We start from the raw sequence: 43,060 nt of genomic DNA, 5'->3' as shown, positions 1-43,060 counted from the left end.
TACTGTCTGAATAAAATTAATAATTAAAATCTATTCAGACAGAGTTCAGTTTACACCCTCTGTTTTTCTTCGGGCGTATTACTTGTCTTTACTGATAATTTCGTGGGCCAGGTTGAGATAGCTTACGGCACCTTTACTTGAAGCGTCATAATTAATAATACTTTCGCCATAACTCGGGGCTTCGCTCAAGCGTATGTTTCGTTGTACGATGGTGTCGAATATCATTTCGCTGAAGTGTTGTCTGACTTCCTCTACTACTTGGTTAGACAGGCGTAACCGGGAATCGTACATAGTAAACAACATGCCTTCTATATCCAGTTGCGGATTGTGTATTTTCTGTACACTTTTAATGGTGCTCAATAATTTTCCAAGTCCTTCCAGGGCAAAATATTCGCATTGAATGGGTATAATAACCGAATGTGCGGCAATAAGTGCATTGAGTGTAAGCAATCCGAGTGACGGAGCACAGTCGATGAGAATATAATCGTACTGGTCTTCCATACCCAGCAGAGCTTCCCTGAACATGTATTCTCTTTTTTCCTTGTCTACAAGTTCAATTTCTATGGCTACGAGATCTATATGCGCCGGAATCAGGTCCAGATTCGGAGATGTTGTTTTTATCACGGCGTCTTTGGCCTTTACGGAGTGTTCTAGTAGCTGGTAGGTACCTGTTTCCACATCGTCTGCGGAAATACCGAGGCCGGATGTGGCATTGGCCTGGGGATCGGCATCTATAAGCAGTACTTTCTTTTCCAGGACCCCCAGGGAGGCCGCAAGGTTTACGGATGTGGTCGTTTTCCCCACTCCTCCTTTTTGATTTGCAATTGCTATTATCTTGCCCATATGACAAATTATGTATTAACCGTACAGGGATGTTCCCTTTGATTCCGGAATATCCCGAAGCTATTCCCTGTACATTGAACAGATGGTTACAGGGTGGTCAAATTTCCCGAAAAACCAGCTCCGGGATATCAGGAATCAACGGTTGGTTGTTTGCAATATTGGTATGCCTGTGCGCCACATGGTTTTAGCTTATTTTTTTGCTATTCCCCTGGCGTAAAGCAAGAGTACGAAGCCTATGAGCAACAAAATAAAATTTCCCCAAACATAACCCGCTTCGTTACCTGCTATGGTGCGATACTCTAAAAAATAGGCCAGAATAGTGGTCATGGAGTAGACGGAGATTATAACTCCTGCAAGAGTTAATGTTTTTCTCATCGACTGAATGCATAATAGGTTTTCATGATACTTTTCCGGGTTTAAGAGCGGGGTGAAATTAGGATATTTTCGTGTTTATGCCTTTTGCGGGCGTGTAGAACTAATTCTAATTCCGGGTAGAATGAATTCTATAAATCATAGTTCAGGCTCAACCCACCGGGAGTACCATGGGCGGCATTATTTTTTCCTTGTAGAATCCTGTTTTTTTACAGCATAATTTTCCATCATTTTTGCCGTTACGGGAGATAAGGCGTCCTTGCTGACAGGGTGTATCCATGGAAATGTAAAGAATTCTGTCCTGCCTTTGTAGACCGTATACCACAATACAGCCTTTCCTTCGTGAAAAAAGGTAGTGCTATCGGTTATTTGTATTTTTTTTAAATTTTTCCAGTACATCTTCATTTAAGCCCGTTTCCAGTTCCAGGCCGGAACACCTTATCTTTTCATAATGATCATTTATCCAGATCATACAGTTTTTCCTGTAATACGTGGATATGAAAAACAGGAGCCCGCCAATAAGGACAATATTAATGATAAGGCTAACCACAATATTGCGGTGTAATTTTCTGATCCGCCCGGATAACTTGCGTAATACTTCGTCTTCCCTGCTTTCATTTTGTTGTACAAAATCTTCAAAATTATTATACTCCAAATACTTCGCAAGGGCATCAAGTGTTGCCTTATTAGGTTTGATTTTTTTTACTTCTCTGCTGATATACCCTTTGTAATACCTGGTGATATTCCTTTCACTTAACAAAAATCCGTAGTCTTCCTCCATTTTTAATGCGAGATACCTGGACTTCCCGCTGACGGATACTTCAACGCATTTTTTATCCACTTTGTCGAATACAGACTCCATGAGGTTTTGAATCCAATTTTCCATGCCTGATGTATTTAAGGTGTAATGACTTTATTTTCAGATTATTTCAGTGTACCGGGTGTGTCCCCTTATTGTCAAAAAGATGTCAGGACTTTGTCCGGAATCTTTTACAGTTGTTGTTTTTACTTCGCAAGTGTAATGGTCTTTTTCTCTTTAGGCGTAGCTAACATAACAAAAGAAAAGGGTCTGTCTTTACGGAAATCCATAATGCAGCCGGCTATAGCCCGGGGAAGTGGTCTCTGGCTGCTGCATTAAGGATTCCACTTCCCTGAAACGAAAGGAGTACTTTCTCTATCGGTCACTGCAGGGCCGGTTGGTTAGTTATCTCCCGAATCCCGGGCTCTCGCCCGGGCAATCCCCCTTTGTTTAACCCAAAATTTTGTCCAGTTATGAAAAAATTACTCTTTATTATTGTAATTCTCATTATCAGCAATTTATCACTGATTTCATGTACCTATAATGATACGGCAGATAACGAGGCCCTGTATGACACACAGGGTTCGGGAGGTGAAGATGAACATATAGTACCCCCCGAATCTGAAGGTGATTAAAAAACTGCAATAAAGGCCGCAAATTGTTTGCGGCTTTTTATTTTTTGTTAATTTGGGGGCAGACCAAAACAACCCCATGAGAGTTTTTCTTCTAGTTCCGTTTATTACCATATTATTGTGTAATTCCGGATGTGACATATCGACCAGCCCCCCGGCAATAATCCCGGAGGCCGAGATAGATTCTTCAGTGTATTTCTACGAACTTTCAAGAGAAAGCAGTATACCGGTCAATAAAAAACTTTTTTATATAAACAGGTCTCTGGTGTATAGCAGACCGGGCAAAGATTCTATGCTGGCCAAAGGATTATACCGTAAAATATACCTGCACAACAGTATAAAGCAGTATGATAGTTCGCGGTATTATGCGGATGAACTTATCGAATATGCCGGCCGTGGTAAAGATACTTTATACCTGGCCAGGGGATATTACAGAAAAAGCAGAATTTTTGCCTACCTGAACAACCCGGAAGAGAGTTTCAAAAATGCCATAGAATCCAAAAAGTATTATCAGGCCCTGGGCGAAAGTTCCCAGGTGGGAATGCGGTTGTTGGAAATGGCCATATCACAGGAACGGTTGGGGGATTATTCGGGGAGCCAGGAAAGTGCAACCGAAAGCCTTGTGTATCTGGACCCTCTCGAAAACAGGCAATATGTGGCCAGTGCTTATAATTGCATTGCCATCAGTTACAGAAAACAGAAGTTATATGAAAATGCCATCCGGGAATACGACAGCAGTTTGCAATATGTTTCTTCTGCTGCCGACAGTATTTCGGTTTTAAATAATATTGCACTCCTGGAGAGGGACAAGGGAAATCTGGAGTCTGCCATAGCATTGTGGGCTTCTGTGGATACAACGGGCCTGCATCCGAAAACGAAGGCGCGGATTACGGATAACCTGGCATATGCCAGATGGTTAAAAGAGCCTTCATCGAATGTACTTGACGAATTAGATACGGCGTTACGTATACGATTGGAGGTGAAAGATGTGGAAGGATTACAGGCCAGTTATTCCCATCTTTCGGAATATTTTGGCTTTTCAGACCGTCCGAAAGCATTGCTGTATGCCAAAAAGTACCTGGATGTTACCAGAATGTATAACAATCCGGAAGACCAGTTGGATGCCTTAAAAAAACTTATTTATCTCACCGAAGAAGGGGATGCCCAATCATATGCTTCCAAATATGTGCTGCTCAATGACAGCCTGGAAACGGCAAAACTGCGGGCTAAAAATGCCTTTACTAAAATAAAATACGATTATACCCGGGCAGAACAGCAAAAGCTGAAGTATAAATCCGAAAAGGAGAAGGCGGAAATACTATTGCAGAAGGAGAGGACGGAAAACTTCATATTACTTACGATAGTTATCGGAGTGGCCATAATCTGGTACCTGTGGAATTCGCTGCAAAAAACAAAAGGCCAGGCAAGAGTCGCCCGGGAAAAACAAGAAGCTATTTACAATACCGAAACCCGGCTGTCCAAAAGAGTACACGACGAACTTGCCAACGGCATTTATAATGTAATGACACAGTTAGAGGAAAATGTGGCCAATAAAGGTATACTCGACAGATTGGAACGAATATATATGCTAACGAGGAATATATCGAGGGAAAGTATCGGTATAGACACCGGGGCTGTCTTTCCCGAAGAACTGGCCTCCATGCTGGGGAGCTATCCTCCGGGAAATACAAAGATTGTTATCCTTGGGCTCGAAACCATTTCATGGCATCAAATCGCCCGGGAAAAGAAGATCGTTTTATACCGGGTATTGCAGGAATTAATGACCAATATGAAAAAACACAGTAATGCTACATTAGTGGGAATAACCTTCTCTGATAGTTATAAAATGCTGAAAATCACCTATTCTGACAATGGTGTAGGGGCACCTGCCGATGTGTTAAAATACGGAAACGGGCTTCGGAATACGGAAAACCGTATTTTATTCGTAAAAGGATGCATTACCTTTGAAACCGAAAAGGGCTTCCGGGCCGAAATTCAGTTACCGTACTAATCTTTTACATGCTATGTTCAAGAAAATATTAGTTGCCGAAGATATAGAAAGCATTAACCAGGGTTTATCCTCCGTACTCCGAAATCTGGGTATACCGGAGGCAAGCCATGCCACATATTGTGACGATGCACTCCTGAAGGCAAGAAAGGCCGTACTGGATAAAGCTCCTTTTGAGTTGGTAATCTGTGATCTTTCTTTTAAGCCCGATCACCGCACGCAGCATATCACTTCGGGACAGGAGTTGATCGCAGTTCTTGCCGGTGAATTCCCGGGCTTGAAGATAATTGTATATTCTATCGAAGATCACCCGCAGACAGTGAGGAGATTGTGGAACAGCGGACAGGTACAAGGTTATGCCTGTAAGGGGAGAAACGGACTGGCCGACCTGGAAAAGGCTATCCGGGAGGTATACAAGGGTAAAACTTACCTTTCCCCCATGGTGGAAGCAGCGTTGAAAGGGAGAAATTTTCTCACACTCCGGGAATATGAAGTGATGCTTCTGACCCATCTTGCCAATGGGTATACACAAGAACAGATAGAAAGACGTTTTAAGGAAGAAGGTATAGTGCCTAGCAGTAAGAGTTCCATAGAGAAACGATTGAAAGAACTCAAAGAAGATTTTAATGCCAATACTACGGTTCACCTTATCACTATTCTGAAAGATCTTAGGTTGTTATAGGTTTTGCTAATTCAAAAAGCAGTTGCAAGCTGTCTTTAAAAATGAGTGTTTTTTTGTTGGGTCCGGGACCGGAAAATATTCCGCTTGGGAAACATGGGGGTGTTTCGTTTTTTCCGGATAAGATAACAAATCAAACGTAATCATTTTGGAGGCAGCTTTTAGTATTGCTTATGGAAATCCGTAAGGAAATGTCCTGTAATGGATTTAGGTTTGGGGATAAAATCCAAAAACCTGAAACTATGGAAAAAAAACTGTTCGAGCAGGAATTTAAAGGCTACTGGAGGGAACGGGACAGTAAAGGACTGCCTGCATATTCCGGTATTTTTGTGGTACAAAGCTTCTACCACGACCGTGACCTCGGAAAAGTATCCATGAATGATCTTATTTACATAGGAAAAGCCGATAACATTAACGAGAGGGTACGTATCCATGAAAAATGGTATGTATGGAAAAAGGAACTAAAACCGGGAGAACAACTTTGTTTTAGCTGTACGCCTGTACCCAAAGAAGACAGGGAAAGAGTGGCCGCCGCCCTGATCAGGGCCAACCAGCCGAAAATGAACAGTGTATATAAAAATACGTTTCCGTTTGGCACTACGGTAGTGAATCTGTATGGCGATTATCCGCTGTTAAAAAAAAAAATTGTTGTAGAGAACCCGGAGGATGAGTAATTTTGAGGTGAATTCTTTCATTTAAAGAGGTTTTAGATTTCTTTTTTAGCTATAAAAACCTTAAACTGCAAGGTTTATACAGTGAGTGTTCTTAAATTAGCAAAACCAATTGGTGTTTCCGGCTGTTTCAGCCGGTATTACAAACCTTAAATCTTTTGTTTAACTTAATCTTAATGTATTATGAAAAGTTTGGAAAATTACGGAGTTCAGGAGCTCAATGCCAACGAACTACAGGAAGTTAACGGAGGTCTTGACATCGGAGGAGTTCTTGACCTGGTAACCGGAGTACTCGGTACCGTAACCGGGGTAGTCGGAGGGATCGTTTCTGTTGTAGGAAGCATCGTAGAGCTTACCCTGGGTCTTGTAACCGGCGTTGTTGACCTGTAGTTATTTCCGGGGACCTGTATAGGTTTAAAGATAGAAAGCCGTATGAAATCTATTGCCGCATAAGCAGAAGCTTAAGAGGGAAAGTATATTTTATACGGCTTTTCCATCCGAAACTATTCACGGTTCCGGAGGAGTTTTAAAAAAAATAAATTACACCTTAATGAATTGATATTATGAAGAACCTGGAACATTATGAAGTAAAGGAACTGACCGAAACAGAGCTCAGTGAAGTAAACGGAGGCTTGGAGCTGGGTGCTGTATTGGAAATACTTAACGGTATTGTAGATATTGTTACTGCGCATATGCAGGCTGCCCTCAACGCCGTACAGGATTTTGTAAACGATTTTCTGGGAGGGATCAACAGCTAAAAAAGCATCCCCTATAGGAGAAGCCAACTTTTTCTGACAGACAACTGCATCAAGACCTTTTTCTCCCGTATGTCGCTTTTTGCCTTTTAGCCGAGGCTATAGCGTAAAAAGTGGTATCCGGTATAAAAATTTCTTGCTCTCGTCCTAACCAGATAAAGTAGGTCCTTCATACAAGAACCTCTTTCGCTCTGTTGCCGGAAAGAGGTTTTTATTTTGTTAATGAAATTACAGATGATTCCAGGATTACAGTACACTTTTTCGCCTCCGATTCGGATAGTACGGGATAAAATAGTTCGGGACCTCAGGCTCAAAAATCCGGTGAAGACTTCCCGAACGGCCTGATATCTATGGCCGCGGGAAATAAATCTTCACCTGTGCAGAACCTGTGATTGCCGGATAAAGGGTATGAAGTATATCCTTCCTGTTCGGATCGTTAAAATTTCCGATAAACCGTTGTGAATCTTTTTTTAAGGAAACATTATTGATTATCTTTAAAAGAATGAAAAAGAACAGGAAAATGAAAAATTTAGAAACAACAGATCCAAAAGAACATTCCCGTAACATCAGGGGCGAGTTGCAGGAATTGAGAGATCATATTCGAAGGGACATTGGTAAAGTTGAGGAACAAAGGGCAAAGGCCCTCTTCGAGACTTCGGCAGAAGTTATTCAGGGATTAGCTACGGCTTTTTCTCATTATGAAGAAGGAAAAGAAGAGGCGTGGAAATAGCTTTTAAGAAAAGCTTTCCCGAAACATATTTGGGATGTCTTTTAAAAAATCAGGCGGCTTTCTTCATCTTCAGATAATCTGATTTAGTGAATAGCCGAGGAGTTTTAATTAATTGAGAGTTACCTCCACCCGGTTAGCATCAACTACCCGAAATCAGGTCCTGAAAAAGTCTTTGCACGAGCGATAGAGGTAAAGGACGTAACTATGTGCAAACTGAGCGGTTAATACTAATACAACATTTTCTCAAAACACAAACTGTTTACCACCCCGGCATATTGCCCGTAGTTGGGAATAATGACATAACCATTTTTTTGATACAACCGGATGGCTTCCGGCTGTTTTTTGCCGGTTTCCAGGATACATTTCGCATAAGACAACTCCGAAGCCCAGTTTTCGAGTTCTTTGAGTATCATTGACGCTATGCCTTTTCCCCTGCTTTCCGGCAAAGTAAACATCCTCTTAATTTCGGCAGTGTCCGCACTGTACTCTTTCAGTGCTCCACACCCGACAGGCTGGTTATTTGAATAAGCTACGACGACGTGGCGTATAAGTTCGGTTTTATTGTACTGTGCGTAAAAAGTGTGTTCTTCTCCGTCCCTTTCCCTCAGGTCTTCATCGAGGTGTTTTACCATATGTAAAAAGTCCGGGTCTCCGGAATCCTTTCTCCGTAGCTGTATCATAAGTTATAAGTGTAAAAGGAATGGTGTGACAAAAATAATGCTTTTCCCCCGATTGCCGGGAAAGATGCAGAAGTGTGAATATCTTACTGCGGACCGGGAATGCCATTCCTGGATTCCAGTTCCTCAATACGTTTTTTAAATATTTCCCTCGTCTCCCGTAGCGCGCCATTGGTTTCCCGGAGGGCCGAATTTGCCTGTTTCAACGCTTCGATCTGCCCTTCCATGGCACTGATCCTTTCCTGTAGTATGTAGGCGCTACTTTCTTCATGTACCGGGTGAGCACTGTTGTCGTCCTCTTTCAGCATAGGCCCTTCTCCCGTTAACAACCAGGAAGAGCTCAATTCATTGCATTTTGTGTAAATAAGTACCGCGTCAAAAGAATTTCGCTTTCTCCAGTTGGACAAAACCTGGGGCTTTATTCCTAAATGCTTTGCCAGGTCAATATCCCTTTTAAAAAGATAATGATATTTTATTTGATCGAGCATCAGAGATCTATCCATCTAAATATAAACATTTGGTGTAAAAAATATTATTAAAAATTTTTAATTAAACGGAATGTTTTTATATTTGTTATGCCTTACCGGGAAAAATAACATTTTTAAGAACCGGAAGAGTAAAACGTAAATATACGAAATGAAATACATCTGTACCTCAAAATAAAGAATAGGTTCATGCAGTTATGTTTAAGGGACAGGGAAAGACTATTTATATTTTGGGGCATATTATTCCTTTTTCATATTGTATGTAGATGTTAGTTTTCAGATTATTTATGATATGCGGATTCTCCTGATGGTCTCCTTTGTGACCGTTCAAGGCCATTTTCTGAGAATGTTATCGGTATACCGGTAATAGATGAACCTATCCCGATCGATGGTGTCAATACCCCGAATGCGTATTCCCCGTATCGGGCAGTACCACAGGGATAACACGGAAACCTGGATTTCGTGGAGGAATTATGCCGTTAACAGGCGGTATGAAAGTCTATCATTTAAAAAAAGAAGAGAAGTGAATAATTCCAATTCGCCGAAAGTAGACATTAAACTGGTAAGGGCTCTGAAAGAAGGGGACGAAACTGCATTCGAAACTATTTTTAATCTGTTACGTGAAAGGCTTTATTATTTTGTATTTTCTTATACAAAGTCCGAATACATAGCCGATGAGATCGTGCAGGAAGTGTTTATCCGCGTATGGCAGAAGAGAGAAACTATAAAACCTTTAACTTTTACTACGTTCCTGTTTACAATTGCCAAAAATCTTACATTTAACCATTTACGGGATACCCTTCGCAGAGAAGCGGCTAAAGAAGAGTTGTGGAAGAACATTAGTTCCCATTACGAGCAAATAGAAACGAAAATACGTCTTGCGGAGTACAGAAGTATAGTGAACAATATTGTGGATACCCTGTCCCACCAGAAAAAAATAATTTATCATTTGTCCAGGGAAGAAGGGAAAACAAATACGGAGATAGCCGAAATTCTGGGAATAACCCCGAAAACAGTTAAAAACCATCTTTGGAAAATAATGGAAATTATCAGAACACATTTGCGGCCTCATTTGGAGAGTACCCTGTGGCTTCTTATAACCCTATTATCAGTCTGATATTAATACTATCCTCTAAAGCCGTAAGAAGATAAATTATGCGGTACTTTTGAATAAGAAGATTATTTTGAATTTAGCCCGGAAGTTATAAAGCACACAAAAGTGTTCTTCATAATACATTTTATTGTTACAATGGGATGGATAAAAGCCGACTACATATGATATCTTTCTGCCTAAGGCATAATTACCTCACTACCCGAATCTTCCGGTTAGAATAGCAGGCATTAGCACTGTCCGTCTGACGGTGCTTGGATATCGCTAAATACCACCTTACATCTACATGAAAATCTTTTATAACACTGCTGCCGATTGCTTCAACTTTCTAATTATATTCACTCTGGCCAAAGACCGAAATATCCGAAGCCTAAGAGAAATATAACCCATCCTGCTAGGACCCTAAGTCAATACCGGTGTATAAAGTATGGACACAAGTACAAAAATCTCGAACAGCACAATAAGGCTATTATTATTTGTTCTCTAAAGATTTGAATTAGCATGAGGTTTATCTGTGTCCGAACGGGATCCTGTAAAAGGCTTCCGTTTTTTCTTTTCAGTAATGTCTTTATTCCCGCTGTCCTCAGTACCAAAGCAAAACAATGCTGCTTTACAGATATTACCTCGTGAATTTATTCCAAACATTCAATATTCAAAACCTTGTCAATAAATCTCTTATGGAGTGGTGTCCATTTTTTTTGACCCTACCATAGGACACTTCTCTTTTTCCGGTGTATTAATTATAGACTACTTAATCTTAAATAGCTAGTCTTTTTTATACGTTAGCAACTAAACTGAAAGTTCATATGGAAAATAAACAACAACTCAGGTTACTCCTGCAAAGGCTTCAGAATGATACCCTAACGCGGGATGAGCTTAAAATTTTGAGAGATATTCTGGATCGCCATGGAAATGAAGATGAGATTACAGAAATCCTGCAAGAGTACTGGAAGCAGGAGCATACCAGAAAATTAAACGGTCATTATGATAAATGGTCTTTAGGTGGAAAATATTTTTACATTCTTCATAAGAATTGAAGCCCTATTTTTTCTACGCTATAGTTCTTTGAAATCTCGGAATAGGAATTGAAACAGAGGATATCTCCCGGCATCAGTAGATGTAGGGTATGTTATCATTTATTGAGAAAATGTTTACGAAGGGTGCTTGGGCTGCATCCGTATTTCTCCTTGAAGACTCTCGAGAAATGAGGAGCTGTTTTAAAACCGGACATTTCCGCAATGACCTTTAATGGTAGCTTTGAGTGTTGTACAAGCAGACTGGCTTTTCGCAGCCTTTCATCCTGAACAAAACGGAAAATGGTGGTACCGTAAAGCTGCTTAAAGCCATATTTGAGTTTAAACTCATTAGTGCCCAAGGTATGTGCCAGGTCCTTTAAAGAAAAATTAATGTCCTTAAGATGCTTCGTTAGGTAATCTTTGGCTTTTGCTATTTTGGCAACATCTGCTTGGGTGAGAAGAATGCGAAGGTTATTTTCACCGGAATTGTGCTGATCGTTGACCTTCCGGTGTAATTCACGGATCTCTTCTGCACTCTGTAATACGGTTTCTATGGAGGTGACCAGTACAGATGCCCGGCCGTCAGAATAGGAGAGGTTAGATACTGAACATACAGTCGGAACAATAAAAAATTCCTTTGCTTTGAAATGAAGTTCTACGGTGTGGTTGTAATATTCTTCTCCGGAAATGAATTCCAGCAAATCCCTCCAAACGGGCGTGGATTCTTCGGTAAGAAAGTCAGTTATCGGTTTTCCTTGTATTTCCTCAGGTGAAAACAACAACATTTCAGAAACCATCGGGTTAAAGTTCCGAATGATGAAATCATCATCCAGAACAAAGGTCATTTGGGCAATATACTTGTAAGATTCCTGTAAATTAATATAGTTGTTATGCCGCATGGATTCTTCCAGTTCTTCAGTCATCATATTGGCCAGAACAACCAAAGCTTCCAGTTCGTCATTGTATTCTGACCTTTCGATTCTGTAAGAAAAGTTTCCTCTGGCCACTTCTATGAGCATCCGATTGATACTTTTTATACGCTTTTTGTTGTGTTCGCTATTCATTTTTGTGGGATGTATTATTAGGTTGTGGAAAGTATGGTTGATGTCAATAAATAACAAAATGGAATGAAATCGTGTGCGAGATAAGAAAAATTACCCGCAATGAGGCCAGGGACAGAACTTTTTCCATTAGGGTGATGAGGATGCTAAAATACATACTATAAGTGATTTATCCAATATAGTTATTATGGAACCTATGGGTGGTTTACAGAAAAGGCTCCGGGGACCGGAGAGCCTTATCAGAATCCTTCAGGACTTTAGCCGTAATACATGATTTGCTCATTTTGAAATACAAATCCGGTATGGCACGGCTAGCAGGAGGGGGTGCCGGTATAGAAACGGTCTGTGTCAATACAAAATCCGCTTTGGCAGGATAATCTCTTGCTACTTTATTTAGGTTCTGAATACTCCGGATATCGCCAAATACAGGATAGTTCTTTTCCTTTTGAAAAATTAGCCTGTCTGCCACGACTTTTTTAGCAGCATGAAGATCAATATCCCATTTGGAAATGAAAAAAAGGTTATGCTGATCTATCCGTGATCGGGCATAACTGTTCTCGATATTGAGCATGGTTGGATTGAAATCTTTAAAATATAACATTTCTGCGGGGTGTAAGAATTGGTAATTTAATTTTTTCAAATGTATTTAATTCCCTTTTGGGTTGAGACTATACTAACGTTCATCATCCGTATTGCGCTTATCTGAGAGGGATTTTTTCTTATCTGAGAGGGATTATTTTCAAATATCATATAAAATCGATATGGTAAATCGATTATAATTTGCAAATTGTAATACGGATTAAACGGGTGCTCGCCACTTTTTTATTTACACTCTACAGAAAGACGATGTGTTGCACAGGCATCGGAAGTTCTTGAAAATTGTATAATAAGGAAAGAATGCCATATAGTATTACTATCTTCCCTTCCAGAAAATATTTTGCCGGAAAGTAGTGCTCTGTGAAAGGTATTCCGATGTGAATTTTAAGAAAAGACCGCCCGGGGGTGAGATGGAACAGTATTACCGTGTTTTTTGAAAAATATCAGAACAACAACATAGCATTCATTACTTTTTCTTTTCCGGAAAAGTTATTTATATGATATACAGGGAGTCTGTTTTGGGAATTTACGGAGCTTTCGCTTAAAAAGGAATATGATAAAAGAAAAGAACATGTACCTTTGAGTTGTAATATTTAGTTATAAGAACGGAACAGACCTATGTCCCGGTCTTTATGGAGATGAACAACAAGTATGCCGGGAAATAGAGCTGTACAGGCGAATAATTTATCAGGAAGTGATAATGGTCGGAAATCTGGGTTTTCTTATAGGATGAATTTCGGAATGACAGCTTCTTTCGAAAAGAAAAAAGTACGAGCGATGATGATATCAAAAATGGCATATTTCCGGGCAAAGGATAAATTTTAGACGGAACTGGTGGAAACTCTACGCGAGAAACAGAACGTAAAGAATGGGTACGAAGACATATAGTTGTTAAATCAAAGAAAATGAATCGACATAGAGCCTTGATAGAAGTTTTACTTGAAAAATTCCGCGAGAATGCGCTTACCCGCGAAGAATTTGAGCAACTTGCGAAAATAATGAATGACCCGGATCTGGAAGGGGAAGTAAAATATTGGATGGAAGAGCACTGGGAAGATATGGACCCGCCTGGCGATCGATCCCCCTCGGAAAATGTAAAAAGTAAGGAGCAGTTCGATGAACTCCGGAAAAAGCTGGAGGACAGGGAACGGGATTCGAAGATATGAACAGACTTTTTAAAGACCTCTTTATATCTTTATACGTGTGAATTTCCTTTTTTGGCTTTACCTATGAGGTCGAGGAAAAAAACCGTTGTTACTTCCCATATTTCCGTAATCTCACTTGTGGTCATCTCCAATTCAAAAAAGGCATTTTCAGGTTCATTATCCCTGATGAGATGAATAATTTCCGGGTTTGAGGTATCTTTTCGCACCCGTGATATGTAGATGCCTTTTACAGAACTCACCAATACATAGATATTGCCGTTTATAAGGGCGGCGGTGTCCATATCGGTAAATTCTCCAACCACATAATCGCCTTCCTTTAGGACAGGGAGCATTGCAGAACTTACAACCTGGAAGGCCCGGATGTTATTGCCGGCGATAAAGGGAAAAGAGAACTTGGGCAAGGAGTCTATATATTCTTTTTTGCCCGACTCCGTTACATACCGGAAATAACTGTCTGCCGTAACTACACTGAAAGCATTTTTAGCTTTGCTTTCCCCGGCAGAAGAAGTTACCTGCTTTTGTTTGTCAAAGAATATTTTATCAATATCAATATTATATGTCTGGCATACCGATAATATCCGTGGATAATCTAACGTGTTTCTTTTTTTCCAGGTAGAGATAGTATTTGGTTTTACCTCTAATATATTTGATAATTCGGTATTGGTACGAACCTCCAAGTGTTCTTTAAGTCTGTCCAAAACTTCCGGTACTTCAAAGGGAGCATCTCCTCCTTCCGGAGTTTTGATCCGTGGTGTTTTTTTCATGGGGTAGTTTTTGAATTAATATATTTTGTCCGGCACGCAAGAGATATCCCTCTTTTATACCGTTATGTAAGTTTCGGACATTATGGTTTACCAGGAAGATTAAACAATACCAAATTTAATTATTTTTTAGCAAATCAAGGATAATATAATGAATTCTACGGCATATTTATGGAAATCATAATTAATTTTTACTAATGCCATTGCGCAATGCCCCGATCTACTCATGTATATTATAATCCCCCCGGAATTGCTTGTTGAAGAGCATTAGAACAAGTTCTAAGCCTGTTTCGAACTTGTTCTACTTCTGTTTTGCGCCAAAAATCATAATATGATCTAAATTCGCTTCGTCTTGTAAAATGCACCGGAATACTGTGAAAACAGGGGTTCTTCCCGACGGGGAGAAAGAGAAAATTCCGGGGAAACAGGAGAAAAAATGAAATTACAGAAAAGCAGAAGTAAAAGATTACTTGCCGGTGTACTGGCAATTCTTTTGGGAGCTTTTGGAGTACATAAATTTGTTTTAGGTTATATAAAGGAAGGAATTGTTCAATTGGTGTTTACCGTAATTACCTTCGGGTTCGGAGGTTTGATAAGTCTTGTAGAAGGTATACTTTATCTGGCTATGTCCGATGAAGAGTTTTACCGGACATATCAGAAGAGAAAAAGGAGCTGGTTTTGATTTTTTCGGAATTTCTTCTTTTTCGGAAATTGCTGCGTAAACAGCCGGATTTTCCGGGCTTAAAAATTGTGACGATTCTTTAGCCTTTCAGTCGGCCCCGGTTGGTTGTCGGAACATGGTTGTAGCGGTATTTCCCTTGTTCCGCAACTGTGGGGTTGATCGAAAAAAAACAAAAGACTGCCTTGCCAAGTATTGTTTCTGTTCTTCCTGTCGAAAGAAGGGTGGGTAAGAGCAAGGCAGGATGTGTTTGCCCCGGTTTTCCGGAACATGTAAACATGTCAAATTTGCCCGGCCCCTTCTTTAACATGTTCAGTGAACGTTAATTTTTTAAGTATTTTATGATCTTCCGGCGGTGGGTATCTGTGGTGTTGTGTGACCTGCCCCGGAGATCTTTCTAACGACTTTCCCGAATTGTGGTTATCCTTTTGTGAGTATTGTACAGACCTGTGTTCTGAAGCCAGGTGCCAAAGCTATGGGCCAATACCAGGCTGCTGAAAGGATTGTACCAGGGCGATCCCCGATACCACTGTTTCTCAACCTTTGAAGCTGCCTGGCTTTTGAGGGGATACGGAATTCCGGGACTTGTAGATCAATGTATTTTCGGGTGTTTTAGAATAAGTTCTACAAAAAATCTAGAATAAGTTCTACACCGTGTTAGAAATAATTCTATATGGATTCCGGGGTAAACTTCGGGGGCTAACAATACTTTTACATCTGCAGAAAACAACATGTTTCGTCAGTTGTATTTTGTAGTAATAAGGGTTAATCAAGTTGTTGGTAGCTTGCCCCGGTAGGTTCTTGTGTTGCTTTGGTTTACAGGTATGAATTTTCCAGACATAATAGGCCTACCGGGTTTTTTCTCTTATTGAATCTGCAGACGGAGCGTATGATTTTGTTTACAGAAATGTGACAATATGTTCTGTCTTCTAAACCCCAGCAATGCCTATGGATAAAAAATTACCACGCCTTGTCAAAAAATACACACTGTTTTTGTTGCTCTTCGGGATGAAGAGCGGGGTTTTATATGCACAAATATTAAACAAACCTGTTCCGGATTTTGAAAATCCTTGTGCTTCGGAAGGTTTTAATACATACCAGGTAGCTTTTAGCTGGATTCCTACAGGCGCTTTCGGAGCGGATAATGAATTTATACTGGAGTTGTCCGGTCCCGAAGGAAGTTTTAGTAACCGTACGGAACTGTCCAGGGTGGGGGATCAGAACAATTCATCTTCTTCTTCCTTTAACTTTCAATTTAATTTTCCTGTTACCACGGCCGGCGATAATTATCGTTTGCGGGTTCGTAGTACCAGTCCGGAAAATGTGAGTGCCGAAAGCAATGCTTTCAGTGCGTATTACCGGAGGGTGAACCAGCAACTGACCATAAACGAGATCAACGGAACTGTTGTCGGTACCGTTGCATTGTGTCCGGGAGGTTCTTATGAATTGTCCGTGGCGAATTACCCGGATGAAGCCTCCTATATATGGTACCGGAACGGAATGGTTGTTTCCGGTGAAACCGGGCCTTCGATTACCATTTCGCAGGCTGGTAAATACCAGGCTGAGGTTAATTACGGTCAATATTGTTCTTCGGATACCTCTTCTAACGAAGTTACCGTAACCATTGGGGGAAGTATGCAGGTTTCTATTAATGACGGCCTTCCGGAATTGGATATATGTTCCGGCGACAATGCCGGATTAATGGCCGATGTAGACAATCCTTCGTATATCTATACCTGGTACAAGGATGGGGTACAGGTAGGGACTCCCAGTTATCAACCCGAACTTTTTTTAAATGGAAGCGATCCTTCCGGGGAATATTACCTGCGTTTGGAAAACCCGGGCGGATGTACGGCGCAGTCCAATAGTGTTCAGGTTTCCGCGCCGTCCGTTTCTGTGAGTACGGATGCCGACAGTAATGTTTTGCTTTTGCCGGGAGACAACATAACCATAAACGCTTCCACGAATGCTGGTAATCCGCAGTATACCTGGTATAAAGACAACGTGGTAATATCCGGTGAAACAACGGCTTCTCTGGTCGTTACGGCTCCGGGAGTATACAAGGTAAAAGTTGTACAGGGATCCGGTTGCTCTCTTGAGGCCTTCTCACCGGAAGTCAATGTATCTTATCCGCAGGAGTTTACCATACATATAGCGCATGATGTGGAATATAATCCTTGTGTCAATGCTTTTACTATTCTTAAACTCGATGGCATTTATGCTACTGCGGAGAATGGAACATCCGTAGATGTTTTGGACCAGTATAAAAATGAGTTTAACTACCAATGGTACCGCAATGGCAATTACCTGGACGGTAAGACCGGGACCTCCCTTACCATAGACCAACCTTCGGATAACGGGGCGTATACATTAAAAGCAACTTTCGGAGATGATATTATGGTTTCCGGTGAAATGGATATTAAGTTGAGATTACAGGAAACCGTTTCCATAGAAGCTTCCGACGATATTCTCTGCGGAGGATCGATAACCATAAATATAACAACCGGGACCGGAAATACAGACTATACCTATGCGTGGTATAAAGACGGGGAAAAAATATCCGAAAATACCACCGCATTGAATATCGAGGAAGAAGGCACGTACCGTCTAGGGGTTTCGGCTTACGGATGTACCGTATTTTCCAATGAACTGGTGATCCACCCTTTTGATGACTCGGTAATTGAGGTAGACGCCCCGGAAAGGATCATTATTCCGGAAGGCGCCACACGAACAGTAACAGCATCCGGCGGGGATTCCTATTCGTGGTTCCGTGCAGATAACGAACTTATATCAGACAGCGATTCCGTAGAAGTGAGTACGGAAGGGGATTTGGTACTCCTCGCTTATATCGGCAATTGTGAGGTGGTCCGGAACTTTACGGTGGAATTCCAGGATAGTTATATCATACCCAATGTGGTAAGCCCTAATAATGACGGAATAAATGATTATTGGGTATTGCCGAATATCTATGCCTTTAATCCGGAGGTAGAAGTAACCATATTCAGTCCCAACGGAAGCATATTGTTAAAAACTACGGAATATCAGAACAACTGGCCCGAATCTACCATGACCTACGCTTTCAATAAACCTGTTTTTTTCTACAGGATAGTGAAAGGTGGCGAGGAGGTGGTTCGTCAGGGGACCATAACGCTAATACGCTGAGAATATGCTGCAAAAACTACCCCCAATATTTTTAGTGTTATTGTTTTCTCTTTACGGTTTTGGCCAGGAGGGCGGGCAGGCCGGTCCTGTACTTTCTTTCGATGTACCTTCTCAAAACCTTCTGAGGTATAACCGCTATCTCGTACACCCGGCCTTCTCGACTCTCGGTCCTGTGAATACATATATAAGCTTTCACCATAGAAATCAATGGGCGGATTACGATAATTCTTTTGAAGTGTCGATGGGAAGTTTTTCCGGAAAAATAAACGAAAGGACCGGTTTTGCTATCGGGCTGTTTCAACAGAAATACGGGGTCCTGAGCAATTTTGGTGTGATGGCCAATTACGCCTATGGCGTGCAAATAGCCGATAACGGTGTCCTCGCTCTGGGGGTCAATATGGTATACTATCGCAGCGGTATAAACTGGGGAAGTGTTTTTATTTCCGACCCGGGCGATCCGGCATTACAAAATACCGAAAACAATTCTTTAATAGCCTTTCACCCGGGGCTTAACCTAACCCTAGGAAGTTTTAACATGGGGATATATGCCGAAAACCTGGTCAATTTCAACCTGACCGACTATAAGTCATATATATACGGTAATTCCGGAAAGATTCTTTGGGGGCATGTGATGTACACCCTTAAGATGGAGATGCTGGAAGGAAGTTTTGAAGACGGCGAAATGACTACCATGATAAGAGCGCGGAAGGCCGGAGAAGATTTTTATCCCTCTGCCAGTCTCATGCTTAATTTCCCTAAAATTGGCTGGCTCCAGGTAGGGTATGATGATTTTTACGGGGCTGCAGCCGGTATAGGTTTTAACCTGACCCGCCATTTGTCATTGGGATACACGATAGAAAAAGGGCTCAGTGAGGTAATTACCAATTTTGGTACAACGCATGAGTTCGGGCTGGCGTATACCTTTACTCCTGCAGATAACACGCCCCGATATTATAGCTCCGGAAGAAGAAAACGCCCTGTAACCACACCGCGCCCGAAACTTACCCCCGAACCGGAACAGGGTGGGGCGGTAGTCCCAACAAGAGGTGAAAAGAATGAAGTTACTGTAAATGAGTCTATTGAAAAGGCTGCAATATCTCCGGAAGGAGTACCTGCAACCGGGGACGGTAAAAAAGCAGGGGAAGAAAAAGCCGAAGAAGAAAAGAAACAGGGGCAAAGTGCCCCCGGGCTTCAGAAACTGGGAGATACCCGTCTTACTGCGGAACGAAGGAAACAAATGCAGGATTCCATAGTGCGGGTGCAAAAACGCACTGCACTGGGACGCCAGCTACTGGGAAATACACATCTTACTGCCGAGCGAATGCAGGAAATACAGGATTCCATAGACCGTGCCGGAAAGCGGGAAGAAAAACAATTGGGGCTGGCTTCGCAAGAGACGGATGAAGAACCGGGCGTAACAGTGGCTGAAGAAAAAAGTGTCCCGGTAGTACAGGAGCAGGCCCCGGATATAGACGACCTGCTGTTCGAAGCTGCTGCAAAACAGGAGAACATTCGTACCCAGACAGCAACCTTAATGGATGTGGAAGATGGCTACTACATCATAGCCAATGTATTTAAAAACGAAGCCAATCTGCAGAAATACATCCAAACCCTTAAAGACAAGGGATGGAAGGCAGGCCATTTTAAAAATCCGGCCAATGATCTCAATTATGTATTTGTGAAGAAATACGATTCCTGGGAAGAGGCTATAAACCGGCGGAAGCAACATGCCAGGGAACTGAACAACAGTGGCGTGTGGGTATTCCGGGTGAAAAATGCCAACACCCAACTGGCCAGACTGGAGAGCCAGCTGAAACTGGAAGCCGATTTACTGGCCGAAAAAGTGCCCCAAACGCGGGACAGTGTCCTGAGAAGGAAGAATGCCCGGGGCTTGCCGCTTGCCGTGGGAGAGATAAAATCCGGAGTGAAAAATACCTATATCCCCGTAGATATTATCGAATCCGTACCGGTTTTCCCGGATTGTGAAAATCTAAGGAATAATGAAGAACGAAAAGCCTGTCTTGCCAACGGTATAGACAAAATTATCCAGAGAAGGTTCCGGGCATCTGTTGCTACCGGCCTGGGACTGTCCGGAATACAGGGTATTTATGTTGAATTTAAGGTGGGAGCGGATGGAGAGGTATCGGTGCTTCGCATCCGGGCACCGCATAAAAGACTTGAGGATGAGGCCAGAAGAGTCATTGGCCATATCCCGAAAATGCAACCGGGAAGACAAGGTAATACCCCTGTGGATGTCATGTATTCAAAAGCAATAATTATAAAAATAGAGTAAAATATGAAGCCCCGAAATCTATTGGAGTCCGATACCTGTAACGGATATATCTGCATAAAGAAGAACTTTCCTGTATATGGTGCCGGTTAGAATAAAAACTCGTGGTTATACAGGTTTGGATGAAAAAACAACAGCAAAACTCAAATAATTCAAAAATATGATGAAGAATAGTACAGCTTTCAGGTCATTAGTCCTCGTTGTGTATGTGCTGTTTGCCCCGATCATTGCCATGCAAGCCCAGGTTTATGAACCCTTTGGCGTGCGCTATGAACAAAGGGTAAGGGGAAACATGACTATGATCTCCAACAATATCCTGAACAGGAATGATGGTCCGAACCAAGGACCGAACGATCCTTATAATTATGATGGATCACGGTGGTGGGGTTGGGGAGATGATGAGTATAATGACCGTTATAACATGGAGTACATTAATGTAGATAACGGTCGTCCCGGTATATTCAGTTCCAGTAATGCCAGTCTCACAATAGCAGATAGTCAGGGATGTTATGAAATTGTATATGCAGCTTTGTATTGGTCTGGTACTTACCCCTATAATAGTAAAACCGATAATGATAGGGAGGATATTCGTGAGGTGAAATTAAAGTTACCGGGAGAAAATACCTATATCGATATTACCGGGGAAGTGGTATATGACGGGCTGGGCGATAGCGATAATGCCCCCTATGCCTGTTATGCCGACATCACTGGATATATAATGGACTTGGACAATGCCGAGGGAGAATATACAGTGGCGAATGTACGTGCATCGGAAGGAAATTATGGGTCATCAACCGATCCTTATTTTACCGGGGGAAGTTCGGCAGGCTGGACTATTTTTTTGGTTTATAAAGACCGTGCCTTACCCGCTAGGTTTATTACTTCTTTTGATGGTTTTGCGGCGATAACACAGGCAGGACAATCCAGTGTAGATGTGCCGGTCAGTGGTTTTCGGACCAATCCTACCGGGCCGGTAAGGGCCAATTTAATGACCTTGGCATTGGAAGGTGACAGGGGCATATCAAGGGATCACTTTTTACTCGATGCAGGGAGTAATAATAATTTTCAGAATGTTTCGGATGGTCACAATCCTCCCGACAACTTTTTTAACAGCAGGATATCCGTAAATAACGTGGAATTTATGGACAGGGTACCGGCCAGCAGGAATACACTGGGGTACGATGCCACTATTGTGGATATTACCGGTATGCTGGATAATAACGAAACCCAGGCCACTATGAGGTTTGATACCAGCGGGGATTCTTACTATCCTTTTTTCAGCGCCTTCAGCGCCGAGGTAGTCATGCCCGATATCCGCCTGGTGAAGAAAATCCAGGACCCTGCCGGGAACGATATTGCCGATCAGGAAGTGGCCCTGGGCGAAACTTTGATATACCGTATAGAATTTAAAAATATAGGAAATGACGATGCGGAGAATTTTACCATCCGCGACCAACTTCCCCTGAATGCCCGGGCCAATGTCGAAATTTCTGCTATTAACGAAAGAATTACGTGGACCCATGATACGGAAACCGGGGAAATAGTATTCAATGTCCCCGATGACATGGTGGAAGCCGGGGCAGCAACGGGCTGGGCGGAAATAAAAGTTAATGTGGCAACGGATTGCAGCAATTTTGCGGCAGCGTGCTCCCACATTATACGAAACCAGGCATATGCCACATACCGGGGAAAGGAAAGCGGGGAGGAGATCAATGAAGATCCCAGTCTTAGCGGTGTAAACAATTGTTATATAGGGGAACCGGTACCGGTAAATATCCTTGCCAGTACCGCTACCTGTACCTTCGAGCGGGAGGAAATTCTTTGTGAAGGGGAGCTTACCATTACTGCGGGAGGGGGATTCGAAACTTATACCTGGAGAAATGAGGCCGGGGATATTGTCGGGGATACACAGAGTATAACCGTAAATATCCCGGGGAGGTATACCGTGCATAAAGAAGTGCCGGGTGGTTCAACCTGTCCCGATCTCGATGAGGTCGTAGACGTGGTCCTCTTCGGGGAAACACAGGTAAATCCATTGCTGGCAGAAGCAGACGTGGTAGAGACCTGTACCGATGACGGTAGCAGCCTTCCCAAGTTTTTTCTTTGCGGGGTTAACGACAGGAGAGCTGTTAACGTATCCGTCACCGACGGAACTATCCGTTGGGAAAAATTAAATGAAAACGGCGCCTGCGGCCCTGCAGACAGGGATGCCGTATGTGCCAATAAGAATTCTGCATGTACCTGGGGTACTGTTGGGACGAATTCGGAATATACTGTCGGGCAAGATGGTAGCGGGCAGTATCGCCTGGTGATCTCTTACGAGGGCGGATGTTTTTCCCGTTTCTATTTTAACGTATACACGAACGACCTGGACCCAGCGGTTGTTACTTCAAACATAATTTGTGGCAACCCGGGTAATATAACCGTAGACGAGGTGCCGGCAGGCTACGAATACCGTTGGTTCCGGGACAATATCCTCATATACGACTGGGACGTGGAAGATAACAGTATAGAAGCTGCGGATACCGGCGTGTACAAAGTGGAGATAAGGCAAAGGGACGTACAAGATGGCTGTGTGTTTGTAGAAGATAATATTATAATTCAGAACAGGGAACTTACCGTAAACATAGAGGTAGATCCGGTTACCGCCTGTGATGTGCCGGGCCTGATCGATATCACGGTAGAAGATGTGGGGCCACAATATAATTATCTCATTACCAACCAGACACAAAGTGTTGAGTTGGCAAATTCAGGTCCGACTAGTAATACCAGGTATACATTTAAACCTACGGATGCGGCAACCTATCATATAGAAGTTACTGCCGAAGACGGAAGCTGTTTCTACGAAGAAGATGTTGTGGTGGCAAGGCTTGACCCGTTACAGCTTAGCGCAAATGCTACCGAATATATATCCTGTAACGGAACAGGAACGGTGGAACTGACCTCCGGTGGAGGCGGGGCCGTACACTGGTATGCCATATACCGGAAAGACGGTACGGCATTGAACCCGGATTATACTGATGATTTTCAGCAGAACGGCACTTTTGAAATAACCGAGGCCGGGGACTACCAGTTCATTGTAATGGATGAAGAAGGTTGTGCCGATTATGCCAACGTAACCGTAGAAGAGTACGCCCCGGTGGATTATGATATTCATACGGAAAATATTAGCTGTTACGGGGAAAGCGATGGCAGTATTGCCATAGATTATGCTCCCGGAGGCAATGTGATTTTTTCCTATTTACTGGAAGACGAGGCCGGTAACGATATTACGTCGGCTTATCAGGTTGGTGACAATTTTGAAAACCTGCCTCCGGGAAATTACAGGCTCACCGTGATCCAGACCCGTGGCAATAATGTTTGTACCGGGGCCCCGGAAGATATTACCATTACTCAACCCGATAGTCCGCTGACCGCAACTTCCGGTGTGAGTGAAACCGTGGAATGCGACCCCACTGCCGGCGGGCAAACGCGTATTGTCAATGCCGAAGGAGGAACTCCGCCGTATCAATATAGTTTTGACGGAGGGGTTACATATAATGGAAACAATACGGGATATCTCACTTCCGGTACTCACAATGTGAGCATAAAAGATGCCGGAGGTTGTGTATACGCTATGGTAGTGCAGGTACCCGAGCCATTGGATCCGCCTACCGCTACCGTGGATGTGGGGGATTATGATTGTGAAGGCAATGCCGAGGTGACCATAAACCTGGACGGGGAAAATGCAGATTACGATTACTGGTATGAAATAGATGGCGTATTGAACACTCCTGACAGTACATCCGCCGTATTTACGGGAATTACCCCCGGGAACCATACCATAAGGGTGAATTATGTGACCAAAAATCCGCCACAGGCCGGGGAGCTTATGGTAGAAACTTTTGGTACCGGGCCTACAGTACCTACCCCTTATATAAGTAGTGCATACTGCTTTGAGCCGCAGACCGGACAGGCTACTGCTTGTGATCCGAACGGTAATCCGCAGATCAACGACGGGGAATATGCCGTAACCGGTCGTATCGAACACCCATTCGGTACATGGATACAACCTGCGGACCACACCGGTCTGCCAAATGGCCGCATGCTGGTTATCAATGTAGGAGATGTTGTGGGTGAAGGAGGTATTATGTACAGAAAGCCGGTTCACGATGTGATACCTGACAGGGATGTTATAGTGTCGGTTTGGGGGATTAATCTCAATAGAAGCGGTTCTGCCGGTTTGGGAGATCCGAACCTTGTAATACAACTCCGGGATAATACCGATCAGGTTGTAGCGGAATACACCACTGCCGACATCCCCAAGGATGAAACCTGGCACCATTATGAAATTCCTTTAAACCCCGGCAACCGGACCGAGCTTGATATTGTAATACTCACCAATTCAACCGTGATACAGGGAAATGATCTCGCTCTCGATGATATTATTGCCTACCAGGTGCCCAGACAGTGCCCGGGGACGGTAGAACTACCGGTACAGATTGAGAGCGGTAGGGAATTTGATGTTAATATCACCAATGTGGCAGACCTTTATTGTCATGATGAGACGACGACCAATATTTCCTTCAACGTCAGGAACTTTAATACGGCAACCGGGTATGAATACAGCGTGGACGGAGGTGCCACGTGGAATACCCGTACTACATCTCCTGCCGTAGTAAATGTACCTGTGGATACAGATGCCCGGCAGGTTACTTTAATGGTACGTTATGCCGACGGCGAATGTGAAATGACATTTACCGAAGATGTAGATGTACCCGATGCTGTAGTGGTAGATATAACCGATGTTGTGGAAGCCACATGTACGGTGGGGGCCGGGATCACTGTGGAAGGCAGTGGCGGAGTACCCCCTTACCGTTTTTCTATTGACGGGGGTGCAACCTGGACAGAAGCGGGGACCACCGGACAGTTTCAGGATGTTGCCGCAGGCACCTATACCATCCGGGTAAGGGATAAGAACCATTGTACCGGTTCCCTTGAAGATATAATTATTGATGCCCCTGTGCCTTTAACTTTTACCGCTGAACCGGTAGCCTGTTATAACGGGGATAGTAACGGACAGATCGCCGTGGAAGTACAGAGTGGCAACGGAATGTACCAGTTCCAGATCAACGGGGGAGAATGGAGATCTCCCAATCCGCCTACCGCAGAAGGCTACTATTTTATGGAATTATCTGCCGGCACCTATTCCGTAAGGGTGAAAGACAGCGCCGGATGTATTGCCGATCCCGTTACGGTAGTCATCCATAATGAACTCATCGCCACGGTTACGGCGACAGATATAAATTGTGATCCCGGTACCATAGAGGTCAGTCCCGAAGGCGGCACCGGAAATTATGTATATGCCTATGTACCTGCAGGAAGTACTGTAACAGACGGAGATTTTTCCGCTACGGATATATTTGAAGTGAGCACGGGAAACCAGGGAGATTATGACATATATGTACGGGACAATAACGGTGGAGAAGGTTATTGCGAATACATGGAGACCGTAACCATAGCCCTGGTACCCGAATTGCTGATAGATGTTTCGGCGGAAGCTGCCCAATGTTATGGAGAAACAGGTACTGTAAATGTACAGATAACCTCCGTACAGGGGCTTTACCAGATTGACCTTCTCGACGATACCAACACCGTTGTGTCCTCTGTAACCGATATGGCCGGCACATCGCGATTGTTTACCAACCTGGAAGGAGGCGCTTATACCGTAAAAGTAAGGGACAGGTTCGGATGTGAGAAGGAAGAAAGTGTGGCTGTAGACGAACCCGAAGAGCTTACCGCAGACCTGGAAGCTGTTTTACCCGAAGATTGCGACAATACCGATCCGGATGAATACGGTGTGCGCTTTACCAATTATCCCGGTAACTATGACGGGCTTACCGTACAGTTCAGTGTGGACAACGGGGTGAACTGGAGCAGTGATCCCGAATTTACCGGGTACGTATCCGGGTCGGAATTGCTTATTTCCATGCGAACGTATGATGAAGCGACTTCCGAAGAAATATGCCGCGTGGATTTTGAAGACCCGTTTATTGTTCCGTATCCGCCGGTAAGCCTTGTCATTGATGCAAAAGCCGCAGCGGTGGGATGTGATTTCCAGGTTACCGTAGAAGGTGAAGGCGGTGTCCCTCCATATACATTTGCCGTTGTAGAAGGTAGCGGCGAAGCGCCGCCGCCGGGCAGTCCGGAATGGGTAAATGACGGAGGTGTTCCTCAACCCTCGGCCGAATATACATTCACCGGACTTTTGCCGGGACGAACCTATACCTTTCTGGTAAAAGACGCTACGGGTTGTGTGCGTGCAAATGATGTGGATATTTATGATGAATTTGATATAATCAATACGGAAATATCCTATGAAAGTACCCCCGCATGTTACCAGGAAGATAACGGGCAGATCACTTTTGATATAAATTATGAAGATGCCGGGGAGCATGAGGACCAGATGCGCTGGGAATTGAAACGTTCCGGTGATAACACGGTCGTACGCGATAGTAACGGGGTTATAGATTATACCAGCGTTCCCGTTACCGTGGAGATAGACAATTTGCCTCCCGGTGAATACTACCTGGAAGTGATCGAAGTAGATAATAGTGGCGTTGATGCCTGTAGCAGTGCCAGTAGGAATATAAGGATAGGTGAAGCCAACCAGATAAGGGTAAATCGTATAGAAAAACAGGATATAACCTGTAATACCCCGGGATTCGTACGGATTGTCGGAGCTACAGGAGGATGGGGAGGTTACACCTATACCCTGACCAGTCCCAATTTAAATGAAGATATCGTAAGTACGGACAATGTAGTGAATATCACTTATGATAAAGTAATAGACCCTTCCCTTCCCGTTGATGTAACCATAAGCATAGAAGATCAATACGGTTGTGCCCGGGATGTAGGGACGGAAGTACTGAATGCATCGCAGCCTCCGCAGATCAGTTCGGTGGATATAAAAGGTTGTTCCGCTCCTTTCTCCATAGAAATAGGAGCAACCGGGGGCTCCGGAACATATAGTTATTCCATAGATAACGGGATCGGTTTTGAGAATAACGGTGGTATCTTCCCCAATGTGACGGCCGGTATTTATGAAGTGATGGTCATAGATGAAAACGGCTGTATAGCCGGACCGGAAACCGTGGAGGTATACTCCTTGTTCGAAGCCACGGCCGAGGTATCCAAACTACTCGACTGTTCCGCAAGTCCAGATGCACAAATAACAATTACAGCTTCCGGAGGTTCCGGTAATTATTCCTATGCCATTGCCGGAGGTGTTACCGTACCCGAGGGAGACATGCCTGACAATCCGTTTACCCTTACCGTACCCGCTTCGGGCGAATACACCGTAACAGTATACGACAAAGGGCCGGACAATACCACTACGGATTACACAAAATGTGAAATAGAAAAGGCCATCACTGTCGAAGAACCTATACAACCCGGGTTTGTCGTAAGGGCTACCGATATCAGTTGTAACGGGGCAGATGACGGTACCATCCGGATCACCGCAATAAACAACGGGGCAGAACCACTTTCTTATACGCTCACTCCTATGCTCCCCGGCATCACCGTAATGCCCGGTGGCAACGGATTTGAGAATGTACCCGAAGGAAGCTATACCGTTACCGCTACAGGAGCAAATTCTTGTGAGACGGATAGTACCGGTATACTGATCCGGGAACCCGACCCGATTGTAATTCCGCCATCAGGTATTACACTTACACAATTCGGTTGCAGCCAGGGGAATAATACAGACGAAGCATCTGTTAGCATAGACCCTGCCACCATCACCGGGGGCTCCGGGACATATGTAACCTATGAATTCACAGACAGTGCCACTTCAACAATAGTGCAATCAGGGTCGTCACCACAATTGATATGGGCAGATCCTGCAGGCGGAGACTTCATAATTAATGTATATGATAGTGAAGGATGTATGGGAACAGCCAATCTAACCATAGATGCCTTTGACGAAATTATAGAAGCACATCTTATAGTAAACGATGAGGCCACCTGTACCAACGGGGAATCCGTATCGGTGCGGGCAACCCTGACGTCCGGGAATACCAATAAGATCGAATGGAGCCTCGATGACGAAGACGGTGATCCGGATAATAATACATGGCAGCCCTATGGTACCCAGATTACCGGTCTCGCCCCCGGGTCTTACATTTTTCTCGTAAGACACAGAGATACCGGATGTATAGTACCCGTGACCCATACGGTGGCCGAACCGGAAAGGTTTAAGGTCGTGGTAGATGTTTTGAATGATGTCACATGCCCGGGAAGCGAAACAGGAAGGATAACCATAGAAATAACCGAAACTTCCTATACCGGGGTATTCGAATGGGCAATATTCCATGCCAACGATGATACGACCGTGATTAAAAGCGGGGCACACAATGCGTCCAACGGCCCCACGCCGCCCATAAACCTCGAAGGCGGAAGCTATAACGTGGTAGTAAGAGAAATGGATTCTCCCGAATGTAGTAACACCATAGGCTTTGGTATATCCGAACCGATAGGAGGAGATATAGAAGAGGAAACCGAAGTTACGGTCACTCCCATTACCTGTGAGCGGACCGAAGGAAGTATATACATTCTTGCATCCGGCGGATGGGGTGGTTTCACTTATTACGTGGCCCCTACGTCCTCTCCCGCACCGTCCGAAAGCGACTTTACCACAACGAGAAATTATACGGGCTTAACGGCCAATGCCTACCAGGTATGGGTAAAAGATGCCGGAGGATGTATAGTACGGTTAGATGATGTTAACCTGTCCACCCCGACCCCGGTAACAGCCGATATAGCAGCTGTTCCGGGAACGGAATTGCAGTGTATAGGAGACGATAATGTACAAGTGGGCGTACAGAACGTTGCCGGCGGTTCCGGTAATTACGGATACAGGCTTAACCGCTATGCCGATGATGGTACGACCATAGTCAGTACCTCGGACCTGTCCGCAAACCCCGCTTTTACAAATTTGGGAGCAGGCATTTATTCCATTACCGTAGAAGACGAGTGGGGATGTATTTATACTACCAATACCATCACCATCACCGAACCGGCCCCCATTGTGGCCACACTGGAGATCGTTAGCGGTATAACCTGCGAAAATGATGCGGAGATACGCGCTTCCGCGACCGGCGGTACGGGAGGACCTTATATGTTCAGTGAAAACATAAATGGCCCTTATACTTCTGTGGATACCTTTACCAAGGAGCCGGGGACATATACGGTTTATGCCAGGGATGCTGACAATTGTGAACCGGTGCGAAGTAATGAAGTAACTATTGCAGAAATACAGGACATAGCAATAAACCTCGATCTTTCCTCGACAAGTGTAAACTGTTACGGAGACAATACCGGCGTAATAAGAGCATCGGCTACGGGAGGGCTAGGAAATTATGTGTATATACTTCTGGATGAAAACCAGGATGAGATCGCAGGGCAGCAAAATACTTCGGGAGTGTTTAACGGCCTTATAGCCGGGGACTATCATGTAAAAGTGGAGAGTAATGATTGTGAGAAGGTTTCCGGAATGATTTCGGTAACGGAACCGGATGAACTGGTCGTCGATCCGGACATTATCCATGTTTCCTGCTACGGTGGTTCCGACGGAAGGATTTCCCTGACCGCTACAGGAGGTACCGGAACAGTCAAATATGCTATTTCACCAAACCTCAGACAGTTCGATGAAACAGGCGAGTTCGACGGGCTGGCTGCAGGAGACTATACCGTAATAGCACAGGATGCCAACGGTTGTTTCAGGCAGTTCGAACTCTCGGTTACCCAACCGGATGAACTGGATGCTACCCTCTCATATACGGCGGAAATATGTAAGGACGACGGGGATGCGTCTATAGATGTACAGATTACCGGGGGAACAGCGCCATATGAGACAAGCCTGAATAACACCAGTGATTATCAGAGTGGCAGAGTACAGTTTGCAGGCCTTACCGGCGGGGAGACCTATGTGGTCTTCATAAAGGATGCCAATGGGTGTGAAACCTATGAAGTGATTTCCATACCGGAAGGTGTGGATATCGTTCCTACGGTAACTATAGCATACGGCTATTGCAGAAACAGTTCATTTACCAATGAAGTTGTTGTTAACATAGCCGACCCGGATGAAGTGACCAGGGTAACCTATTCCCTTGATGGAGGAGCCCCGCGGACCAATAACATTTTTGTGAACCTCGCACCCGGCCTCCATACGGTCGATGTACGGCATACCAACGGATGTATGAAAAGTGTGTCTTTTACCGTCGATCCGGTGACACCTTTGGACAGGGTAGAGGTTACCGCTACGACAGATGTGGATTGTTACGGGACGGAAACCGGTATGATAACCATACAGGCAACCGGGGGACATGGCAATATAGAATATGCCGTTGAGGGCATAGATGTATACCAGTCTTCCAACATATTCCGTGATCTGGGAGCAGGGACCTATACCATTATTGCCCGTGACGAAGCGGGGTGCACGGTAACAGCTAATGCAACCATAGCCGGACCGGCACAGCCGATAAACGTACAGGTTGTCGACCGGCAGGAAGAAATTTGCCAGGGAGATTCGGATGCCTATGTAGAGATACAGGTCTCGGGCGGAACCCCTCCATATGCTACCAGCCTGAACGGCCCCGGTAATTATGTAAACAACCGCTTTATGTTTACCGGGCTTTCCGGAGGCAGGACCCATGAGATTTATGTGAAAGATTCCGGGGGATGTGTGTTTGTAGCTCCCGTGATATTTGCCGGACCGGTGACCATAGATCCCCGGGCTGTTGTCAGCTATAGCTGTTCCGGGGCGTATTCGACCAATGAAGTGACTATCGGGGTCAACGAAAATGTGAAGGATAATGTTATGTACAGACTGGATGGTGCGGCAGGGCAGCTCGGGAATACTTTCCATAATCTTGCACCGGGATTACATACGGTAGAAGTAATACATGCCAATGGTTGTTCCCGAAATGTCTCCTTTACCGTGGATGATGTAGAACCGCTGGAATTACGATTGGAAGTAAACAACCTGAACCAGATTACGGCCATAGCATCCGGAGGTGCCGGGGGATACGAATACTATGTTGACGATATAAGCCTTAACGGCAAAAATACCTATTACATAAGCCACACTGCTGTTTATACGGTGCGTGTAGTCGATGCCAATGGCTGTGTGGCCATGACTTCCATAAGCATGGAATTCATAGACATAGAGATCCCCAATGTATTTACCCCTAACGGGGACGGATATGAAGACGCCTGGAAGATACGCAACTCCGAAGCATATCCGGATATGATAGTGATTATTTATGACCGTTACGGAAGGGAACTGGCCAAATTACCCCAGGGAGCCGGCTGGGACGGGATCTATAAAGGAAGATTGTTGCCTACCGGGGATTATTGGTATACACTGAAGCTCAACGGCGAAAATGATACCCGTGAGTTCATAGGACACTTTACCCTTTACAGGTAAACGGATATTGAAAAGCTGCCTGCTTACCGGAGATAACATGCCTTTTTGCGCAGTGTGGGCGAGTTGTTTCCGGGAGCGGGCGGGCTTAAAAGGAAACCATAAAAATTCAGAGTCCGGATCAAGGCCTGACAGCCCGTGCCAATAACTAACCCGGATTTCTCCGGTACCCGTACCGGTGTTCAAAAGAAGCGGAAAAGTGGCTTCGGGCCAAAAAATATAAACAAATGAGAAAAAAACTATGTATACTGGCTGTTCTTTTTGTTGTAAAAACCTATGCCCAGGAACTTACCCTGCCCGTATATACACAATACCTCGCAGACAGTGAATTTGTTATTTCCCCGACCTATGCGGGTATCGGAGAATATATAAGAATACGCGCCAATGGTGTCACTCAATGGGTAGGGATAAAAGATTCGCCCAATACACAATCAATCGCCGGTGATGTACGGCTGGGGATGCGGTCCGGGGTGGGGATCACCTTTTTTAACGATAAGAACGGTTATACCAGGCAGTATGGCGGCAGGCTATCTTACGCACATCACCTTACCATCGATCCGTATGAGAATAATTTCCTCTCTTTCGGGCTTTCCTATAACTTCAACCAGTTCAAAATAGATGTTTCCGAGTTTCCTGCGGGAGACCCGGGGATCACGGATAACCGGCTTGTAAACAACCATAATTTCGACGTAGGCGTATTATATCGTTACCGGAGGTTGTACATAAGCCTTAATGCGGCTAACCTGCTGAACAAGCGGACAGACGATTTTGCGGTGACCGAGCCCAATATCCTGCGGAATTACTATATCTACGCCGGGTACAGGTTTCGGAAACACAAAAGGAGCGAATTCGAAATAGAACCCTCGGTGTATTTCCAGATATTCGAAAGCGACGGGCGTTCCAGTACCGATTTTAATATTAAATTCAGGAAGTACGATTTCGAAGATTATTACTGGGCAGGGATATCTTACCGTTTTCTCAATGACCAGGTACTGGACCCGCTGAATATAGGGCCTATGGGCGGTATTAAAATCAGTAATTTTTACGCGGCTTATTCCTACCAGGTATCGCTCAACTCTATTTTCGGGTACAACAGCGGGACGCATATGATTACCCTGGGGCTGGATATCTTCCAGGGAATAGGGGAATGCAAATGTACCCTCAATACGGGAGGATGGTAATGTTCCGTGAAATTATCCTCTGATCGCCCCGACCCGTATACCACTGATATTATTTTTTTCAATCCTAAAACTTATAATTTTCATGAAATATATACTGTGTTCTGTTTTTATGATGTTTTCTGCTTTTACTTTTGCAGATTGTACTTCCCTGTATTCTGCGGTAACCTATGCCTTTTCGCATAGCGGAAAATCCCTTAAGGCCAATAATTTTGACCATCAGCGGTATTATGCAAAACGGTCTATGGAAGCGATAGAAAAAGCGGAGGAACAACTGGGAAGCTGTGGGTGTACCAAAGCGGGCCCCATCATTTATGATGTTAAGGACAACCTGGAAAAGGCCATGGACCCGGAAGATTGGGATATGGGAAGGTTTTATGTTAAAAAAGCCCGTGCCTTTCTCGATGAGCTGATCACCGCCCTGGATTTATGTACGGCCGATACGGACCCGGTCCCTTCGGAGATGCCGGATGCCGAAAAGGAAAATGATTATGATGATAAAAAGGTGAAGGGGGAAAAGACAGAAACACTAGCGGAAAAGCAAATGGCCCTGAAAAAGGAACAGGAAGCCCTTATCGCCAGGCAGAAAGAACTGGAAAAAAAGCTACAGGAACAACGTCTGCTGGAACAGCGCCTGAAGGAAGAAAGGGAATTGGAACTCGATGCACAGAAAGAGCTTATGGTAAAAGCGGAAATAGAATTGTACAAAATGGAAAGTGCCGCAGTAGAACTCATCCGTACTTTTTCCTGCGAAAAAGAATTCACTGCTACCGGAGCATATAAAAGAAGCGAAGAAGTGTTGGAAAATGAAAGCCTTCGGGAAACCCGGGACTTTTATAAGGGAAAATTCAGGGAAATAACGGAAAAGATGCTGAAGGAACTCAATGCGTGTACCGGTAAATAACGACATCCGGTAAATCTCGCGAGTGCCGGATTTCCCATGGCGGGCCTTTGGTCTCATCCGGGCAATAAATATTTTATACGGTATCGGAGGCTAAAAAAACAACTTTTATTTTTATCAATTCAAAAAATACCCGTATTTTTGCCCAGCATTTGTAGTGACTGTCCGGGAAATGAAGAATGTTCCGATGATTGTAGAGAGGAAGTTGCTTAATGAATTGATTATAAACGTGTTTTGGTGGGATTCAATCCTGCCCGGACCGCCGAAAAAGGAGAAAGTTTCAAAATTCAGGAGCTTTTTACTTTTAAAATTTAGTTGTGTTGTTTAGGGTGAATCCCTGATTTACCCAGGTTTAGTAGTTAGACCAATGAAAGGCTTTTCCGCTGTAGCGGAGGGCTTTTTTTGTTTTTAGGCATTTCCTCCCCTTTTATTTTTGATGAAAACCGGTGGTGCCTGACGTATAAAAAAACAACACCCTGCTTCATCTTATTTCATTTTATGGTTAATTCGCTGTTAAGTCCTTCCTTTAAATAAGCGTCCGGTTCGGGAAACAGGAGGGCCCGGGAAGCTGTATATTACAGATCAGGCTCCTGTTCCCGGAACTCGTTTTTTAGAAACACAGTGCAACTTCTCACAGTATGATAATTAGTACAGTTTTCAATTCTTAAAAAAATACTAAGAAAAAGTTAAAATATCAAATTAAAAAATCATTAAATTTGATAATCCACCAAAAGAAGAGAAATATGAAAATACTTAAGCGGATACTTATAGTCCTAGGGATTATAATTGCCATTCCACTGATTGCGGCATTGTTTGTAAAAAAAGAGTATACGGTAGAGCGGGATATTACGATCCATAAACCGAAAAAGGAAGTTTTTGATTATGTGAAATATCTTAAAAATCAGAATAATTACAGTAAATGGGCAATGATAGACCCCGATATGGAAAAAACGTATCGCGGGACAGATGGCACGGAAGGATTTGTTTCTGCCTGGAACAGCAGTAAAGAAGATGTAGGATCGGGCGAACAGGAGATTAAAAAAATAACAGAGGGGGAAAGAATAGATTTCGAACTCCGTTTTTTTAAACCGTTCGAATCCGTTTCACCGGCATACATGACCACCGAAGCCATTTCAGAAAATGAGACCAAGGTAACATGGGGATTTGAAGGGCACATGAATTACCCGATGAACCTGATGATGGTATTCATGGATTTTGAGAAAATAATCGGTGACGACCTGCAGACCGGTTTGAACAATTTAAAAGAAATTCTGGAATCCCGGAAAACAATAGCCGCCGGCAGCAGGGAATTTTTATTCGATTATTTTAAGCAAACCGCGGATAATCTCGCGGAAAGCGTGGCCGGTTTGAGTGAGGCACAGTTACAGTTTAAGCCTGCAAAGGACAAATGGTCCGTAAGCCAGTGTTTAGAGCATATTGTCACTACAGAAAGTATGCTGTTCAATATGGCCCTGAAAAATTTGGAAGGCCCTGCCAACCCGGAGGAAAAGGGCGAAGTGAAATTTACCGATGAAGGACTTATTGCAGCAATTACAGACCGGAGCCAGAAGGCAGAAGCCCCGGCAGAGCTCCAGGGAAAAGGTAAATATACTGATCCGGAAACAGCTCTCCGCGACCTGACAACCGGCCGTAAAGCTGTTCTGGAATATATAGGAAATGTTTCTGTGGAAGACCTTCGCGATCATGTCATTGAATTTCCCTTTGGGAAAGTGGACGGCTACCAATCTTTGTTGTTTGTGGCCGCGCATAGTGCAAGACATACCCTGCAGATAGAAGAGGTAAAGGCCGCTCCGGGGTTTCCGGACAATTAAGTAATAAGGAAACGAAAACGACCGGAGGCGATCGCAATAAACAGCCTTTGGTTTGTAACATAATAAGAATAAGATCTATTGTTTTTTATATGGATTACAGTCAGGCAAAGAATAGTTATACCCATTTTTCCCGCTTTTATAAACAGTGAAAAACCGGTATAACCAGAAATGAAGTTATATAATGTCAACTGATTGACAGTCTAATCCGATTATATTTTGAAATACCTGTTTGCTTTCATAATAGCGTTTACCTGCATCTTTAATTCTTCAGGAAGCAGGCTCCCTGTCCAACCGCGTTTTTCCCATATTGATATGGACAAAGGATTAACGCCGGGATCTGTTAATTGCTTTTATAAAGACGAGAATGGTTTTATCTGGATTGGTACGGCCTCGGGGCTCAACCGTTATGATGGTTACCAGATGAAGGTTTTTCGTTTTGACCAGATGGATTCCACAGTGTTCAAGAGCAATGATATCAAGCATATTTTCGGGGATCCTTTAGGTAATATATGGGTGCAAACTGCCTGGGGAATTAATATTTTAAATCCCGAAACGGAAAAATTCACCAATGACCAAAGTGAAATACTCAAACAACTCGGTATACCGGGATTTCCTGAAATCCGCGGTATTTATAATGATAAAAATGGTAATTACTGGTTTGTTCATAACCGGGGAGGGCTGACAAAACTGGAAGGCGGGACCCAAAAAATTATACCCGTAATCGTTCCGTCTGCGAAGGGAAGTACCGTTAGTCACGATATTTCTAATTTATCACCGGACTCTAAAGGTAATATGTGGTTTATAGACGGGTCAGGTACCATAAAGAAAATAGACCATAAGACCAATACGGTAAAATCCGTACGGGCTATAACCAACCTGCCGGAAGGCGCCGAGCCGGCATTCCGACTGTTCGTTGACGGAGATGATGATATCTGGATCTATTATACCGGGGACAATGGCCTGTTGTTTTACGATGCGGATAAAAATACCTTGTCCGTGTTTCATAAACAGCACCCGGGAACCAGGCTTAATTCCGACCGGATCAATGGTATAGTGGAAGAGGAAAAAGGCAGGATATGGGTGGGTACGGACCACGGAGGGATAAATATTATAGATAAATCCGGTTTTTCGGTGACTTACATCACCCAGAATAAAGAGATCAGAAACGGTCTTTCTCATAATAGTATTACCTCTTTGTACAAAGACCGTGAAGGCATCATCTGGGCAGGAACATTTAAAAGCGGATTGGATTTCTATCACCCTAACCTGATCCGTTTTCCGCACTACAGGAAGCTGGCATCAGATCCGAAAAGTATTCCTTTTGACGATGTGAACACATTCACTGAAGATCGGCAGGGGAACCTTTGGATAGGGACAAACGGAGGAGGATTGATATATATGAACAGGGCCACGGGAGAATATACGCAATATAAAAACGACCCGAATAATCCCAACAGCCTTAGCAGTGATGTAGTCGTCTCTCTTTTGTTGGATGCGACCAACACCTTATGGGTAGGCACTTATATGGGAGGGCTGAACCGTTTTGATGGCAAGACCTTTCAGCACTACAAACACGATCCGGATGACCCCGGATCGATAAATGATAATAATATCTGGAAGATGTACGAAGATTCCAGGGGAAATTTCTGGGTGGGGACACTGACCGGCGGGTTGGACCTGTTTGACAGGGAGCAGGGAATATTTCATCATTCCGTAGATCAGAATGGCCTGTACCCTTTACACAGTAATTTTATTTCGGCAATTACCGAAGACAAGTATGGTAATCTGTGGGTGGGGACCGGGAACGGTATAGTAGTGTTCAACCCGGAAAGCGGCGTACCCCGCTATTATGAGCATAACCCTCAACAACCCAATTCCCTAAACAGCAATGCTGTCCTGTCCATTCATATAGACAGCCGGGATAACATCTGGGTAGGGACGAATAACGGATTGAACTTGTTCCGGGAAAAGGAGGACGGTTTTTTGTCGTTTTCCCGTAAGGACGGATTGCCTGGAAATGATATCCTGGGAATCATGGAAGATAATGAAGGAGACCTCTGGCTCACAAGTTCTTTCGGACTTTCCCAGATGGTTAGAAAATGCTGGGAAGAAGGCAGGTTTTTTGTACGGAATTACGATCAAAGCGACGGGCTCCAGGGAAATGTATTCAATGTTAATTCCTATTATAAAACCGGTAGCGGAGATATCATCATTGGCGGCGCTAACGGGTTTAATATCTTTAATCCCTCAAATATTGGCCAGAACACCGAGGTGCCGAAAGTGGTGTTCACCTCGTTTTATCTTTTCAACAAGCCTGTGGGGCAGAACCAGTATCTCAATGGCCGGGTGCTACTGAAAAAGCCCGTATTGGTTACCGAAAACATTACACTTAAACACGACGAAAATCTTTTTTCAATTGAATTTTCGGCGCTGAATTTTATTCATCCGTCCAAAAATAAATACAAATATAAACTGGAAGGGTTTGACCAGGAATGGCAGGAAGGAAATTCGGAGATGAGACGGGTAACTTATACCAACCTCGATCCCGGAACGTACCGGTTTAAGGTGCTTGCTTCCAACAATGATCTGAAGTGGACTCCGGAAGACGGGTTTGCCACGATAGAAATCACGGTCCTGGCCCCTTTTTATAAAACTCCCGTTGCCTATTTCCTGTACTTTGTATGTATAGCCTGTTTGTTGTATGCCTCCAGGTACAGGACCCTGAAAAAACAAAAACTGCGTTTTCAATTGGACCAGGAAAGACGGGAGGCCAATTATTTACATAATTTGGATCTGATGAAAATCCGGTTCCTGACAAATATCAGCCATGAGTTTAAAACACCCCTAGCGCTGATATTGTCGCCGGTAGAAAAACTTCTTAAAAATTCGCAGGAAAACAGCGACGAGTATAAACACTTTGAACTTATACACCGAAATGCGAAACGTTTGCTGAATATGGTGAATCAGTTATTGGATTTCAGGAAAATTGAGCATAATTCACTGGATCTATGCCTTTCGCAGGGGAACCTGATCAAATTCATAGAACAATCCGTCAATTCTTTCCAGGTAATCTCCGAAAACAAACAAATAGAGCTCAGCTTCCATGCCGGGAGAAAAGAATTTCATGCGTCTTTTGATATGGACAAAATGGAAAAAATATTATTTAACCTGTTGTCGAATGCCTTTAAGTTTACCCCCGAAAAAGGACAGGTAGTCGTGGAAGTGGAAATAGTGGATGATCCGGAACTACAGAAACCATTCAAAAATATGGTGCTCGCCGTTAAGGATAATGGTGTAGGGATCTTACCGGAAGACAGGGAAATGATATTCGAACGTTTTTACAGGTCCGAAACCCCCGGAACGCTGGTAAACCAGGGGAATGGGATAGGGCTGTCCATAGTCAAGGAGTTTATTGAAATACACGGTGGAACGATCCGTGTGGAGAGTGAAGTAGGAAAAGGAAGTGCCTTTATTTTAGAGCTGCCATTGCAGGAACTGGAGGCCGATTCCAACTGTAAACTTACCGGTGTGGATTGCAAAGACCCGGAAACTGTGGTTCCGTACCGTAACCACGAAGATATTGCATACCCGGATCCCTTTCCCGCTGTGGACAGTTCCCCGAAATCCAGGATTCTGATCATCGAGGACAATGAGGACTTTTTATTCTACCTGAAGGACGGCCTCTCCCCGTATTTCCAGGTGGAAGTAGCGAAAAACGGTAAAGAAGGATGGCAGAAGGCCCTTTCGGTATTACCCGATCTTATAGTCAGTGATGTAATGATGCCCGTAATGAACGGTGTGGAACTTTGCCAGAAAGTGAGAAAGGATTCCAGGACCAAACACATTCCTTTTGTATTACTGACCGCCCAGGATTCGGAAAGGCATCAGTTAAACGGACTGAAAATAGGTGCGAGCGATTATGTGACCAAACCGTTTAGTTTTGAGCTGTTGCTTTCCAGAGTCAATAATCTCATAAAACAGAGGAAATCCTTTCAGAAAGAATATGAAAAGAAAATAACCATTCGGACGAGCGAGGTGGAGCTTGTATCCATGGACGATAAATTTATCCGGGATGCGGTCAGAATCATCGAGGCCAATATGAGTAATCCTGAGTTTTCCGTCGAGGAGCTAGCCGGAAAATTAGCTGTGAGCCGTACCTATCTTTATAACAAGACGGTAACCTTACTGGAAAAATCCCCTTTGGAATTTATCAGAAAAATACGTCTGGAGAGAGGAGCGGAATTATTGAAAAAAAGCCAGATGACCATTGCCGAGGTCGCTTTCACCGTAGGCTTTAATCATCCCAAATACTTTTCCAAATATTTTAAGCAGGAATACCACATGCTGCCTTCGGAGTTTATAAGCAAACAACAGGAAGTCCATCAGGAAGTATAGAGATATACTCTCTTTTCCATGCGGGATAACAGAACTTATTCCACCAACGGGCAATTTGTTATACTTCCGTCTCGGGAGAGAAGGTCCCCGGTGCTGTGTAGTTGTACTGACAGATAGCCGGCAGCCCTGATTTACGATATTTCCAATCTGTAATTTGCACTTAAATAAATAGTTACAGTCTTTTCCCGTAACTGCAATCCACAATCCGGAATTCTTTTATTTACCCCCGGCCGTAAACAAATGATCTATCATTATGATGATTTGATGCACCTCCTATTTCCTTAACTCACATACTTTGCGATTGACAATTACTCATCTAATGAGTGCTTAAAATGGTTTTTAAATAATTTAAACAGAAACCAATTATTAAATCAACAATCAATCAAGCTAAAGACTTATGACAAAAACTAATCTCAAACTGAAGTTAGGGAAAAACAGTGTCACATCTCTGTTTTTTATCCTTGCTTGCACATGGTTCGGTTTTGCACAGGAAATTACGGTAAGGGGGACGGTTACTTCCAGTACGGATAACATGCCTCTACCGGGTGCGAGTGTATTCATTATCGGAACCAATACCGGTGTAACTACCGATTTTGACGGTAATTTTGAACTTTCAGCGCCTCCCGAAGCTTCGCTGCGGGTAAGCTATATCGGTTTTACTGCCCAAACCATCAGCATAAATAACAGGACAGTGATAGATGTTGCGTTGAGCGAAGACGTTGACGTTCTGGACGAAGTAGTGGTTATTGGTTATGGTACACAGAAAAAGGCCCTTGTGACCGGTGCAAATATACAGGTAGGTGGTGAACAACTGCAAAAGCAGAGTACCACCAATGCACTGCAAGCCCTGCAAGGGCAAACTCCGGGGGTCCAGATTACTTCTACTTCCGGGCAGCCGGGATCGGGTTTGAATGTGGTCATCCGCGGATTGGGATCCACGGGAGGCAATGCGCCGCTTTATGTAGTGGATGGTGTATTGACCGGAGACATCTCGTACCTGAACAATTCCGATATCGAATCGATCTCTATTTTAAAAGATGCAGCTTCGGCAGCTATTTACGGTTCACAAGCTTCCAACGGGGTGGTATTGGTCACTACAAAAGGCGGTAAAAAAGGAGACCTGCAAATGACTTTCGACCAGTATTACGGTGTACAGAAGGTAGCTAATAAAATAGATATGCTCAATGCCAGGGAATATGCGAGTATACTCAATGAGGCCGCTGTAAATTCAGGAAAACTACCTTATTTCAGCAATAGTGATATCAATGCCATGGGAAGCGGTACCGATTGGATGGGCGCTATGTTCAAAGACAATGCCGTAACCCAGAATTACACCCTGGGTGTTTCCGGCGGCTCGGAGAACTCCGTCTTTTCATCATCACTTTCCTATACTTCCGAAGAAGGTATTGTCGGCGGAAGAGACCTCTCCAATTACGAACGTTACAACTTCAGGATCAATTCCGAACACAAACTCTACGACGGTAGGGTGACATTCGGGGAAAACCTCAGTTTCGCTTATATCAAAAACAATGGAGTGGGTGTTGGTAACCAATACAATAATTCATTGAGAGGGGCATTCAATACAAACCCGTTGGTACCTTTCTACGACGAAAACGGTAATTATTACAATACCTCCGATGACAGCGAAGGCTGGTTGGCCGGACAATCGAATCCGTATGCTTCTATGGTTTACGGAAACCAGAACAGGAACAACAGCCAAAAGCTTGTAGGGAATGTTTACCTGGAATTTGAATTGCTGAAAAACCTCAAATTCCGGACAAGCCTGGGAATCGATTATACGGCTAACGAAGGGCATGCCTTCAGTCCCATCTACCAATTATCCGTTTATAATTTCAATAACTATACTACGGCGAGCCAGTCTACGAGCAAAGGACATTCCCTGTTGTGGGATAATCTCCTGACCTATAAGTTCAGTATCGCGGAAAACCACAATTTCGAAGCTATGGTGGGAACTTCCTCATTTAAGTATGAAGATAACTATATGTATGGTAGCAATGTAAACCTGGTTTTTGACGATCTGAAGCGCGCATGGCTAGACAATGCCCTGAACACCGATGGTGCGCAGATAACATTAAATGGCGGACCGAGGAACATCAACAAAAGGATGTCGTATTTCGGAAGGCTGAATTATACTTACAAAGACAAATACCTTTTAAATGCCACCTTCAGGGCAGATGGTTCCTCCCAGTTCCACCAGGATAACCGCTGGGGTTATTTCCCCTCGGTTTCGGCGGGATGGGTTGTTACGGAAGAAGAATTCCTCGGCAATACCAACTGGCTGGATTTCTTTAAACTGAGAGGAAGCTGGGGCCAGGTGGGCAACCAGAACGCGGGTAACTTTCAATACCTGTCGCCTGTAACATTTGCCAATACCAATTATATTTTTGGGAATGAAGAAGGTGTTTTGTCGCCCGGAGCCTATCCGAGCAGATATGCCAATCCTGACCTGAAATGGGAGGCTTCCGAGCAGATAGATATCGGTTTTGATGCCCGCTTGTTCCGCAACAGCCTGACGGTTAATTTCGATTGGTACAAGAAGACCAACAAGGACTGGCTGATCAAGCCTCCTATCCTCGCTACGGCAGGTGCCGATGCTCCCTGGATCAATGGCGGAGATGTGGTAAACAAAGGGGTAGAATTGGCCTTGAGTTATCGCGGTAATATTAATGCCCTGAATTTCACGGTAGGAGTTAACGGCGCTTACAATAAAAATTCCGTGGGTAACATCCCCACGGAAGACGGTATTATTCACGGTGAAACCAATCAGTTGTT

At 43.9% G+C, this 43,060-nt stretch carries 26 protein-coding genes and 1 pseudogene (1 of these 27 running past the window's edge); 19 read left to right on the top strand and 8 right to left on the bottom strand.

The genetic code is table 11. From position 1 onward, the window contains the following. Positions 1-78: 78 nt before the first annotated feature. The 3 genes from ED312_RS14425 to ED312_RS14410 form a co-directional block, all read right to left on the bottom strand. Positions 79-843 carry a ParA family protein gene (locus ED312_RS14425; protein ID WP_123216723.1) on the bottom strand — a complete coding sequence of 255 codons (765 nt, stop codon included), beginning with the start codon at positions 841-843 and terminating at the stop codon, positions 79-81. A 189-nt stretch (positions 844-1,032) separates the two neighbouring features. Next, a complete protein-coding gene (locus ED312_RS14420; protein ID WP_123216722.1) occupies positions 1,033-1,218 on the bottom strand; it encodes a hypothetical protein in 186 nt (61 codons plus the stop codon). A 355-nt stretch (positions 1,219-1,573) separates the two neighbouring features. After that, positions 1,574-2,101 (bottom strand): hypothetical protein, encoded by a 528-nt coding sequence (locus tag ED312_RS14410; RefSeq protein WP_123216720.1) that lies wholly within the window; start codon positions 2,099-2,101, stop codon positions 1,574-1,576. A gap of 386 nt (positions 2,102-2,487) precedes the next feature. Here ED312_RS14410 and ED312_RS23810 point away from each other — a divergent pair, with 386 nt between their 5' ends. The 7 genes from ED312_RS23810 (at position 2,488) to ED312_RS14380 (ending at position 7,489) form a co-directional block, all read left to right on the top strand. Next, the gene (locus tag ED312_RS23810; protein WP_170164525.1) at positions 2,488-2,649 is read left to right on the top strand and encodes a hypothetical protein; all 162 of its coding nucleotides are present in this window, start codon (positions 2,488-2,490) and stop codon (positions 2,647-2,649) included. A 76-nt stretch (positions 2,650-2,725) separates the two neighbouring features. After that, positions 2,726-4,657 (top strand): tetratricopeptide repeat-containing sensor histidine kinase, encoded by a 1,932-nt coding sequence (locus ED312_RS14405; RefSeq protein WP_123216719.1) that lies wholly within the window; start codon positions 2,726-2,728, stop codon positions 4,655-4,657. A 13-nt stretch (positions 4,658-4,670) separates the two neighbouring features. Further along, positions 4,671-5,336, top strand: a complete 666-nt coding sequence (locus tag ED312_RS14400) for a helix-turn-helix domain-containing protein (protein WP_123216729.1) — start codon at positions 4,671-4,673, stop codon at positions 5,334-5,336. A gap of 239 nt (positions 5,337-5,575) precedes the next feature. Continuing rightward, positions 5,576-6,007, top strand: coding sequence for a GIY-YIG nuclease family protein (locus ED312_RS14395; protein ID WP_148044300.1), 432 nt, complete (start codon positions 5,576-5,578; stop codon positions 6,005-6,007). Between the two features lie 180 nt (positions 6,008-6,187). Further along, the gene (locus tag ED312_RS14390) at positions 6,188-6,394 is read left to right on the top strand and encodes a hypothetical protein (RefSeq protein ID WP_123216717.1); all 207 of its coding nucleotides are present in this window, start codon (positions 6,188-6,190) and stop codon (positions 6,392-6,394) included. A 173-nt stretch (positions 6,395-6,567) separates the two neighbouring features. Continuing rightward, complete coding sequence (locus tag ED312_RS14385) at positions 6,568-6,762, top strand: bacteriocin (protein WP_123216716.1); 195 nt, start codon at positions 6,568-6,570, stop codon at positions 6,760-6,762. 517 nt (positions 6,763-7,279) lie between these two features. Continuing rightward, complete coding sequence (locus ED312_RS14380) at positions 7,280-7,489, top strand: hypothetical protein (RefSeq protein WP_123216728.1); 210 nt, start codon at positions 7,280-7,282, stop codon at positions 7,487-7,489. 227 nt (positions 7,490-7,716) lie between these two features. Here the strand turns inward: ED312_RS14380 and ED312_RS14375 are convergent, their stop codons facing one another. Both ED312_RS14375 and ED312_RS24505 read right to left on the bottom strand, forming a co-directional pair. Continuing rightward, the gene (locus ED312_RS14375) at positions 7,717-8,169 is read right to left on the bottom strand and encodes a GNAT family N-acetyltransferase (protein ID WP_123216715.1); all 453 of its coding nucleotides are present in this window, start codon (positions 8,167-8,169) and stop codon (positions 7,717-7,719) included. A gap of 314 nt (positions 8,170-8,483) precedes the next feature. Beyond that, a pseudogene (locus ED312_RS24505) lies at positions 8,484-8,654 on the bottom strand (helix-turn-helix domain-containing protein); the annotation flags it as partial. A 385-nt stretch (positions 8,655-9,039) separates the two neighbouring features. On the opposite strand from ED312_RS24505, the gene ED312_RS14365 reads away from it, so the two are divergent. Next, a complete protein-coding gene (locus ED312_RS14365) occupies positions 9,040-9,768 on the top strand; it encodes an RNA polymerase sigma factor (RefSeq protein WP_170164524.1) in 729 nt (242 codons plus the stop codon). Positions 9,769-10,568: 800 nt separating this feature from the next. After that, a complete protein-coding gene (locus ED312_RS14360; protein ID WP_123216712.1) occupies positions 10,569-10,799 on the top strand; it encodes a hypothetical protein in 231 nt (76 codons plus the stop codon). Positions 10,800-10,894: 95 nt separating this feature from the next. Here ED312_RS14360 and ED312_RS14355 read toward each other — a convergent pair whose 3' ends face one another. After that, a complete protein-coding gene (locus tag ED312_RS14355; protein WP_123216711.1) occupies positions 10,895-11,842 on the bottom strand; it encodes a helix-turn-helix domain-containing protein in 948 nt (315 codons plus the stop codon). Between the two features lie 202 nt (positions 11,843-12,044). Continuing rightward, a complete protein-coding gene (locus tag ED312_RS14350) occupies positions 12,045-12,440 on the bottom strand; it encodes a DUF7793 family protein (RefSeq protein WP_123216710.1) in 396 nt (131 codons plus the stop codon). A 901-nt stretch (positions 12,441-13,341) separates the two neighbouring features. On the opposite strand from ED312_RS14350, the gene ED312_RS14345 reads away from it, so the two are divergent. Further along, positions 13,342-13,602, top strand: coding sequence for a hypothetical protein (locus ED312_RS14345; protein ID WP_148044299.1), 261 nt, complete (start codon positions 13,342-13,344; stop codon positions 13,600-13,602). 29 nt (positions 13,603-13,631) lie between these two features. Here the strand turns inward: ED312_RS14345 and ED312_RS14340 are convergent, their stop codons facing one another. Further along, entirely contained in the window at positions 13,632-14,366 is a 735-nt protein-coding gene (locus ED312_RS14340) for a LexA family transcriptional regulator (RefSeq protein ID WP_123216708.1), read from the bottom strand. 433 nt (positions 14,367-14,799) lie between these two features. On the opposite strand from ED312_RS14340, the gene ED312_RS14335 reads away from it, so the two are divergent. The 9 genes from ED312_RS14335 to ED312_RS14285 all read left to right on the top strand — a co-directional run. Further along, positions 14,800-15,045, top strand: a complete 246-nt coding sequence (locus ED312_RS14335; RefSeq protein WP_123216707.1) for a TM2 domain-containing protein — start codon at positions 14,800-14,802, stop codon at positions 15,043-15,045. A gap of 945 nt (positions 15,046-15,990) precedes the next feature. Continuing rightward, positions 15,991-18,204 (top strand): T9SS type B sorting domain-containing protein, encoded by a 2,214-nt coding sequence (locus ED312_RS14325; RefSeq protein WP_170164523.1) that lies wholly within the window; start codon positions 15,991-15,993, stop codon positions 18,202-18,204. 4 nt (positions 18,205-18,208) lie between these two features. Then, a complete protein-coding gene (locus ED312_RS14320) occupies positions 18,209-20,497 on the top strand; it encodes a PorP/SprF family type IX secretion system membrane protein (RefSeq protein ID WP_123216704.1) in 2,289 nt (762 codons plus the stop codon). A gap of 157 nt (positions 20,498-20,654) precedes the next feature. Next, positions 20,655-31,964, top strand: coding sequence for a T9SS type B sorting domain-containing protein (locus ED312_RS14315; protein WP_123216703.1), 11,310 nt, complete (start codon positions 20,655-20,657; stop codon positions 31,962-31,964). 224 nt (positions 31,965-32,188) lie between these two features. After that, positions 32,189-33,142, top strand: coding sequence for a PorP/SprF family type IX secretion system membrane protein (locus tag ED312_RS14310; protein ID WP_123216702.1), 954 nt, complete (start codon positions 32,189-32,191; stop codon positions 33,140-33,142). Positions 33,143-33,224: 82 nt separating this feature from the next. Beyond that, positions 33,225-34,043: a hypothetical protein gene (locus ED312_RS14305; protein ID WP_123216701.1), complete on the top strand. Its 819-nt coding sequence runs from the start codon at positions 33,225-33,227 to the stop codon at positions 34,041-34,043. Positions 34,044-34,783: 740 nt separating this feature from the next. Beyond that, positions 34,784-35,872, top strand: a complete 1,089-nt coding sequence (locus ED312_RS24430) for a DinB family protein (protein ID WP_123216700.1) — start codon at positions 34,784-34,786, stop codon at positions 35,870-35,872. A 312-nt stretch (positions 35,873-36,184) separates the two neighbouring features. Continuing rightward, the gene (locus ED312_RS14290; RefSeq protein ID WP_148044298.1) at positions 36,185-40,267 is read left to right on the top strand and encodes a hybrid sensor histidine kinase/response regulator transcription factor; all 4,083 of its coding nucleotides are present in this window, start codon (positions 36,185-36,187) and stop codon (positions 40,265-40,267) included. 397 nt (positions 40,268-40,664) lie between these two features. Further along, a protein-coding gene (locus ED312_RS14285) for a SusC/RagA family TonB-linked outer membrane protein (RefSeq protein WP_123216697.1) crosses the window boundary here: on the top strand, positions 40,665-43,060 show its 5' portion. The gene runs 727 nt beyond the window's last position; 2,396 of the gene's 3,123 nt are visible here — the first part of the coding sequence; it begins with the start codon at positions 40,665-40,667; the stop codon falls past the right edge of the window.

The sequence above is a fragment of the Sinomicrobium pectinilyticum genome (genome assembly GCF_003725735.1).
Lineage (GTDB): Bacteria > Bacteroidota > Bacteroidia > Flavobacteriales > Flavobacteriaceae > Sinomicrobium > Sinomicrobium pectinilyticum.
The sequence above is the reverse complement of the archived record's forward strand: the minus strand, read 5'-3'. Positions and strand labels throughout refer to the sequence as shown.

Bases quoted from the DNA above. Each gene is read 5' to 3' on its own strand.
- ED312_RS14425 (WP_123216723.1), bottom strand. From the start codon at position 843: ATGGGCAAGATAATAGCAATTGCAAATCAAAAAGGAGGAGTGGGGAAA.
- ED312_RS14420 (WP_123216722.1), bottom strand. From the start codon at position 1,218: ATGAGAAAAACATTAACTCTTGCAGGAGTTATAATCTCCGTCTACTCC.
- ED312_RS14410 (WP_123216720.1), bottom strand. From the start codon at position 2,101: ATGGAAAATTGGATTCAAAACCTCATGGAGTCTGTATTCGACAAAGTG.
- ED312_RS23810 (WP_170164525.1), top strand. From the start codon at position 2,488: ATGAAAAAATTACTCTTTATTATTGTAATTCTCATTATCAGCAATTTA.
- ED312_RS14405 (WP_123216719.1), top strand. From the start codon at position 2,726: ATGAGAGTTTTTCTTCTAGTTCCGTTTATTACCATATTATTGTGTAAT.
- ED312_RS14400 (WP_123216729.1), top strand. From the start codon at position 4,671: ATGTTCAAGAAAATATTAGTTGCCGAAGATATAGAAAGCATTAACCAG.
- ED312_RS14395 (WP_148044300.1), top strand. From the start codon at position 5,576: ATGGAAAAAAAACTGTTCGAGCAGGAATTTAAAGGCTACTGGAGGGAA.
- ED312_RS14390 (WP_123216717.1), top strand. From the start codon at position 6,188: ATGAAAAGTTTGGAAAATTACGGAGTTCAGGAGCTCAATGCCAACGAA.
- ED312_RS14385 (WP_123216716.1), top strand. From the start codon at position 6,568: ATGAAGAACCTGGAACATTATGAAGTAAAGGAACTGACCGAAACAGAG.
- ED312_RS14380 (WP_123216728.1), top strand. From the start codon at position 7,280: ATGAAAAATTTAGAAACAACAGATCCAAAAGAACATTCCCGTAACATC.
- ED312_RS14375 (WP_123216715.1), bottom strand. From the start codon at position 8,169: ATGATACAGCTACGGAGAAAGGATTCCGGAGACCCGGACTTTTTACAT.
- ED312_RS14365 (WP_170164524.1), top strand. From the start codon at position 9,040: ATGGTGTCAATACCCCGAATGCGTATTCCCCGTATCGGGCAGTACCAC.
- ED312_RS14360 (WP_123216712.1), top strand. From the start codon at position 10,569: ATGGAAAATAAACAACAACTCAGGTTACTCCTGCAAAGGCTTCAGAAT.
- ED312_RS14355 (WP_123216711.1), bottom strand. From the start codon at position 11,842: ATGAATAGCGAACACAACAAAAAGCGTATAAAAAGTATCAATCGGATG.
- ED312_RS14350 (WP_123216710.1), bottom strand. From the start codon at position 12,440: ATGTTATATTTTAAAGATTTCAATCCAACCATGCTCAATATCGAGAAC.
- ED312_RS14345 (WP_148044299.1), top strand. From the start codon at position 13,342: ATGAATCGACATAGAGCCTTGATAGAAGTTTTACTTGAAAAATTCCGC.
- ED312_RS14340 (WP_123216708.1), bottom strand. From the start codon at position 14,366: ATGAAAAAAACACCACGGATCAAAACTCCGGAAGGAGGAGATGCTCCC.
- ED312_RS14335 (WP_123216707.1), top strand. From the start codon at position 14,800: ATGAAATTACAGAAAAGCAGAAGTAAAAGATTACTTGCCGGTGTACTG.
- ED312_RS14325 (WP_170164523.1), top strand. From the start codon at position 15,991: ATGGATAAAAAATTACCACGCCTTGTCAAAAAATACACACTGTTTTTG.
- ED312_RS14320 (WP_123216704.1), top strand. From the start codon at position 18,209: ATGCTGCAAAAACTACCCCCAATATTTTTAGTGTTATTGTTTTCTCTT.
- ED312_RS14315 (WP_123216703.1), top strand. From the start codon at position 20,655: ATGATGAAGAATAGTACAGCTTTCAGGTCATTAGTCCTCGTTGTGTAT.
- ED312_RS14310 (WP_123216702.1), top strand. From the start codon at position 32,189: ATGAGAAAAAAACTATGTATACTGGCTGTTCTTTTTGTTGTAAAAACC.
- ED312_RS14305 (WP_123216701.1), top strand. From the start codon at position 33,225: ATGAAATATATACTGTGTTCTGTTTTTATGATGTTTTCTGCTTTTACT.
- ED312_RS24430 (WP_123216700.1), top strand. From the start codon at position 34,784: ATGAAAATACTTAAGCGGATACTTATAGTCCTAGGGATTATAATTGCC.
- ED312_RS14290 (WP_148044298.1), top strand. From the start codon at position 36,185: ATGGACAAAGGATTAACGCCGGGATCTGTTAATTGCTTTTATAAAGAC.